The 57671-nt window shown below is 51.0% G+C and carries 41 protein-coding genes, 11 tRNA genes and 1 rRNA gene (1 of these 53 running past the window's edge); 46 read left to right on the forward strand and 7 right to left on the reverse strand.

Annotated elements, in window-relative coordinates; translation table 11 throughout:
• The 23 genes from BM200_RS07740 to glmS form a co-directional block, all read left to right on the forward strand.
• A 23S ribosomal RNA gene (locus BM200_RS07740) occupies nucleotides 1-189 on the forward strand; the annotation flags it as partial.
• 97 nt (nucleotides 190-286) lie between these two features.
• Nucleotides 287-362: transfer RNA gene (locus tag BM200_RS07745), tRNA-Asn, on the forward strand.
• Between the two features lie 3 nt (nucleotides 363-365).
• A tRNA-Thr gene (locus BM200_RS07750) sits at nucleotides 366-441 on the forward strand.
• Between the two features lie 14 nt (nucleotides 442-455).
• Nucleotides 456-530: transfer RNA gene (locus BM200_RS07755), tRNA-Glu, on the forward strand.
• Between the two features lie 35 nt (nucleotides 531-565).
• A tRNA-Val gene (locus BM200_RS07760) sits at nucleotides 566-641 on the forward strand.
• A gap of 9 nt (nucleotides 642-650) precedes the next feature.
• Nucleotides 651-725, forward strand: a tRNA-Gln gene (locus BM200_RS07765).
• 9 nt (nucleotides 726-734) lie between these two features.
• A tRNA-Lys gene (locus tag BM200_RS07770) sits at nucleotides 735-807 on the forward strand.
• 24 nt (nucleotides 808-831) lie between these two features.
• Nucleotides 832-914 (forward strand) — tRNA-Leu (locus BM200_RS07775).
• A gap of 91 nt (nucleotides 915-1005) precedes the next feature.
• On the forward strand, nucleotides 1006-1740 hold the full coding sequence (gene nfsA / locus BM200_RS07780; protein ID WP_091183623.1) for an oxygen-insensitive NADPH nitroreductase: 735 nt from the start codon (nucleotides 1006-1008) through the stop codon (nucleotides 1738-1740).
• A gap of 189 nt (nucleotides 1741-1929) precedes the next feature.
• Complete coding sequence (locus BM200_RS07785; protein ID WP_091183625.1) at nucleotides 1930-2781, forward strand: ABC transporter ATP-binding protein; 852 nt, start codon at nucleotides 1930-1932, stop codon at nucleotides 2779-2781.
• Nucleotides 2782-2942: 161 nt separating this feature from the next.
• A tRNA-Gly gene (locus tag BM200_RS07790) sits at nucleotides 2943-3017 on the forward strand.
• Between the two features lie 6 nt (nucleotides 3018-3023).
• A tRNA-Arg gene (locus BM200_RS07795) sits at nucleotides 3024-3100 on the forward strand.
• 23 nt (nucleotides 3101-3123) lie between these two features.
• Nucleotides 3124-3200: transfer RNA gene (locus tag BM200_RS07800), tRNA-Pro, on the forward strand.
• Between the two features lie 9 nt (nucleotides 3201-3209).
• A tRNA-Gly gene (locus tag BM200_RS07805) sits at nucleotides 3210-3283 on the forward strand.
• Nucleotides 3284-3468: 185 nt separating this feature from the next.
• Nucleotides 3469-6279, forward strand: a complete 2811-nt coding sequence (gene ppc, locus BM200_RS07810) for a phosphoenolpyruvate carboxylase (protein WP_091183628.1) — start codon at nucleotides 3469-3471, stop codon at nucleotides 6277-6279.
• Between the two features lie 194 nt (nucleotides 6280-6473).
• Nucleotides 6474-7598, forward strand: a complete 1125-nt coding sequence (locus BM200_RS07815) for a S1C family serine protease (RefSeq protein WP_091183630.1) — start codon at nucleotides 6474-6476, stop codon at nucleotides 7596-7598.
• Nucleotides 7599-7718: 120 nt separating this feature from the next.
• Nucleotides 7719-8639: an EamA family transporter gene (locus BM200_RS07820; protein WP_091183633.1), complete on the forward strand. Its 921-nt coding sequence runs from the start codon at nucleotides 7719-7721 to the stop codon at nucleotides 8637-8639.
• Nucleotides 8640-8739: 100 nt separating this feature from the next.
• Nucleotides 8740-9306 (forward strand): RNA polymerase sigma factor SigW, encoded by a 567-nt coding sequence (gene sigW / locus BM200_RS07825; RefSeq protein WP_091183636.1) that lies wholly within the window; start codon nucleotides 8740-8742, stop codon nucleotides 9304-9306.
• A gap of 204 nt (nucleotides 9307-9510) precedes the next feature.
• A complete protein-coding gene (locus tag BM200_RS07830) occupies nucleotides 9511-10143 on the forward strand; it encodes a zf-HC2 domain-containing protein (RefSeq protein ID WP_091183639.1) in 633 nt (210 codons plus the stop codon).
• 251 nt (nucleotides 10144-10394) lie between these two features.
• Nucleotides 10395-11246, forward strand: a complete 852-nt coding sequence (gene cdaA / locus BM200_RS07835) for a diadenylate cyclase CdaA (RefSeq protein ID WP_091183641.1) — start codon at nucleotides 10395-10397, stop codon at nucleotides 11244-11246.
• Nucleotides 11239-12705, forward strand: coding sequence for a CdaR family protein (locus tag BM200_RS07840; protein ID WP_091183643.1), 1467 nt, complete (start codon nucleotides 11239-11241; stop codon nucleotides 12703-12705). The genes cdaA and BM200_RS07840 overlap by 8 nt, the downstream gene beginning before the upstream one ends.
• Before the next feature lie 126 nt (nucleotides 12706-12831).
• Complete coding sequence (gene glmM / locus BM200_RS07845) at nucleotides 12832-14172, forward strand: phosphoglucosamine mutase (RefSeq protein WP_091183646.1); 1341 nt, start codon at nucleotides 12832-12834, stop codon at nucleotides 14170-14172.
• A gap of 674 nt (nucleotides 14173-14846) precedes the next feature.
• Nucleotides 14847-16679: a glutamine--fructose-6-phosphate transaminase (isomerizing) gene (gene glmS, locus BM200_RS07850; protein WP_091183648.1), complete on the forward strand. Its 1833-nt coding sequence runs from the start codon at nucleotides 14847-14849 to the stop codon at nucleotides 16677-16679.
• A 175-nt stretch (nucleotides 16680-16854) separates the two neighbouring features.
• On the opposite strand, the gene BM200_RS30735 is transcribed toward glmS, so the two are convergent.
• Complete coding sequence (locus BM200_RS30735) at nucleotides 16855-17769, reverse strand: SRPBCC family protein (RefSeq protein ID WP_091183650.1); 915 nt, start codon at nucleotides 17767-17769, stop codon at nucleotides 16855-16857.
• Nucleotides 17770-17773: 4 nt separating this feature from the next.
• On the reverse strand, nucleotides 17774-18289 hold the full coding sequence (locus BM200_RS07860; protein WP_091183652.1) for a MerR family transcriptional regulator: 516 nt from the start codon (nucleotides 18287-18289) through the stop codon (nucleotides 17774-17776).
• A 343-nt stretch (nucleotides 18290-18632) separates the two neighbouring features.
• On the opposite strand from BM200_RS07860, the gene BM200_RS07865 reads away from it, so the two are divergent.
• From BM200_RS07865 to BM200_RS07900, 8 genes are all read left to right on the forward strand, one after another.
• Entirely contained in the window at nucleotides 18633-19484 is an 852-nt protein-coding gene (locus BM200_RS07865; protein ID WP_091183655.1) for a helix-turn-helix transcriptional regulator, read from the forward strand.
• 63 nt (nucleotides 19485-19547) lie between these two features.
• On the forward strand, nucleotides 19548-21356 hold the full coding sequence (locus BM200_RS07870; protein ID WP_091183658.1) for a cache domain-containing sensor histidine kinase: 1809 nt from the start codon (nucleotides 19548-19550) through the stop codon (nucleotides 21354-21356).
• Nucleotides 21356-23005 (forward strand): response regulator, encoded by a 1650-nt coding sequence (locus tag BM200_RS07875; RefSeq protein ID WP_245772945.1) that lies wholly within the window; start codon nucleotides 21356-21358, stop codon nucleotides 23003-23005. Before BM200_RS07870 ends, BM200_RS07875 begins: the two co-directional genes overlap by 1 nt.
• Before the next feature lie 111 nt (nucleotides 23006-23116).
• The gene (locus BM200_RS07880) at nucleotides 23117-24721 is read left to right on the forward strand and encodes an extracellular solute-binding protein (protein WP_091183660.1); all 1605 of its coding nucleotides are present in this window, start codon (nucleotides 23117-23119) and stop codon (nucleotides 24719-24721) included.
• Nucleotides 24722-24754: 33 nt separating this feature from the next.
• Nucleotides 24755-25717, forward strand: coding sequence for an ABC transporter permease (locus BM200_RS07885; RefSeq protein ID WP_091183663.1), 963 nt, complete (start codon nucleotides 24755-24757; stop codon nucleotides 25715-25717).
• A gap of 14 nt (nucleotides 25718-25731) precedes the next feature.
• The gene (locus BM200_RS07890; protein ID WP_091183665.1) at nucleotides 25732-26619 is read left to right on the forward strand and encodes a carbohydrate ABC transporter permease; all 888 of its coding nucleotides are present in this window, start codon (nucleotides 25732-25734) and stop codon (nucleotides 26617-26619) included.
• A gap of 36 nt (nucleotides 26620-26655) precedes the next feature.
• Nucleotides 26656-28671 (forward strand): alpha-L-arabinofuranosidase C-terminal domain-containing protein, encoded by a 2016-nt coding sequence (locus BM200_RS07895; protein WP_091183668.1) that lies wholly within the window; start codon nucleotides 26656-26658, stop codon nucleotides 28669-28671.
• A gap of 16 nt (nucleotides 28672-28687) precedes the next feature.
• The gene (locus tag BM200_RS07900) at nucleotides 28688-30451 is read left to right on the forward strand and encodes a glycoside hydrolase family 2 protein (RefSeq protein WP_091183670.1); all 1764 of its coding nucleotides are present in this window, start codon (nucleotides 28688-28690) and stop codon (nucleotides 30449-30451) included.
• A 467-nt stretch (nucleotides 30452-30918) separates the two neighbouring features.
• Here the strand turns inward: BM200_RS07900 and BM200_RS07905 are convergent, their stop codons facing one another.
• Nucleotides 30919-32454 carry a sulfatase family protein gene (locus BM200_RS07905; RefSeq protein WP_091183673.1) on the reverse strand — a complete coding sequence of 512 codons (1536 nt, stop codon included), beginning with the start codon at nucleotides 32452-32454 and terminating at the stop codon, nucleotides 30919-30921.
• A gap of 64 nt (nucleotides 32455-32518) precedes the next feature.
• Between BM200_RS07905 and BM200_RS07910 the strand changes: the two genes are divergently transcribed.
• The 6 genes from BM200_RS07910 to BM200_RS07935 all read left to right on the forward strand — a co-directional run bounded on the left by BM200_RS07910 (nucleotide 32519) and on the right by BM200_RS07935 (nucleotide 39007).
• Complete coding sequence (locus BM200_RS07910; RefSeq protein WP_091183676.1) at nucleotides 32519-33439, forward strand: AraC family transcriptional regulator; 921 nt, start codon at nucleotides 32519-32521, stop codon at nucleotides 33437-33439.
• A gap of 109 nt (nucleotides 33440-33548) precedes the next feature.
• The gene (locus BM200_RS07915; RefSeq protein WP_091183679.1) at nucleotides 33549-34130 is read left to right on the forward strand and encodes a YdeI/OmpD-associated family protein; all 582 of its coding nucleotides are present in this window, start codon (nucleotides 33549-33551) and stop codon (nucleotides 34128-34130) included.
• Between the two features lie 301 nt (nucleotides 34131-34431).
• Nucleotides 34432-35403, forward strand: coding sequence for a Gfo/Idh/MocA family protein (locus BM200_RS07920; protein WP_091183682.1), 972 nt, complete (start codon nucleotides 34432-34434; stop codon nucleotides 35401-35403).
• A gap of 300 nt (nucleotides 35404-35703) precedes the next feature.
• Nucleotides 35704-37116 (forward strand): ABC transporter substrate-binding protein, encoded by a 1413-nt coding sequence (locus BM200_RS07925; protein WP_091183684.1) that lies wholly within the window; start codon nucleotides 35704-35706, stop codon nucleotides 37114-37116.
• Nucleotides 37117-37177: 61 nt separating this feature from the next.
• Nucleotides 37178-38152 carry a carbohydrate ABC transporter permease gene (locus BM200_RS07930; protein WP_091183687.1) on the forward strand — a complete coding sequence of 325 codons (975 nt, stop codon included), beginning with the start codon at nucleotides 37178-37180 and terminating at the stop codon, nucleotides 38150-38152.
• Between the two features lie 3 nt (nucleotides 38153-38155).
• Entirely contained in the window at nucleotides 38156-39007 is an 852-nt protein-coding gene (locus tag BM200_RS07935; RefSeq protein ID WP_217649563.1) for a carbohydrate ABC transporter permease, read from the forward strand.
• A 75-nt stretch (nucleotides 39008-39082) separates the two neighbouring features.
• Here BM200_RS07935 and BM200_RS07940 read toward each other — a convergent pair whose 3' ends face one another.
• Nucleotides 39083-40690, reverse strand: a complete 1608-nt coding sequence (locus BM200_RS07940) for a response regulator transcription factor (RefSeq protein ID WP_091183689.1) — start codon at nucleotides 40688-40690, stop codon at nucleotides 39083-39085.
• A complete protein-coding gene (locus tag BM200_RS07945) occupies nucleotides 40687-42441 on the reverse strand; it encodes a sensor histidine kinase (RefSeq protein ID WP_091183691.1) in 1755 nt (584 codons plus the stop codon). Before BM200_RS07945 ends, BM200_RS07940 begins: the two co-directional genes overlap by 4 nt.
• 351 nt (nucleotides 42442-42792) lie before the next feature.
• On the opposite strand from BM200_RS07945, the gene BM200_RS07950 reads away from it, so the two are divergent.
• From BM200_RS07950 to BM200_RS07970, 5 genes are all read left to right on the forward strand, one after another.
• Entirely contained in the window at nucleotides 42793-43695 is a 903-nt protein-coding gene (locus BM200_RS07950) for an ABC transporter permease (protein WP_091186171.1), read from the forward strand.
• A 59-nt stretch (nucleotides 43696-43754) separates the two neighbouring features.
• A complete protein-coding gene (locus BM200_RS07955) occupies nucleotides 43755-44666 on the forward strand; it encodes a carbohydrate ABC transporter permease (protein ID WP_091183694.1) in 912 nt (303 codons plus the stop codon).
• 56 nt (nucleotides 44667-44722) lie between these two features.
• On the forward strand, nucleotides 44723-46369 hold the full coding sequence (locus BM200_RS07960) for an extracellular solute-binding protein (protein WP_091183696.1): 1647 nt from the start codon (nucleotides 44723-44725) through the stop codon (nucleotides 46367-46369).
• Nucleotides 46370-46465: 96 nt separating this feature from the next.
• Nucleotides 46466-47200, forward strand: a complete 735-nt coding sequence (locus tag BM200_RS07965; protein WP_091183698.1) for a ThuA domain-containing protein — start codon at nucleotides 46466-46468, stop codon at nucleotides 47198-47200.
• A 48-nt stretch (nucleotides 47201-47248) separates the two neighbouring features.
• The gene (locus BM200_RS07970) at nucleotides 47249-48298 is read left to right on the forward strand and encodes a Gfo/Idh/MocA family protein (protein ID WP_091183701.1); all 1050 of its coding nucleotides are present in this window, start codon (nucleotides 47249-47251) and stop codon (nucleotides 48296-48298) included.
• Nucleotides 48299-48408: 110 nt separating this feature from the next.
• On the opposite strand, the gene BM200_RS07975 is transcribed toward BM200_RS07970, so the two are convergent.
• Nucleotides 48409-48897, reverse strand: a complete 489-nt coding sequence (locus BM200_RS07975) for a MarR family winged helix-turn-helix transcriptional regulator (RefSeq protein WP_091183703.1) — start codon at nucleotides 48895-48897, stop codon at nucleotides 48409-48411.
• A gap of 224 nt (nucleotides 48898-49121) precedes the next feature.
• Between BM200_RS07975 and BM200_RS07980 the strand changes: the two genes are divergently transcribed.
• The 3 genes from BM200_RS07980 to BM200_RS07990 all read left to right on the forward strand — a co-directional run bounded on the left by BM200_RS07980 (nucleotide 49122) and on the right by BM200_RS07990 (nucleotide 52359).
• Nucleotides 49122-50207: an alkene reductase gene (locus BM200_RS07980; protein WP_091183705.1), complete on the forward strand. Its 1086-nt coding sequence runs from the start codon at nucleotides 49122-49124 to the stop codon at nucleotides 50205-50207.
• 179 nt (nucleotides 50208-50386) lie between these two features.
• Nucleotides 50387-51043, forward strand: coding sequence for an ArsR/SmtB family transcription factor (locus BM200_RS07985; RefSeq protein ID WP_245772946.1), 657 nt, complete (start codon nucleotides 50387-50389; stop codon nucleotides 51041-51043).
• A 32-nt stretch (nucleotides 51044-51075) separates the two neighbouring features.
• Nucleotides 51076-52359, forward strand: a complete 1284-nt coding sequence (locus BM200_RS07990; RefSeq protein ID WP_091183707.1) for an MFS transporter — start codon at nucleotides 51076-51078, stop codon at nucleotides 52357-52359.
• 75 nt (nucleotides 52360-52434) lie between these two features.
• On the opposite strand, the gene BM200_RS07995 is transcribed toward BM200_RS07990, so the two are convergent.
• The gene (locus BM200_RS07995) at nucleotides 52435-56250 is read right to left on the reverse strand and encodes a fibronectin type III domain-containing protein (protein WP_091183709.1); all 3816 of its coding nucleotides are present in this window, start codon (nucleotides 56248-56250) and stop codon (nucleotides 52435-52437) included.
• 457 nt (nucleotides 56251-56707) lie between these two features.
• Between BM200_RS07995 and BM200_RS08000 the strand changes: the two genes are divergently transcribed.
• On the forward strand, nucleotides 56708-57671 hold the 5' end (the start) of the coding sequence (locus BM200_RS08000; RefSeq protein WP_091183711.1) for an S-layer homology domain-containing protein. The gene runs 3569 nt beyond the window's last position; 964 of the gene's 4533 nt are visible here — the first part of the coding sequence; the start codon lies at nucleotides 56708-56710; the stop codon falls past the right edge of the window.

Here is a 57671-nt window from a genome sequence, read left to right on the forward strand (position 1 = left end):
CCAGGAGCACCGCTGGGTAGCCAAGTACGGACGGGATAAGCGCTGAAAGCATCTAAGCGTGAAGCCCCCCTCAAGATGAGATTTCCCAATTAGTAAGACCCCTTGAAGACGACGAGGTTGATAGGTTCGGGGTGGAAGCACAGCAATGTGTGGAGCTGACGAATACTAATCGGTCGAGGGCTTATCCTAATAAATACGAAGTAGTAGTACTTCGAAAGCATAGGCTTTGAACTTAAGGAATTCAAACTTTCGCATCCAGTTTTCAAAGCGCAAGCTTTGAATATATTCCCTGATAGCTCAGTTGGTAGAGCACTCGACTGTTAATCGAGTTGTCACAGGTTCGAGTCCTGTTCGGGGAGCCATTTGCTCTCATAGCTCAGTAGGTAGAGTGCATCCATGGTAAGGATGAGGTCACCGGTTCGATCCCGGTTGAGAGCTCCAGAAGAATTTTGCAAGGCCCGTTGGTCAAGGGGTTAAGACACCTCCCTTTCACGGAGGTAACAGGGGTTCGAATCCCCTACGGGTCACCATATTTTTCTTATGTTGGTGGAAAAAAATTGCCTGTGGAGGCTTAGCTCAGCTGGGAGAGCATCTGCCTTACAAGCAGAGGGTCGGGGGTTCGATCCCCTCAGCCTCCACCATTACAGCTTTGGGGATTAGCCAAGCGGTAAGGCAACGGACTTTGACTCCGTCATTCCAAGGTTCGAATCCTTGATCCCCAGCCATTTTAATTAGAGCCATTAGCTCAGTTGGTAGAGCACCTGACTTTTAATCAGGGTGTCGAAGGTTCGAGTCCTTCATGGCTCACTTTCTTTACTAAGTTTCACCCATGCGCGTATGGCGGAATTGGCAGACGCACCAGACTTAGGATCTGGCGGGCGACCGTGGGGGTTCAAGTCCCTCTACGCGCACCATACTTAACGTCCAAACCTTCAGGAGATGTCCTGAAGGTTTTTTTGTGCTACATTGTAGCCATATAACTTATCTACAAAGGAGTTGTCCAAGATGAATGATACAATTACTTTACTACAACAGCATCGATCGATTCGCAAGTTTACGAAGGATCCGGTGACAGCCGAACAATTGGACGCCATTTTAGCAGCCGCACAGCAAGCCTCCACATCAAGCAATATGCAGGCTTATTCGGTTATTGGCATTACGGATAAAGCTCTACGCAGCGAGCTGGCCAAGCTGGCAGGCAACCAGGTTTATGTAGAAGAGAGCCCTGTTTTCCTGGTCTGGTGTGCGGATCTATACCGCTGGGAACAAGCAGCAGGTCGACATTATGAAGGAGAGATGCCAAGCACAACGGAAAATTTCATTATCGGTACCGTGGATGCATCTTTAGCGGCACAGAATGCGGCTGTCGCAGCGGAGTCTCTTGGGCTGGGCATCGTGTATATCGGCGGCATTCGTAATCAACCGCAACGCGTATCGGAGCTGCTGCAGCTGCCTCAGCATGTGTACCCGGTCTTTGGAATGTGTATAGGCGTTCCTGATCAAGCTCCGCTTGACCGGCCGCGCTTGCCCCGAAGCGCAGTTTATTTCGAGAATACTTATAAGCTCGACAACTTAAGTTCAGCTATTGATGCTTATGATGAGACGTTAAGTGCTTATATGAAAGCCAGATCGAATGGAAAGGCCGATACAACATGGTCACAGGCTATGGCGGGCAAAGCAGGGCCGGTACGCATTCATATGCGCTCCTTTTTACAGAAGCAAGGGTTTAAGCTCGAGTAAACTGGCTTGGCACTGAGGGACAGCGGAAGGGATATATGGACAAGTATCACATTTCTGTCATTGACATTGCATCTGAGAACGATTATCATTATACCTAGTTAATTGATAATTGTTATCACGGATGCGCTGCGTGCGCATAATAATTGAAACGATCTGCCTTACGGGCATCGGAAGGAGCGTGCAGGTCAAATGATTCGTCTTGCGACTTCGAATCTGGACATTGCTTATGATGATCGACTCATCGTTCAAAATTTAAATATTGCTATCCCTCAAGGTAAAATAACAGCCCTTGTCGGTTCTAATGGATCTGGTAAATCGACCATTCTGAAGACGATGGCTCGGTTGATGCATCCATCTAGTGGCAGTGTACTGCTGGACGGTAGATCGATTCATAAACAATCTACGAAAGAAGTGGCGAAACAGCTTGCGATTTTGCCGCAGAATCCGACAGCTCCGGACGGCTTGACGGTTGCCGAGCTTGTATCATATGGCCGTTTCCCTTATCAGAAGGGCTTTGGCTCGTTGACTAAAGAAGACCGCCGTATAATTCAATGGGCGATTGAAGCGACTGGCATGGGTGAATTCTCCGACCGTCCCGTAGATCAATTGTCAGGTGGTCAACGTCAGCGTGCATGGATTGCAATGGCACTTGCGCAAGAGACGGATATTTTGTTCCTTGATGAACCAACAACGTTCCTGGATATGGCCCATCAGCTTGAAGTTCTACATTTGCTTCAGAAGCTTAATGAGCTGAACAATCGTACGGTCGTAATGGTCGTACATGATTTGAATCATGCTTCCCGTTACGCACATCATATGGTTGCGATTAAGAAGGGTACTGTGGTAGGGGAAGGAACGCCTGCTGAAGTAATGACACCGGATATTTTGCGTGAGGTATTTAATATCGAGGCCGACATCGTTCCTGATCCGCGTACAGGAGTACCGCTATGCTTGCCTTATGCACTGGCTGGTGAATCGGCTGCTGATAAAGTGTTGGTTAACTCGCAGCCTGAACGTATATTAACCGCTGCAGGAGCATAAAAACATCGTAAAGCCGTGCTTGAAAAAGCGCGGCTTTTCCTTTTTAAATCACATCTTAAAAAAACTTTTATAAAGTAGTTGCATTTTGTTTTCGAAGGTGATATATTATTACTTGTCGCCGCGATGATAAACGAAGCGGACGATGTTGAAGAAAGCAGCATGCGGAAGTGGCTCAGCGGTAGAGCATCGCCTTGCCAAGGCGAGGGTCGCGGGTTCGATTCCCGTCTTCCGCTCCATAATGTGCGGCCTTAGCTCAGCTGGATAGAGCGTTTGACTACGAATCAAAAGGTCAGGAGTTCGAATCTCTTAGGCCGCGCCATTCTTCATCAAAATACTTATTGTCGGGATGTAGCTCAGCTTGGTAGAGCACCTGGTTTGGGACCAGGGGGTCGCATGTTCAAATCGTGTCATCCCGACCAGTTTAATACGCGGGTGTAGTTCAATGGTAGAACTTTAGCCTTCCAAGCTAATAGCGTGGGTTCGATTCCCATCACCCGCTCCAGAACTCAAACAATCTCCTTCTTCGGAAGGAGTTTTTATATTTTAAATCCTTATATTGGCAGTCCCCGCGGGGGCTGCCTTTCCTGCGTTGTTTAAAGAAAGTGGGCGCTTCGGGCTTCAACCGAGCGTCATTTTGTAGTATGATGATAGGAAGTTGAAAATGCGTTAAAGTACAGGAGGATCAGTATGTCGGACCAAGTAACATCGACTATATCGGCACAACACCGGCCGCAGGCTAACAATTTGCTGCGCAGAGACGTCCGTTTCCTAGGCAACATACTTGGGGAAGTGCTCGTCCATCAAGGCGGCCGCGAACTGCTGGATATCGTCGAGCAAATTCGTGAGACAAGTAAAGCGTTACGCGCAGAATTTGTGCCTGAGCTTTTTGAACAGTTTAAGACGACAATTGCATCATTAAGTCCCGAAATTCGCCATCAGGTGATCCGTGCATTTGCGATCTATTTCCAATTGGTCAACATTGCAGAGCAGAATCATCGTATTCGCCGCAAACGTGATTACGAGCGTTCCGCAGGGGAAAGTGTACAACGAGGTTCCATTGAGAGCGCCATTTCCGATTTGAAAGAGCGCAATATCGATATTGAAGGTGTTCAAGAAATCTTGAGCAACATTTCACTCGAGCTCGTGATGACTGCGCATCCAACGGAAGCGACGCGTCGTGCCGTGCTTGATATTCATCAGCGGATTGCTGAAGATGTAATGGAGCTTGATAATCCGACTCTGACTTACCGTGAGCGCGAGATCCTTCGGGACAAGCTGCTGAATGAAGTGCTTATTCTGTGGCAAACCGATGAGCTTCGTGACCGTAAGCCAACTGTTATTGATGAAGTGCGCAACGGGTTGTATTATTTCGACGAAACCTTGTTTGAAGTACTTCCTAACGTATATGAAGAATTGGAACGCAATCTTACTAAATATTATCCGGGCGAGTCCTGGCATGTACCAAGCTACCTGCGTTTTGGCTCATGGATCGGCGGAGACCGCGACGGGAACCCTTCCGTAACGGCGAAGGTAACATGGGAGACGCTGACGCTGAACCGCCAGCTTGCTATTAAGAAATATGAAGAAAAATTACATGAGCTTGTCAGCATTCTGAGCTTTAGCACGAACCTGGTACAAGTATCGGAAGAGCTGATTAACTCCATTAAGAAAGACCGTGAGCATGTTGAGCTCAAGTGCATCGACCTGTGGCGCAATGCGAAAGAGCCATATCGCATCAAGCTGGGCTTTATGCTTGAGAAGCTGGCGAATACGCGTGACGAGTCGCTCAAAGGCTCGCCAATGCGTTATAACAGCGCTAGTGAACTGCTTGAAGATCTGCACATTATTGACCGCAGCTTGCGTGGACATTTTGCTGATTATGTAGCGGATACGCATATTGGCAAGCTGGTACGCCAAGTTGAGCTGTTTGGCTTCCATATGCTCGCGCTTGATATCCGTCAACACAGCCAAGAGCATGAGAATGCGATGGCTGAAGTTTTGGCGAAGATGAACGTTGTTCCAAACTACGGTTCTCTTTCGGAAGAAGAGAAAATTGAATTGCTCGGCAAATTGCTGGAGGATCCTCGTCCGCTTACTTCGTCGCACCTTGATTACTCGGCGTCGACACGTGAATGTCTGGACGTTTATCACACCGTATACAAAGCTCAGCAGGAGTTTGGACCGGATTGTATTTCGACTTATCTGATTAGTATGACGCAAGGCGCAAGCGACATGCTGGAGGTTATGGTATTCGCAAAAGAGGTTGGCCTGTTCCGTAAGGAAGCAGACGGCAGCGTTCGTTGTACGCTGCAATCGGTACCTCTCTTCGAGACCATTGATGACCTTCATGCTGCCCCTGGCATTATGAAGCTGCTCTTCGAACTGCCGATCTATCGTCAAGCTGTTGCAGCAAGAGGCGACCTGCATGAAATCATGCTTGGTTACTCCGATAGCAACAAAGACGGCGGCGCGGTAACAGCGAACTGGGAGCTGCGCGTAGCACTTAATGATATTACTGCAACTGCCAGCGAATACGGCGTAAAGCTGAAGTTCTTCCATGGACGCGGCGGCGCACTTGGCCGTGGCGGCATGCCGCTTAACCGCAGTATTCTGGCACAACCGCCACATACTGTTGGCGGCGGCATCAAGATTACGGAACAAGGCGAAGTATTGTCTTCGCGTTATTCGATGCAAGGCATCGCATACCGCAGCCTTGAGCAAGCAACATGGGCGCTTATTACAGCGGCACGTCTTGCGAAATATCCGCAAGCACAAGATGATGCCGTGCTGAAAGAGTGGGAAGAGATTTCTCGTTCCATTTCCGAGACTGCATTGAACAAGTATCAGGATCTGATCTTCCGTGATCCGGACTTCCTGACTTACTTCAAAGAGTCTACTCCGCTTCCGGAGGTTGGCGAACTGAACATCGGTTCCCGTCCATCGAAACGGAAGAACAGCGACCGCTTTGAAGATCTGCGTGCGATTCCTTGGGTATTCGCTTGGACGCAAAGCCGTTACTTACTGCCAGCATGGTATGCGGCAGGTACAGCGCTTAAGCAATACGCGGGTGATGATGAACAGCGTCTGGCAACCTTGAAGACGATGTACGAGAAATTCCCGTTCTTCCGCTCGCTGATCGACAACCTGCAAATGGCTTTGGCTAAAGCAGATTTGACGATTGCGAAGGAATATGCGGATATGATCTCCGACAGCACGATTCGTGACCGTATCTTCACACAAATCGAGAACGAGTATAAGCTGACTTCGGATATGATTCTGAGCATTACAGGACAAGATGAGATTCTGGACAACGTACCAGTAATTCAGGAATCGATTCGTCTGCGTAATCCGTACGTTGATCCGCTCAGCTACATGCAAGTTCAACTACTGACAGAGCTGAGAGAACTGCGTGCGAAGGATGAAGATGATCCTGAGCTGCTCCGCGAAGTTCTTCTTACTATTAACGGAATTGCTGCGGGTCTGAGAAACACGGGCTAACAGCAAGTCCATATAACCGGGCAATTCGGCTTTCTCTAAGCCGGATTGCCCGGTTTTTTTGTTTGGATAGAAGACTATTATTTATCCTCCTTTAAAATCCGCTTAAGTTTGATTTAAGGTACAACCCTCATCATAGTAATCAAGCAAGCGACATCAATTGCAAATGCGATTGTAATGACAAAGGAGCGATTACAATGAATAACAACGAATTTGAAAATAACCACGTTAACTTCAATGATACAGATAAGACAGAATCTGCCGCGGAACATAAGCCTTACACTTATACTTATGGTCCTAACCGATCGGCAAACAGCCTTCGTGAGGCTTACGAGAATCAATTGCAGCTGATGGAAGGTACGGACGGCTCTTATGGAGGATCCGGCCGTGGCGGCAGGAAACAAGGAAAGAAATCGCAGGCAAAAGCAATGGTAGCCGCTTTCCTCGTTGGCGCGGTGGTAATCAGCGGCTTCATGTATGCGTCGGACCGGACGAACCTTTTTACCGGTAATGAGCAGGCTTCGGCAGCCACAACCCTGGCTAGTAATACGGCACAGCAAGATGCAGGTGTCAAAACCGCTTCGGCAAGCGTAGATGCTTCTATCGCGGATGTCTATAAAGCAGCCTCCCCTGCTGTCGTGAAGATTGAGAACTACACGGAGCCGGTTCAAAGCGGCGGAAGAGGTTTTGGAGGAAGAGGCGGCTGGCAGGGATTTGGTGAAGTACCGCAGGCTCAAAGCGAGAGCGGCCAATCTGATTCGACAGACAGCTCTCAGCTGCAACTGAGTGGAACGGGGACAGGGTTCTTTTTCGAATCATCCGGCTATATTCTAACCAATGACCATGTTGTTGCAGGCGCGGCTCAGGTGAAGGTTCAAGTGGAAGGCTACGATGAGTCATTTGTTGCAGAGGTTGTAGGAGAGAATGCGGATCAGGATTTGGCTGTACTGAAAATTACCGGAACAGAGGCATTCCCAACCTTGGCGATTGGAGACTCGGACCAGACGGCTATCGGCGATTGGGTGATTGCGATTGGCAACCCGTACGGATTTGATCATACTATGACGGTTGGTGTGCTCAGCGCGAAGGAACGTCCGATTACAATTAGTGAAGAAGATGGCAGCGAGCATCAATATGAACATCTGCTGCAGACCGACGCTTCGATTAATCCGGGCAACTCCGGCGGACCGCTCTTGAATGCGAAAGGCGAAGTGATCGGGATTAATACAGCTGTAAATGCGGAGGCACAAGGTATCGGTTTCGCTATTCCGACAAGCACGATTCAGGAAACATTAAAGCAATTGCTGGGCCGCAGCGTATAATGCACTTATTTTAATTATAGAAGGTTAGGGAGCGAAGAAGCCTATGTGCTTCTTCGCTTTGCTTTTGTGGCGGAAGTACCGATATAATAGACCAGATGTGAATGGGGGATTTTTTGTACGATGAAAACTTCATCTGGCTATTGGACAGCGGTTATAATGGTTATTATCGCTGCGGCATGCTACGGCATTATGTCGCCGGTACTAAAGTTATCTTATAATAACGGTTATACCTTTCAGCAAATTACGGTCCATCAGGTAGGAATGGGCGCAGCGCTGCTGTGGATTCTTATTCTGATCAGGCCACGCTCATGGAGCAGGCTGACTTTCAGCTTCAGACATTGGACGGCGTTAGCGTTAATCGGTATTTGCGGCCTGAGTATGACGACGGTCTTCTATAATCAAACGTTAGAGAAGCTGCATGCTTCTTTCTCAATTGTCTTGCTTTTTCAGTTCATGTGGATTACGATTTTGCTAGAAAGTTTGTGGAACCGGAAGTGGCCAACAAGATGGCAATGGATCGCCATAGCCATGGCCATGGCAGGAACGGTACTGGCTGCTGGACTGTTCCAGAATAAGCTGGCAGACATCGATTGGGCCGGTGTAGGGTTTGGACTTGCTTCGGCGGTAACCTACAGCCTATTTCTGTTTCTGACGGGCAGAGCAGCGCCTGATTATGATCCCGTCTTTAAGTCGGCTATTATGATGTCTTTTGGATTTCTTGTTATTGCGGTCTTATATGGCTATAAAGCATTTGATGGCGGTCCGGATCAAGAGTGGGGACTCATTGGTTGGGGATTTGTTTTGGGCCTGCTCGGGCAGGTTCTGCCGTCTGTCTTATTTAATGCCGGTATTCCGCGGGTCGGAAGCGGGCTGGCTTCCATGCTTGGAGCGATGGAGCTGCCCTTCGCGGTTGTCAGTGCCTGGCTTATTCTTGGGGAGCCGATATCCGTTAGCGGTATAGCGGGTATCGTGCTCATTCTGGGCGGCATTGTGCTTGCTGAGTACGGTGCGCGCCATGGGCGGATCATGCTTACGAAGTAAGAATTATCACAAAAAGCACGTGATAATTCTTTAGGATCATGCTTACGAAGTAAGAATTATCACAAAAAGCACGTGATAATTCTTTGTAGGAGGACAAAAAGTGAATGTATTGGAAGCCCGTCTCGCCCGGTTAGCGTTGAAAGGCGACCAGCGGGCATTTGCTGAGCTTGTAGGACTGTATCAGGACAAGCTGTTCCATATGGCCTACCGAATGTTATATAACCGCCAGGAGGCGGAAGACGTCGTTCAGGAAACCTTTCTGCGCGTCTATAAAAATCTGGAGCGATACGATGAGTCGCTTAAATTCTCCACGTGGATTTACCGGATCGCGACGAATCTTTGCATCGACCGGCTGAGAAAGCGGAAGCCGTCCTATTCGCTGGACGCCGAGTCCACGGATCATGAAGGGCTGGACGGCTACTCGATGATTCCAAGCGATGACCGTACGCCGGAGTCGGAGCTTCTGCTGTCGGAAACCCAGCGCATTATTCATGATTCGATTGATTCACTGCCTCCGAAATACAAGACCATAATGATGCTTCGCTATATTCAGGAGATGTCTCTGCAGGAGATTAGCGATGTACTTGATATGCCGGTGACGACGATCAAGACGCGTGTTCACCGCGGCAGGGAGTTTTTGCGGAAAAAGCTGGAGCATAAGCTGTAGGATAAGCGTAAACGGCTGCACCGTTCTTTGGTCTATGCTTAAGAGGTAAGCATACGTTTTTGTCGGCGAACAATTAGCCTTGTATAGGGAAGGCCTATACTTTTGTTATAGCTCAAAAAAAGTGAAACATCTGATGCGAGCTGTACGTACTCTATAAATGTGAAGAGCTTATGCGCGAGCAAACGAAAGAAAGGACTGGCTGCTATGAACTGCAACGTCGCGGTTGTATGGATGCATGATTATTTAGACGGCGATCTGCCGCGTGAAGATGCGCGAGAATTACAAACTCATTTGCACTCATGTCCCGCTTGCCTAGCCCGCTTTGAACAGCTGGAGAAGACAGAAGCGATAATGCTGGGTACAATTGAGCACAGCGTTTCTGTTCCGGATTATGATAAATCAGCGTTGACTGACCGTATTATGGCTCAACTGCCGAAACCGGCAATAACAAAAGAACGTCGCGGCTTGCTGCGGTACATTTACAAGTATCCGGGCCTTACTGCTGCCGCATTGTTTGTCCTTGTTATGCTCGGCAGTTTCGCTACAACATGGGATCAGGATTCGAAGCTGGTTGTATCCGGTGAAGATCTGCAGCAGGTTGTCATTAATGGAAACACGGTTACGGTTCCCGAAGGCGCTCATGTAAAGGGCAATTTGGTTGTTGAAAATGGAACGGCTGATGTGAAGGGTGAAGTAGATGGCAACGTTACAGTCATCGACGGCAGCCTGAATCTTGCATCAACCGGTTACATCACGGGACAAAGCCGAACCATCGATCAGGCGCTTGACTGGTTCTGGTACAAAGTGACGGAAACGTTCAGCGGATTGGCTAATTAGGACGAAACTGCCTCTCTTGCAGAGAGGCAGTTATTTTTTTTCTGAAAAAAAGGGTTTCCAATAGCATTTCTAGAAAATAATAAAGTTGAATCCAAACAAGCGTAAACGGCTGCGCCTGAAAGAATTGCTGCAAAAAGCATGTAGTAGGAGCACCATACGTTTCGAGGGTGAAATATAAGCACAGTATAGAGAAATCATATACCTTCTTATATTTTAAAGATGAGTGTCGTCGGCAATTTGGGGGTTGATCTATGAATTACTTCAATGATTTAACTTGGAATGGCTGGATTAAAGACATCATTGATGTCGGCATTGTTAGTTATATCATCTATAAACTGATTTTGCTCGTTAGGGGCACCAGAGCTGTCCAGCTATTAAAAGGGATACTGGTTCTGGTCGGAACCTGGGCGATCAGCACCTGGTTTAATCTGTATACGCTGAAATGGCTGATGAACCAGATGTTTACGTTTGGCGTCGTGTCCGTACTTATTATTTTTCAACCGGAGCTTCGGCGTGCGCTCGAGCAGTTAGGGCGCGGAAAGCTGTTTGCTCGTACATCATCGCTGGAGCGGGATATCGTTGCCGAACAGATCGAAAGTGTCATGAAGGCTGTTCAGCATATGGCTCAGCGAAGCGTTGGGGCATTGATCGTCTTTGAACGCAATACGGGAGTTAGCGAGCTGATTGAATCCGGGATTCAGATGGAATCGCGGATTACATCGGAGCTGCTCATTAATATTTTCACACCTAATACTCCGCTCCATGACGGGGCGGTTATTATCCGGGGCAATCATATTATGGCCGCCGGCTGTTATTTGCCGCTCTCGGAAAACCCGTTTATCAGCAAGGAGCTGGGTACCCGCCATCGTGCCGCTATCGGGGTGAGCGAGGTTAGTGACGCTGTAGCGGTGATCGTATCGGAGGAGACCGGACAAGTCTCTCTGGCGATTAACGGAATGATTGTACGCGATATTAAGGAAGAATCGCTTATTTCCAAGCTGTTCGAGGAGCTGACGCCAAAGCAGACGAACAGCAAGGAGCGGGCAACCGTTTCTTCGTTCCCGTTCTCCTTCTGGAAGCGGAAAGGAGGCCGCGATGGATAAGTGGTTAAGTCATCCGACGATGCTCAAAATTCTCTCTGTCGCGATCGCTTTGCTTTTGTGGGCGGTGGTCCATTTCGATCCGGAATCGACGCCGGCCACCGTTACTTCGAATTTGGATACCAAGGTCATTGAAGCTGCGTCTGTAATCCCGACAGGTCTGGATGAAACGAAATATGCACTCGTAAATGTTGAACCAACCGTCGTCCGGCTTGTTGTAGAAGGGCGCCGTGCCAGTCTCTTGACCTTGAAGGATGAAGATTATGTCGTGCATCTGGATTTAAGCCATGTAACGGCTGGCGAGCATGTCGTGCCGCTGACGTATGATTTGCCAAAAGGCATCAGTTTGATTGAAATGTCTCCGCGATCGGCTACTGTCGATATTGTAGAGATCGAGACGAAGACGTTTGATCTTGGGGTCGCAACGGATGGGACTCCTGCGAATGGTTATATAGCGGGAACACCAACGGTGAAATCAGGCACAACTGTGAACATAACGCTGCCGAAGGACGAGATGGCTCTTGTCGGGGCGGTACGCACAACCATTGATATTGAGGGCGCCGAGAAGACCGTCGTCAATAAGAAATCGCAAATCGTTGTGTATGATACGGAAGGCGAAGCGATGGAGCATGCAATCATCCGTCCTTCTACCGTAGAAGTGGAAGTGCCCGTTACTCCGCCGCTGAAGACGATGCCGCTGCAGATTGGGTTCACGGGAAGTCTGCCAGATGGTCTGAGTATTAGCTCAGTGAAGGCGGATATTGATAAAGTAGCCGTTTACGGCGACCAGAAGCTGCTGGATTCAATGGAAACATACACCGGCGGCGTTACGATTGACCTATCCAAGATTAAGGAATCCGGCACGGTAAAAGCAAAGGTCAATGCGGTTGGCGATGTGAAGATGGTCGAGCCGTCAGAAATAGACATAGAGGTCACAGTGGTTACTTCTCAGACATTAACGCTTGACCGGAGTGTAATCCTGAAGGACCTGCCGGAAGGGCTGGCAGCGGCTTTCAAAGATCCGGAAGACGGACACATCTCTATAGCGGTCCGTGGTGCGCCTAATATGCTTGCAGCTCTCCAGAACGATGATGTGCGTCTGGTAGCGGATCTGAGCGAGGCCAAGATTGGACGGGCAACCTTTACGCTTCTTGTAAAGCTGCCGCGATTTATTGATCTGGCCGATAGGTCTCAGAAATTCACTGTAACGCTCGACATCACGGACAAAAATGCAACCAGCGGGAACAACGCGGATGAAGGCAGCGGAAGCGAGGATGTTCCTGCTGGAGGCCAACCGGAAGGCTCTCCTAGTCATTCGCCGCCGCCTTCTACGGATCCGGGCTCGAATACCGATGCCGGCAATGGTGCTGATTCAGGCACAAATACCGGTTCCAATAACGGCTCGAATCCGGATCCGTCAACAGGAGCAGACGGCGATGCCGAACCGGATACCAGCCAATAACAGGCTGTACTTGGAAGCGGGAAAAGAGGTAATGAAAAGTAGTTCAAAAGCTGCCTCAGATCGAGTAGGATTAGGAATAGATCATACACAGCAGCAGATTTAACGACAAAAGGGGCATGAGATAATATGGGGAAATATTTTGGTACGGATGGAGTGCGCGGAGTTGCTAATCTTGAGCTGACTCCGGAGCTTGCTTATAAAATCGGCCGCTGCGGCGGTTATGTCTTAACAGGCCAGGCGGATAAGCCTAAGGTTGTTATCGGCCTGGATACACGGATCTCGGGTCCGATGCTGGAGGCGGCGCTTATTGCCGGGCTTCTGTCGATAGGCGCAAGCGTGATTCGTCTTGGCGTTGTGTCGACACCGGCAGTAGCCTACATTACGCGTGAACTTAAAGCGGATGCGGGCGTTATGATCTCGGCTTCGCATAATCCAGTTCAAGATAACGGCATTAAGTTCTTTGGCGGTGACGGCTTCAAGCTGTCCGATGAGACAGAGCTTGAGATCGAACGTCTGATTGATGCGGCAGCAGATGAGCTTCCTCGTCCAATCGGCGGCGATATCGGTTCCGTACTGAATGACGATGACGCGAAATACCGTTATTTGGAATACCTGAAAACAACCATAAAAGGCGATTTCGGCGGCCTGAAAATCGTCCTCGACTGCGCGCACGGCTCGGCTTACGAGCTGGCGCCTAAAGTGTTCCGCGAACTTGGCGCGGAGATTATTACGGTTGGCGCTGAGCCTGACGGCCGCAACATAAATGCGGGCGTTGGTTCGACGCATCCAGAATATTTGCGCGAGCAGGTATTGACGCATGGCGCGGATCTGGGCCTTTCGTTCGACGGCGATGCTGACCGTCTGATCGCGATTGACGACAAAGGCGAGGAAGTTGACGGCGACTATATCCTGTGCATCTGCGGCGATGCAATGAAGCGGGCTGGCAAGCTGAAAAACGACACGGTAGTTACTACCGTTATGGCGAACATCGGCTTCTTCAAAGCGACGCAGCGCATTGGCCTGAACACGGCTCAAACTGCCGTAGGCGACCGCTACGTGATGGAAGAAATGCGTCGCGGCGGCTTTAACCTCGGCGGCGAGCAGTCCGGTCATGTTATTTTCCTCGACTACAATACAACCGGTGACGGTATCTTAACCGCCTTGCAGCTGGTGGACACACTTGTGGCGTCGGGCCGTAAGCTGAGCGAGCTGAAAAACCTGATGAGCAAGTATCCGCAGGTGCTGGTCAACGTTCGCGTAGAAGACAAGAGCCTGTACGCAGGAAATGCTGCAATCGCGAGCGCCGTTGAGCAAGTGGAGCAGGAACTTGGCGATAACGGCCGCGTGCTTGTTCGCCCATCCGGCACGGAATCTTTGATCCGCGTTATGGCGGAAGGCCCGGAAAAAGATCAAATTGAAGACTATGTGGCTCGAATCGTTCATGTGGTGAAAGAGCAATTAGGCTAAACGTTAGCGGCCTTAAGCCTTAAGCAGGAACCGATGCCGACAAACGTAAAAGTCTCCACGATTCCGTGGAGACTTTTACATTTACGGCTAGGCCAATGAATATATAGGTAATGTAAGGGAATTCATTTGCTTTGAAAATCGGGACAAATGTAAGGCCGGGCTTGGGCAATTCGGACGAGAAGGCGTATATTCCTAGGAGAAAATACGGGCGTTGTTCGTCCTGCGCCTAAAGTTCAGGTTGCGAAACCGGTCGAAAGTGAATATGATAGAAAGTATGATTCCAGCAGGAAAGCGAGGATAGAGGTTAGATTAACGTTTCATAAGCGCCAGAGCTTGCGTGATGATTCGCCTTATGGAGTAAGAGGCATAAGGGATCATACGGGAAGCTGACGAGGTGAAGGTGTTCGAATTATTCGGCGGGGACCTTCCGGTTATTGCAAAGCCAACCGAAAGCCGATACGCAAAAGGATTGGGCGACCGATCTCACAAACGTTCGGCAGGCTGCACTTATTATAAGTTATATTTCGAGGTTTTAAAAAAACATGCTCCCGTATGTCTATGGTGCCGCCTGAGAGGTCGGCACGGGCAGTAGGGGAAATAACGCCTGTGCCGCATATAGGCTGGCAGCCGAGTCATAGTTGGGAGACAACTATTATTATCGGAGGTCTTTATATATGTGTGGTATTGTAGGATATATTGGTAAACGTGATTCTCAGGATATTTTGATCGAAGGGTTGAAGAAGCTGGAATACCGGGGTTATGACTCCGCCGGTATTGCGGTATTCACAACGAACGGTCTGGAAATCAAGAAATCTAAAGGCCGTCTGGCTGTGCTGGAGGATAAACTGCGTGATGAGCCGCTGCAAGGTTCGGTGGGTATCGGTCATACACGTTGGGCAACTCATGGCAAGCCATCGGACGTAAACTCGCATCCTCATACAGATAACTCGGCGAAGTTCTCGGTCGTGCATAACGGCATTGTCGAAAACTACCTGGATCTGAAAGATGAGCTGACTGCGAAAGGCCATCGTTTTGTGTCGGAGACTGACACGGAGGTTATCTCGCATCTGGTTGCTGACGAATACGACGGCAACATTGTCGAAGCGGTACAACGCGCTGTAAAACGTATGCGCGGCGCATTTGCGCTGGGCGTATTGACGGAATTTGAACCAGAGCGTCTGGTTGCGGTTCGTTTTGCAAGCCCGCTTGTTATCGGTGTTGGCGAAGGCGAGAACTTTATCGGTTCGGATATTCCGGCGATTTTGGAGCATACTCGAAATGTATACATCTTGAACGACGGCGAAATGGCTGTATTGACACGTAATGGTGTCGAACTGATGACGACAGAGGGCGAATTTATTTCCAAGGAAATATACCATGTCGATTGGGATCTTGTGACAGCAGAGAAAGCCGGATTTGATCATTTTATGCTGAAAGAGATTTACGAGCAGCCAAAGGCTTACCGCGACACCATGCTGGGCCGCATTGCGGAAGATGGCAAGTCCGTAAACCTGCAAGAGCTGAAGATGACGGAAGACTATGTGAAGACGATCCGCAAAGTGCATATCGTCGCTTGCGGTACGGCATACCATGCAGGTATGGTTGGTAAAACGGTCATTGAATCGCTCGCGCGCATCCCGGTTGAGACGGATGTAGCGTCCGAATACCGTTACCGTTCGCCAATCATTACGCCGGATACACTCGTAATCGTTGTAAGCCAATCGGGCGAAACAGCGGATACGCTGGCAGCCCTTCGTGAAGCAAAACGCAACGGTGCGCGCGTTCTGGCGATCACTAACGTTGTAGGCAGCTCGGTTGCCCGTGAAGCGGATGACGTACTCGTCACTTTGGCGGGTCCTGAGATCGCGGTAGCATCGACGAAAGCTTACACTTCGCAGCTGATCGTATTCTACCTGTTTGGTCTGCACCTGGCCGGCATTTTGGGTACGAAAGACGAAGCGACGGTTGCCGGCATCATCGCCGCTATGAACGAGCTTCCCGAGCAAGTAGAGAGCATTCTTGAGAACGCACCTGTGCTGAAGCAAGTAGCCGAGTCGATCTCCCATCATAAGAGCCTGTTCTTCATCGGCCGCGGCGTGGACTATGCAGTCGCACAAGAAGGCTCGCTGAAGCTGAAAGAAATCTCTTACATTCACTCCGAGGCTTATGCAGCTGGTGAGTTGAAGCATGGTACGCTGGCGCTGATCGAAGACGGCATTCCGGTTATCGCATTGGTAACCCAAGAAGAGCTGTATGAGAAAACGCTGAGCAACATTAAGGAAGTAAAAGCGCGCGGCGCTCATGTATTGGGTCTTGCGAATGCAGGCAGCGAAGTTGAGGTTGGCAAATCGGTTGACGAATTGTTCGCTATCCCGAAAACATTGCCGCTTCTTACACCGGCTCTGTCCGTTGTACCGCTGCAGCTGATCTCCTACTACGCATCGCTGGCACTTGGCCATGATGTAGATAAACCGCGTAACCTCGCGAAGAGCGTGACTGTGGAGTAGGAAGTTTTTGTTATCTGAAAAGTATTGTCAGTAGAAAATAAAGATTTAGACTGAAAAATAAAGTGTTAGACTCGGAAATAAAGTGTATTAGACTAAATACCACGACCCAAAATCGGCCTAAGAACGCTCCAACGTTCTTAGGCCGATGCTGTTTAAGCGGCATGCTTCCACACCGTTACTTTACGCGCTGTCCATCTAGCACAGCCTGAAGACGATCCAGGTTCTGCTCGTTGGAGTCTGGGCAATATGATTTTACTTGCTCGAATATTTTCTTGTCTTTGAACTGTTGACGGAATATCACACGAGTCCGATCAGCGTTATCGGTAAATGTCGCCGTCAACCGGAACTCAGGAGCGCCTTGATGTTCTAGTACGATACGTTTCCCCGACTCGATCTCAATAAACTTGTTCTCGTTCGGATAAACCTTGCCGTCCGGTCCGTGAAAGGTAAAGCGCCAGAAGCCGCCTTCTCGGAAGTCGAATTCGCGGAACGTGCTCGTGAAGCCGTTAGGCCCCCACCACTGCGCCAGAAGCTCCGGTTGCGCCCATGCCCGGTAAACCTCTTCCCTTGGGGAGTCGTACAAACGCGTATGGACAAACTCCAATTCACCGGGAGCCAGATCGGCATTGTCCTCCCCCGCAACGGATTCTCCAATCTGAGCAAGCGAATTGCCCAGCAGCTCTAGCAGCTCCCTCGACCCGTGTTCCCGATTCTCCACCGCATCGAGCCCATCGAAGAAGGTACCTTGCTCCGTGAAGGTCAGCTTCGTGCCGCCATCCGCGTCTGCAAGCTCAATCGTAGTAATGGACACCGAGAATCGCAAGCCGTTAAAGTCCATCACGTACGTATAAACAATCCGCTCGAGCGGAACGATCTCCTGATAAGTAGCGTCGAACGTGAACAATCCGCCGTCCGGTGCTTCGCCGCTGCTGAATTCCCGTCCGCCTACCCGGAATTCGAACACTTCCGGCTTCGTGAACCAACGTGCTTTGGCTTCGGCGTCAGCCATTGCTTCGTACACCTGCTTCCTGGATGCCGGATACGTTTTTTCAATTACGAATGTTCCATGGTTTACAAATTTTTCTTTCATGATCTTAATCCTCCTTGTTTTCTTCTTTTTTATGGTTTGTTTTCTCATCCCCGCCCGCTAAGAACATCCCCAGCAGGCCAAAACGTTGCTCCCAACTTTGTTGACGATTCAGGATCGGCTTCTCGTAGTCGTTCTTCATCGCTTGTAGCAGCGTGGTGAAATCATCTACCGACACCTGCTCCTTTCCTTTCATCAACTTAGACACGTGCCTTAGTTGATCCAGCAGCTTCTGCTGCCGCCGTATTTGCTCTTGCACTCGCTCGATCTGCATGCCGACGACCTCGAGCGGGTCAATTCCGCGGCCCGTCAGCGCCGCCTTCACTTCGTCGAGTGACAGGCCCAATTCCTTCAGCGATACAATTCGATAGAGTCGCGATAAATCCTCGTCGCCGTAGAGCCGGTGTCCCGATTCCGTGGCAGCCGACGGCGAGAGCAGCCCAATCTGGTCATAGAAGCGTAACGTGCGCACCGTTAGCCCCGTCAGCTTGGCCAGATCCCCAACCTTCAAATATCGTTTCATTGATCATCTCCGTTCTATGTCGCTGGCTCGAATGCTGGTAGCCTCATTATAAAACCTTACGTTACGTAAGGTGCAAGCGATTTGTTCACATTTTTTTGAAAAATAAAAAGAACCTTGCAGAAGTAAACAACATTCAAAAGTTCCGCAAACAGATAAGAACGTTTCAATGACAACGGCAGTCTATGACTCGGGTGACTCTATAAAATATCAATTTGTTAGGTTTACGAAATCAAGATAACATAATATGCTTAAGAAGATTCCTATTTTATACATACAAGTGGCGAAATGGTTATTATCATTGCTATTGTCATTTTGTTAGTTGAATGTGAAGGCGGTAACGAACATGCGGGAATACGATTACGAATATGCGGACTTTATCTACTACAGGCCAGGGGAGCTGGACAAGGCGTGCGGGCTGTGGCCGGTCCGGGCGGGAAGATGCCTGGCCAAGCCTCATTACAAGGTTGGACCCAAACGGATCGAGTGCTACAGCATTCATTTCGTGCGGGAGGGCGGGCTGCGCCTGGAATATGAGGGGAGGCAGGTCGAGCTTGCGAGGGGAGACCTCTTCGTCCTGTTCCCTGATCGGACGTATCATTACGACATGCTTCCGGCAGAACGCCCGCTTGAGATGCGCTGGCTGGCCATTGACGGTGAGAGGGTAAGGCCGCTGCTTCTGCTGGCAGGGCTTACGGAGGAAGAGCCATTCCGCAGAGGCGCCGTATCTTCGCGGGCTGAAGCAGCCGCGGACCAAGCTATCGATGCGCTGGAGCGGGTTCAGCGCTGGCGGCCGGCGGAGGCACTGGAGCTGCAAGGGCATCTGTGCGGGCTGCTTGCGGCCTTGATGCCGAATGAACCAACGCAGGATCCTGAGCTTGCGAGCTGGATTCATAAATGCGCGGAGTATATGGAGCTGCATGCGTCCGAAGGGATTACCGTCCAGCAGGCCGCTGACTTTGCGGGCGTACACCGTTCTTATTTCACTCAAGTGTTCACCGTGGAGATGGGGATGCCCCCGATGAAATATATGCAGAAGGTTCGGATGGAGAAGGCGAGGCGCCTCTTAATCGAGACCGCTGCATCGGTAACGGAGATCGGGCTGTCGCTTGGTTATCCGAATCTGTATACCTTCACCCGTGCCTTCAAAGTCTACTTTAAAGAATCTCCTCTGGCTTTAAGAAAGGCAAAGGCTTAGCCTGTTCAGGCACACTTTTCATGTAAGCGATTGCATTTTATCTCCGCAAAGGAGTTGACCGAAATGAAGCTGTCCACAATGAGGCGGTGGGTATCGCCCAGCTTGAGTATTCAAGGCAAAATTTTTCTGGCGTTCAGTCTCGTCGCGCTTCTCTCCATCGTTTCTATTTCCGTCATTGTCTACTTTAATATGCGGGAGACGATCAAGTCCAATGCGGTGACCTCGGTGTCGGACAGTATCCGTCAAGCCGACGAGTCCCTGAACATTATGCTTGAGGAGATCGATCGGCTTAATACGGTTGTCGTTACGAACAAAAACACCGTCATCGACACGCTCCTAAGCTCTTCGGAGGAAATAAGCTTCGAGTGGTTCCAGGAGCAGAAGCGAATAGAGGAATTTCTGTCATCCCTGGTTGCAAACAAGCCTTATATTGCGAGGATTGCCGTTGTTGGTTTAAACGGAAAGGTGTTTTTCACCGGAGGGCCGTGGCTGGATAAAAGCATTCTAGAAACTCCGATGATGGATTTCATGCTGCGCAACGGCTCCCGCCATGCTTATCTGAAGCAGACGGGCGTCACGGAGACAATTACGGTAGGCCGCGAAATTCGGTACGATCGCCAGACGATAGGCATAGTCATGGTCGATCTGAATTACGACTTTATCCGCAAGACATACGGCGTGAGGCCAACCGCCGACAGCATGCTGTATGTGCTTGATCAGCAGGACGAATTTGTGTACCGATCGGACCACACGCCAAGTTTTGCGCCTTCCGAGCAGCGAATCGTCGACATGAATCGGAAATTTGCGAAGCTTGGTAAGGTTGAAGGCGATGTGGAGGAGAAGGTCGTTGGCGGCAGGTCCTATATCGTGGTCAGCCGGCAATCGGATCATACGGGCTGGACGACGCTGGCGCTAATTCCTACGGATTCACTGCTCATCGAATCGGCCCGTTTGCTGAAGTTGATCATAGAAGCTTCGGCGATCGTCCTGCTAGTTGTCCTCATTGGCTCGCTGCAGGTGTCGTCGCGCATCACGATTAATATCCGGCGTCTGAAGTCCATGATGATGCTGGTGAAGGACGGCAATTTGACGTTCCCGAAGAAGGAGATAAGAACGAAGGACGAGGTGGGACAGCTGTACCACGTGTTTATTGGCATGGTGGAAGAGCTGAAGCGGTCATTCGAAGGGATACACATCAGTGAACAGGAGAAGCGGGAGGCCGAGCTGACCGCGCTCCAGGCGCAAATACGCCCTCATTTTCTATACAATTCGCTTAATACGATTAAATATTTGGCTAAGCTCAACGGAACACCGAACATAGAAGAGGTATCCGGCTCATTAATCAATTTGATGAGGGGCGTGCTGGGCAATTCCAACGAATATTTGACGGTGAGGGAGGAGCTGGATTACGTGCGCAGCTATATCTCTATCGTCAAATACAAATACATGGAGCCTATCCTTGTTCACGAAGAGATTGAAGATACGTCGTTATTAGATAGCCGTGTGCTGAAGCTTACGCTGCAGCCGATTGTGGAGAACGCCGTTCTGCACGGAATCGGTTCGAGGGACCAAGGCGGCTTCGTCACGATTCGGGTATACGAGGACAACCGCGATCTGATGATCGAGGTGACGGACAACGGCAAAGGAATGACGCCGGAGCAGATGGAGCAATTGCTGGGCGGGCCGGGTACAAAGCCAACCTCTTCCCGGTTCAGCGGAATGGGCGTGCGCAACGTGCATGAGAGAATCGTCCGTTCGTTTGAAGCCCCATACGGCATCAGGCTGTATAGTGAGCCCGGCTTGTATACGAAAGTCGAAATTCGTTTTCCCAATCTGCGGGCCCAGATAGGCGCCGGACAAGAGGTGAGCTAATGATGTATCGCGTGTTATTGGTAGACGACGAGCCGCTCGTTCGCAACGATCTGCGGTCTTTATTGGATTTTCGCAAAAATGGCTTCGAGATCTGCGGTGAGGCCCAAAGCGCGGAAACGGCATTGGCCATGATTGGGGAACAGCGTCCCGACGTGGCTATCCTCGATGTCAACATGCCGGGAATGAACGGCGTGGATTTGAACCGGATGATCAAGCAGCGGTATCCCACCGTCCAGACGATTATGCTCAGCAGCTATGACGATTACGACTACGTCCGGGACTGCCTGAAGAACGGCGCGGTAGATTATTTGCTGAAGCACCGGCTGGACAAGGAGACTTTGCTGGCGATGCTTGAAAAAGCAGTCCAGGCTGGCAAATCTTCCGAAGCCGCAGGTAATGCAGACGAATCGTCCCTCTTCCGTTCCGAGTTGGTCCGAAGCCAAATCGCTGACCTCGCAAGAGGCAAGGCAGAAGCCGCAAGGGAGCTGGAAGGTAGCATAAGGCGATACGGCATGTACTTGCAGGCAGATTTGTATGCGGCAGCGGTCCTGCAGATCGTTCCTTTCCTGCTGCTGACGGAATCGAATACCGATGTGCAGACGAACCGGCTGGTTCAGCAGGTTGTTGAGCTTATGCAGCAGAGCTTGGGAGACGCACGCGAGCGCACGGCAGCTTACGTGGAGGACGGGCGAATCGTCGTCGTGTTTGCCATACGGGAGCGAAGCGAGCACGCAGCCGCAACGGAAGCGGCCAGGAGCATGAGCAAGCTTGGCCACGCGCTAGAGATGTACTTGAATATAAAATCGATCTATGCGGTTGGGCATGTATGCAACAGCCTGTCGCAGCTTGGAGCAAGCTACGCCTCCGCGGAGCGGGCGCTCGACCCAAATTCACAGGCCGCTCATCCGAATCCAGAGCGCGGAAAAGGCATGCGCGAGAGCCGCGTTGCGCTTACGATTGAAGAGCAGAAGCAGCTGCTGCTTGCCATCGAGAGGCTGGACGGGCAAGGCGCGCAGCATCTGATCACTTCGGTATTCGAACCGCTTCGCGGACTTCCTTTGCATTCGCACGCGGTGCAGATGACGGTCAGCGAGCTGCTTCATATCGCAGATAAGGCGTTAAAAAAAGGGAACCGTTCCCCGCTTGGGACAACGAAGGATGCGGACCGCCTGCCATCGCGCGGCGAGCTTAACCGCCTTGGAAGCGTTGGCGAGCTGGAGAAGTGGCTTCAGTCATTCTATGTCGTCTTGCTGGTCCTGCTTAAGGAGCATCACGCGACCGGCAGCTATTCCCGTCATGTATCGCAGGCCATCGGTTTTATTCTGGAGCGGTATTCCGGCATCGTGACGCTTGAGCTAGCCGCGGGCTTCATCGGCTTAAATGCGTCATACCTGAGCCGGATCTTCAAGGAGGAGACGCAGTCGACGTTCTCCGAATACGTGAACCGGGTACGGGTCGACGCGGCGCGCAGGCTGCTGGAAAGCGGCCAATATACCATCAAGCAGGTCAGCGACCAGGTGGGCTTTTCCACGCACAACTATTTCTTCAAGGTGTTCAAGGAAGTGACGGGCATGACGCCGCAGGCGTATTGGAACAGTCTCGGAGATGGAAAGGCAGCGGCAAAAGATTCCGTAAAATATGTGGAGTAAATAGTCATATAAGTGTAACTCGGCGATACCGGCTGTATCTTATAATCGAGTAACACCGGCAGGAAACGCTTACAATTACCGGTGAATTGAAAGTCTGGAGGGTATATATACATGCGAAAAACATGGGGGAGATATGCTTTCGCCACAATGCTTGTTACCGGATTAATCGTATCCGGCTGCAGCAACGGGGGCAACGGCAACAGCAATAGCAATGAAAAAGGCGGCAATACGGGGGGCGCCAATTCATCAAGTACGGCCGACAATGCCGTAAAAACGGAAGGGTTTCCGATCGTCGATTCGCCAATCAAGCTGAAGATGTTTACCCGCGTCGCGCCCGTAAACGGTCCGTTCAAGGACATGCCCGTCTTCCAGGATTACGAGAAGATGAGCAACATCAAGGTCGATTTTATCGAAGCGCCAACCGATGGCTTTGCGGAGAAGAAAAACCTCTTGTTCGCATCCAATGAGCTTCCCGATGCGTTGTACCGTTCGGGTCTGACACAGCTGGAGACGGTTCGCTACGGATCTTCGGGACAACTGATCCCGCTGGAGAATCTGATTGATCAATACGCGCCGAACCTGAAAAGCCTCATGGAGCAATATCCGGAGATCCGCGCGGGCATCACGACGCCTGAGGGACATATTTATGCGATCCCGGGCATTGTTACGCTAGGCTCCGCGCGGACCGACAAGAGATGGATCAACAAGGCATGGCTGGATAAGCTGGGCCTGAAGGTGCCTGAGACGACCGACGACTTGTATGAAGTGCTGAAAGCTTTCCGCGACGGCGATCCAAACAGCAACGGGAAAGCGGACGAACTTCCGATGACCGCGCGAATCGGCATGCCAATCGTCTATCAAATGGCGGGAGCATTTGGACTTGATTCCCAGCTCGGCTACAACATTAATGTAGAAGGCGACAAGGTACATATCTGGAGCGGCGATGAGCAGTACAAAGAGCTGCTCGTGTATTTGAACAAACTCTACAAGGAAAAGCTGATCGACCCGGAGATTTTCTCCCACACCGAAGCGCAATATCTTGCCAAGCAGGGAACAGGCAATACGGGCTACTTCTTCGATCAGACGAACAATAACTTCCTGACCATTCAGGATCAGTATGTAGGCATTGCCCCGCAGGCAGGTCCTAACGGCGACCGCCTGCATAGCCAGATCGCTCCGGTGCCGCGCGACTACGGAGCATTTGCCATCACGTCCGTCAACAAATATCCGGAAGCAACCATGCGCTGGATCGACTACTTCTACAGCGATGAAGGCTCAACTCTGCTGCGTTTTGGCCGGGAAGGCGAGCACTATGATCTGAAGGACGGCATCCCGTACTACAAAGAGGAGCTCCTGTCCGTAGCGGGCGAACAAGCGAAAATTACGCCATACGCCGGCGGCGGCGCGCCTCATATTATCAGCGATAAGGTAGCTTCGTTCATCAACCCGCCTCAAGTACAAGAGGCTTACGAGCAGCTCGAGCCGTATTTGCCGAAAATCCGCTATGCGCCTCCGTTATTTGACGAAGAGACTGCTCAGAAGGTTAACGTGCTGCGCAATGACATCGACAAATATTTCGAAGAACAAAGCACGAAGTTCATCGTTGGGGCGCTCAGCTTCGACAAGTGGGACGAATTCCAGTCCACGCTGAAGAAAATGAACATTGCCGATCTTGAGAAGCTTTACCAGGATGCCTATGACAAAATGGCCAAATAAATGGGATAGCAAGAAGAGAGGGAGGGGCTGCTCATGGACAGCATGATAGAGAATGCGGGGGCAACCCCCGTTCCCGGCCGCAAGAGGCGGAGCGACGGACTGCTGCGAAAAATGGCGAAGCGGTATGATTTGTATCTCATGCTGCTGCCGCCGCTCGCTTTCTATTTAATCTTCCATTACGGGCCGCTGTACGGCCTTCAGATCGCTTTCAAAAACTTCAATCCTGCCAAAGGCATTATCGGCAGCCCATGGGAAGGCTTCGGCCATTTCGAACGGTTTTTTAACTCGTATTACTTCTGGCGGCTGCTGTGGAATACCGTATCCATCAACTTGTTCTCGCTCCTGATTGCATTTCCTGTTCCGATCCTGCTGGCGCTGCTCGTGAACGAAATCAAGAGCCGGGCTTACAGCAAATGGCTGCAAAATATTACGTACATTCCGCATTTTATCTCAGTCGTTGTTATCGTCGGCATCCTGAATGTATTTCTGTCGCCGAAGACGGGACCCATCAATCAACTGATTGAGGCGTTTGGCGGCACGCCGATTAATTTCCTGCAGGAAGCGGCCTGGTTCAAACCGATCTTTATCGGCTCGAACATCTGGCAGAGCATGGGATGGCAATCCATTATCTATATCGCTGCGCTCAGCGGGGTTAATCCCCAGCTGTACGAAGCGGCCAAGATGGACGGCGCTTCGCGGCTCCGCCGCATCTGGCACGTTTCGCTGCCTGGCATTATGCCGGTCATTGTCATCTTGCTCATTCTCGATATCGGTCACTTCATGAACATCGGCTTCGAGAAAATTTTGCTCATGCAGAACAACCTGAATCTGGAATCCAGCGACGTCATCTCCACGTTCGTCTATACGACGGGAATCTTGAAGGGCGAGTACAGCTACACGGCAGCCATCGGCCTGTTCAACTCGGTGATCAATCTCATGCTGCTGCTGCTCGTAAACCGTTTTGCCCGCAAGACGTCGGAGACGAGCCTATGGTAAGGAGGTAATCGCTTATGGAAAAGAGCATAAGTCCGTCGAATGAACGTTTGTTCGACGCAATTGTATATGTCATAGCCGCCATTATTATGGTCATTGTGTTGTATCCGCTGCTGTTTATTGTCAGCGCGTCGTTCAGCGACCCGGCCAAAGTACTAAACGGTGATGTGTGGCTGCTGCCGCAAGGTCTCAATGTCGAGGCTTACGCCAACATTTTGCAGAACGACAAGATCTGGACCGGCTACGGGAACTCGATTATGTATACCGTCATCGGAACCGTCATCAACATTATCATGACGATCCTCGCGGCGTATCCGCTGTCGAGACCCGACCTGCCCTTGCGCAATGGGATCATGGTTATGATTACGATGACAATGTTTTTCAGCGGAGGGCTTATTCCGAGTTATTTGCTGGTCAAAGACCTTGGCATGGTCGACACCATGTGGGCGCTGATCGTGCCGGGCGCTATCGCGACGTACAATCTTATCGTTATGCGTACGTATTTTCAAAATAGTATCCCTTGGGAGCTGCAGGAGGCGGCACATATGGACGGCTGCTCCAACTGGAGACTGCTCGTTAGCATCATCCTGCCGCTCTCAAAACCGATTTTGGCCGTTATGGTGCTGTTCTACGCGGTTGGCCACTGGAACTCGTTCTTCAATGCGCTTATTTATATCCGCGACGAAGGCAAATATCCGCTTCAGCTTGTACTCCGCGAAATATTGCTGATCAGTCAATCCGCCCAAACGGACGGGGGAAGCGTTGGTTTGGAGAAACAAATCCTGCTGTCCGAAAGCATTAAATTCGCGGTTATCATCGTGTCCAGCCTGCCCGTGCTGATCATGTATCCCCTTGTGCAGCGGCATTTCGTCAAAGGCGTCATGATTGGTTCCGTTAAAGGATAAGACGACTATACCTAACGATTTCATTGGAGGTTTATTTTGACTAATAACGCTAATATAACCGTCGATTGTGCCGGAGCGAGCCGGCATGCGGTCAACCCGTATTTGTTCGGACATTTCGTCGAGGACATCCGGGACCATATGGAAGCTATGCTGGCCTTCCCGCTCAAGGATATGGATTTCGAGAGCGAGTCCGAAACCAAGAGGGAAATATCGGGGAGCTGGTACGCTTATACGAACGGCCGCAATACCAAATACGCACTGGAGGCGCCTGCGCCAAAGCATTCGGGGCGAGCACAGCGCATCCGCTTGTTGAGCGACGATGAGGCATTTGCTGGTATCGCGCAGAAGGCTGCTCTCAATGGTCCGGCCGATTATAAGGTGAAGGTGGTTGCCCGGGCGTCCATTGAGCTGAAGCGGCTGGTGGTGGAAGCGGTGGACCGACATACGGAGGAAACGCTTGGTTCATTGGTCATCGAGCTTGCCGGCCATAACTGGCGGGAATATGAAGCGGACTTGTCCGTCTCCCGCACGTGCGCCGACGCCGAGCTTCGCGTCTACATTCCGGAGGATCATCCTCGCTGGACGGATCACGTGTCAACCGGCATGCTGTGGATCGACCATGTATCTCTACTTGCAGCCGACAGTATTGCCCTGGTGAAGCGCGAGGTCGTCGAAATGACGAGGGAGCTGAACGCCGGCATGATGAGGCTGGCTGGCAATTACATCAGCGCCTACCATTGGGAGCATGGCGTTGGTCCCGTGCTGGAGAGGCCGGTCATGTACAACGAGGCGTGGGGCGGCTGGACGAGCAAATATTTTGGCACGGACGAATTCATTGCCTTCTGCCGGGAGCTGCAGGTGGAGCCTCTCATTTGCGTGAATGACGGTTCCGGCACGCCTGAAGAGGCAGCGGCATGGATCGAGTATTGCAATGGCGCCGCCGACACACCGATGGGCGCCTTGCGCGCCGCGACCGGATATCCCGAGCCGTACGGCGTGAAATATTGGGAGATTGGCAATGAGGTATGGGGAGGGTGGCAGGTAGGGACCTGCTCAGCCGAAGAGTTCGCGGCGCGCACGGTATCGTTCGCTGAAGCGATGAAGGCGGCTGACCCGTCCATCGTGCTGTTGGCCTGCGGTCATTACGACCAGGCATGGAACAAGCCGGTGCTGGAGCAGGCCGGTGAGCTTATCGACTATTTGACCCTGCATATCTATCACGGCTACGGGCCTTTCGGTATGAACCGGAACACGCCTGCCGAGGATCGGTATAAGGCGATTGCGGCCTATCCCGAGTTCACGCGGCATTACTTGCAAGAGACGAAGGAGAGCATCAAGGCCAATCCGAAGCATGCTCATGTGAAAATCGCTATTACGGAATACAACACGATGTATTACCCGAATACCATCCGCAAGGGGCTGCCAAACGAGCATACGCTTGGCGCAGCGGTTGCTAATGCCGCCAATCTGAACGAAATGCTTCGTTCAAGCGATATGGTGCATATCGGCAGCTTCTCCGACTTGGTCAACGGCTGGCTGGGCGGCTGCATCCGGGTAGGCGATTATTATGCCGACCAATATTGCGGCAAGCAGTCCGGCTGGAGTAATCGGCCTCTCGACGTATACGGGACACCGACCTATGAGCTCATGAAGCTGTATGCGAACCAGGATTTGCGGCATATGCTTCCCGTGCAAGCGGACTGTGCTACGTTTGCCGTGCCGACAGTAAAGGAGACGCCGGTCAACCTGAACGGGCTGCCGGAGCTGGACATCGCGGCTGGCATTAACGGAGACGGCGATACCGTTACGGTATTTATCGTGAACCGCGGGCTGAACGAAGTGAATGCCGTACTGGATTTAGCTGCCTTCAACGCGGCGGAAGAGACGGTGCTGTACGAAATCACCGGCGAAGGCTACGACGAGATCAACAGCGTCTTCGAGCCGGAAAACGTGATGTGCAAGAGCCGGGCCGTTCCAACTGCCGAATGGCAGCGCGGCGTTCCGCTTCGCCCGTTTTCCATTTATGCAGCGGTATTTCAAGGCAAGGTATAGGAGCAGGAGGTACGGCATGACAACGAAATCATATAGCAAGGACTATCCCAGACCTCAACTCGTACGCGGCGATTGGCATAATCTGAACGGCGAATGGGACTTCCGCTTCGACGACGCGAACGCCGGCGAGCTCGAGAAGTGGCAGGAGACGTTCGAGGCCACTCACCGGATTACCGTACCATTCACATACGAAACAAAAGCCAGCGGTATCGGCGAGGAAAGCTTTCATTCTTATGTGTGGTACAGCAGAGTAATATCCGTTCCGGCAGAAGCGGCGGGCAAGCAGGCTATCCTGCATTTTCAGGCCGTGGACTACGATGCTAAGGTATGGATTAACGGCGAGCTGGCCGGAGGACATCAAGGCGGTTATGCGGCATTCTCCATCGACATGACGCCATATCTCAAGTTCGGAGAAGATAACCGGATAACGGTCAAGGTAACGGACAGCAATAGCTGCTACCAGCCGAGAGGCAAGCAGCGCTGGGTGCCGGACAACTTCGAATGCTTCTACGTCCAGACGACGGGCATCTGGCAGACGGTATGGATGGAATATGTAGAAGAGCAGAGGCTGGAATCGGTCAAAATAACGCCGGATCTCGACCGCCACATGGTTCGTTTCGATTATGAGGTGAATGGCGTTGAGGCTGGAAACGACCTGCTGCTGGAAGCCATAGTGACATTCAGGGGCCAGCCCGTGAAGCGGGTTGCGCTTGGGATTGACCGTCCGTGCCTTACGGTTGAGGTTGATCTTCACCATGAAGCAAACGGACCTTGGAAGCGGGCATATTGGACTCCGGCCCGTCCGAATTTGTACGACGTTGAGTTCGTCTTGAGCTCGGGCGGACGAGTCGTCGACCGGACGCTCTCCTATTTCGGCATGCGGAAAATATCCATCGAGAACGGAAAGGTGCTGCTCAACAACGCGCCAATCTACCAACGGCTTATTCTGGACCAAGGCTACTGGACGGACAGCCATCTGACGCCTCCCAGCGAAGAAGCGCTGACCAAGGATATCGACCTGATCCTGGCGATGGGCTACAACGGCGTGCGCAAGCATATGAAGATCGAGGATGCCCGTTTCCTGTATTGGTGCGACGTGAAGGGGCTGCTCGTCTGGTCGGAGATGGCGGCGACCTTCGAATTCCATGACCGCGCGGTTGAAGCTTTCACGAGGGAATGGCTTGAGATTATCAAGCAGCAGCATAACCATCCGAGCATTATTACGTGGGTGCCGTTCAACGAGTCGTGGGGCGTTGGCAACATCCTTCGCGACAAGCGGCAGCAGAAGTTCACGGAAGGCATCTATCATCTCACGAAATCATTCGATCCGCATCGCCCCGTCATCGTGAACGACGGCTGGGAGCATACCGTCTCGGATATTGTGTCGCTGCATGATTATGTCCAGACCGGGGACAGCTTCCTGAAGCGTTACCGGGACAATAAGGATGGCATCATGTCGGGCGAGATGACCTGCAACCATTGGAAATATGCCTTTGCCGAAGGCTACGGCTACCGGGGACAGCCGATCATCATCAGTGAGTTCGGCGGCATTGCGTTCAAGTCGGACAAGGGCTGGGGCTACGGGGAGCAGGTAGATTCGGTGGAAGCCTTCACGGAGCGGTTCAAGGGAATTACGCAGGCGATTAAGTCTGTCGATTATATTTGCGGATATTGCTATACGCAGGTGACCGACGTGCAGCAGGAGATTAACGGTTTGCTCACGGAGGACCGCGAGCCGAAAATTCCGCTTGAGGAAATTCGGGCTATTAACTTGGGCTGACCGCCCTTGGGCGGAGGAACCGGGTCTGCATCGTGCAGATCCGGTTTCTTTGCGGACCTGCCATTCGTCATTCTCAGACGAGAATCTCCCCGTAAGTTGGATTTCATCCAGTGAGATTAGGACAAGGGGAAGGACTCGGCGGCTACGTTGGATAAACTCCAGTGAAAGTAAACAGAATGAACCGCAGTCGTCCCAAATGGCCTGAGTATACGGTAGACAATCCAATGTAGATCGAGTTATAGGGCGAAAACGCCTCATTTTGCTGCATGAAATCCAATGTTGTTTTTCTTAGCTGTGCGCTTTCAAGCTGAAGAAGGATGCTGCCTGATTCAACCAGGCGTACATTGCAATAAATGCAGTACCTCTGCTTTGTTGTGTTATGGAAAATTCCGTGTAGTCGAAATAGAAAGGGCTATCCTACGTCACTTTTGCGACTTTTATGGGACAGCCCTTTCTGTTTATTCATCCTATGCGCCAGAAACTCGCGGCATCGGCATGACTTCTTTGCCAAGCTCGGCCCAAATGTACTTAAGCAGCAGCTCGGACTTCAGCGCTGCATATGCGGGATCGTCCCACAGGTTGTTAAGCTCGGTAGGGTCGATCTGTAAATCAAAGATTTCGCCGTAGGTTTGGTTGTAATAAACGGTTATTTTGTAGCGCTGGTCCACATACGTTTTCTGGTGAATCGTCGTTGGTTCATGACGGAATTCGCAGATGGCATGATCTCTGGCGGAGGAAGCCGTGCCTTTCCATACCTGGCTTTGATCTACGCCCGTCATCGCAGGCGGGATAGGGATACCGCAGAGCGACAGGAATGTAGGCGCCAGGTCAACGAGCGACTGGATAGCGTTGGAGGTTACTCCTGCCGGAACATGTCCCGGGTAGCTCACGATGAACGGCAGACGAATCAGGTCCTCGTAATGGAAGCCGCCTTTTGCCTGCAAGCCGTGTTGGCCGAAGAAATGACCATGATCCGTCGTAAAGACAACGATGGTATTGTCTGCGATCCCAAGCTCTTCGAGCTTATCCAGGATACTTCCGATATATTTATCCATTAAGCTGATCATGCCGTAGTAGACGGCAACCAGCTTTTTCTTATCGTAATCGGTAAGCTTTTTTTTCTCCCCGTATTCATAATAATGATGCGAACGGTAGCCGTGGATGCCTTTGCTCGTCTCATTCCAAGGTGAAAAGTCCGGATGATCCTCTTGGGTTAAGGCAAAATGAGGCGGGTTCTTGTCATGTTCGCCCGGCACAATCGCCGGAATGGTCAGTGAATCCGGATCGTACATCGTATCCCACGGCTCCGGCGCCAAATACTCCGGATGCGGATCAAAGAAGCTTGACCAGAGGAAGAACGGTTTGTCTTCTTCGTTGTACTGCTCCATCAGCGCATTCGTGCGTTCCGCAATCCATGCGTTGTAATGGTACTCCTCTGGAATCGGCCATTTGTAGGTAATAGCAGGATCCATGCTGCCCGTAGGCGGAAGGAAATAATCCCGCCAATTCGTGCAGCCTTTCTCCTCCATCCATAAGGCGTAATGTTGACCGACATGAGCTTCATTTGTATGGTTGCGAGTGAGCTCGACATGCTCGAAGCCGTAGAAGGGACCGTTGAAATGCTTCCATTTCTCCAAATCCTGCAGCACAGGATAGGCCTCTAATGAAGGATACTGTTCCGTTGAAGCCAGCGGCTGAAAATGAGCTTTGCCGACAAGCGCGGTCTTGTAGCCTGCGGCGCTAAAGTCCTCTCCCACACAGTGACGGTCTTCCATGAGCTTGGTTCCGAGCGTCCATGCGCCATGCTGGCTCGGGTATTGTCCCGTAATAATGGAGGCCCGGCTTGGCGTGCAAGTCGGGTTTGGGCAATAGGCTTTCGTAAAGGTTGTGCCCGACTGAATAAGCCGGTCCAAATTGGGCGTACTTAATTCCTTATTGAAATAACCCAGCGTGTTCCAGTGCTGTTGATCGCTTGTAATTAGCAAAATGTTTGGTTTTTTCAAGAAAAATTCGCCTCCTTGTCAATCATTGTAATGTAAAGGAAGTGATCGTAAAATAGCATCATGTATGGTTGATTTACCAATTTGTCAGGTTAAGGGGCGGATTGAGCTGAATACGTTCGTGAAAGGCGGCCACGAGACCGCCGAGTATATCTATTACGCGTTGAATGAGCTGGACAAGCAATGCTCCATTTGGCCGGTACGTGGCGGCAGCACGGAGACGAAGCAAGGCTACTATGTTGGACCAAAGCGGATCGAGAGCTACAGCCTGCACATCGTGAAGGATGGCTCGGTTCGCGTGGAGTGGGATGCTTCCAAAAGCGTGACGTTATCGGAAGGGGATATCTTCTGCTTATATCCCATGCGTACCTATACCTACTATGCGATCGAGGGACAGCCTCCGCCGAAAATGAACTGGATTGTCCTCGACGGCCCGCTTGCGGCAGAGATGCTCGCACTTACCGGATTAAGCTTGGAGAGTCCGTATCTGGAGGGCAAATGGACGCAGGAGGCGGAGCGTACGGTTAATGGCCTGTTTCGTCTGATGCGAGACACGGAGAAGGAAGCCGCCAATGTGCTGTCACTCGAAATGCAAAGTCTGCTCTATCGTCTTCTTGCAGCTTTATGCCGGACAGTTCCCAAATCGCAATCCTTGGAGACAGCAGACTGGGTTAAGCAAAGCATGTCCTATATCCGGCAGCACGCCTCGGAAGGCATCACGGTCCAGCAAGCGGCCAGGGCGGCAGGGGTAAATCGGACGTATTACTCGGTCGCTTTCGCAGAGAAGGCGGGCATGTCGCCGAGCGATTTCATCACGCAAGTACGGATGAATGCAGCGAAACGTCTCCTCGCCGAGACAGACGCTTCGATAACGGAAGTAGCGTATACGACCGGCTATTCCTCCTTATATGCGTTTACGCGAACCTTTAAAAATCGCCTTGGAGAGACCCCAACCGCTTATCGGGAAGCCAACTGGAAAGGGATGTAGTCCATACGCGGAAAAAGTGCGAGATTGAGAGAGTTTAGCTGCCTTTTGAATGGGAAATATACTATAATAAGAGGCTATGCCGCAAAATGACAGGAGGAGCGCTTTTTCAATGAATGAGAAAGTTGAGCAATTTTTCAGCAAACCAAGCAAGTGGCAGGAAGAATATCAGAAGTTAAGAGCTATCATACTGGAATGCGGGCTGGATGAAGATTATAAGTGGATGCACCCCTGTTACACGTTTGAGAATAAAAACATCGTATTAATTCATGGGTTTAAAGAATACTGCGCGGTTCTATTTCACAAAGGAGCCTTGCTGAAAGATCCTGAAGGAATTCTAATCCAACAAACCGAGAATGTACAGGCTGCACGTCAGATTCGGTTCACCAATGTGCAAGACATCGCCCAGAAGGAAGCTATTCTGAAGGCGTATGTTAAGGAAGCCATTGAAGTTGAAAAGTCGGGCTTGGAAGTGGAATTCAAACCAAATACGGAATACAGCGTAGCGGAAGAGCTCCAACATAAATTTGATGAAATGCCTGCCTTGAAGGAGGCTTTTGAGGAATTAACGCCGGGACGGCAAAGAGCGTACCTGCTCCATTTCTCTGCACCCAAACAATCCAAAACCCGTGTGGCCAGAGTGGAAAAATATATGCAGCACATTTTGGATGGTAAGGGATTAAATGATGAATAGACTTGATGTAATAGCTCGTTAATGGAGACCGTTCCTAAGAGGAATGGTCTTTTTTATTGCACTCTACATACTTATGCACAAATTTATACACAGATTAAGTGTGCGGTTTACTTGATTATTCTCGATTTTCTTTAATGTTATCCACTTATCCACAGAAGTTTTTATCCACATGGTTTTGCAGCTATTATTCACTTGACATAGTTGTGAGAACAGGTAAACAATGGAGAGAGCTCTTGGTCATTTGGCCGCTTAAGAGATTAATAGGCAGTCAAAATACATGGACGTAAGGTGGGAATGTAGAGTGACACTTCGGATTGGAATAGCTGGGACAGGTTGGTTCGGAAGAATGCATGCAGAGAAGCTTGCTGCGATGGAAAATGTCAGTGTCAGCGCGTTCTGCGGGACAAGTCTGGAAAAGGCGGAGACGGCAGCAAGACCATACAAGGAAGCACGCGGTTACGATTCCATTGAGGCTATGCTTGATGATAATAAACTTGATGCCGTTTACATTTGCACGCCTCCTTTTGCGCACGGTGAGATTGAACTGGCGCTTGTGGAGCGGGGAATACCCTTCCTGGTTGAGAAGCCGATTGGGGTAGACGAGGAGACGCCGTCTCGAATCCGGCAAGCGATTGCGGAGAAGGGACTGCTGACATCGGTAGGTTATCACTTCCGGTACATGGACAGCACCAATCACGCCAAGGAGCTCCTTGCTAACCGTACGCCGCTTATGGCATTGGGGCAATGGATGGGCTCGATGCCGGGCGTTTATTGGTGGCGCAAGATGGAAACCTCCGGCGGTCAGTTTGTCGAACAGACAACCCATATCGTTGACCTGATGCGTTATTTGCTTGGGGATGTGAATGAAGTTTATGCGGCGTATGGAGACAGGTATATGGCAAGCAAGGAAGATGGAGTTACGGTCCCTGATGTAGGTACGGTGACGATAAAGCTCGCCAGCGGAGCGGTTGCTACAATCAGCAACACGTGCGCGATTCCGGCTGGAGGTCATGCGGGCTTGCAGATCTACACCAATACGGGAGTGCTGCAGATTACCGGCGATGCTGTTGTTGATATCGAAGAGGATAAGAAAACCGAGTACAAAGCGTCGAATAATCCTTACGTTCGGGAAAATGAAGCTTTTCTTCATGCGGTTAGAACGGGAGACGGCAGCAGAATTCTCTCCAGATACGAAGATGCCTGGGAGACCCATCGCGTGACCATGGCGGCGAACGAATCAGCCAGAACAGGGCTGCCCGTTAAGCTGAGATAATTTTGCCGGAATTATTTTGCATCCCGTTAATTTGGTCGCTGTAATTTAATTGCTAGAGTTAAAGGTTAAGAGATACCTGTCGTTATTAACGGCAGGTATTTTTTTTGGCGTTACCTATTCATGAGATTAAACTTTAATTTCCTTCTCCCGCGCATAATCCTTCCCTCCTATATCGCTGGTAACAAAAACCAATAAAAGTGGAATTTTTACCAATACTGGTAGCCTTACGCCTGTCAAATATTGGTCCTATAATTATGAATGCGGTTACAAAAAAGGTTTTAAATAAAAGGGAGGCAAAGTATGAAACGTATGAAACGTGCTTTAATGGGGATCTCTACCATGCTTGTGATGACAACTGCTCTCGCAGCATGTGGCGGAAACTCGAACTCGAATTCAGACTCAAACTCTAGCCCTAGCCCAACTACATCTACAGCTACTGCATCTGAGGCGCCAGCAACAAATGACGGCAAGAAAGTCACGATCAATCTCTGGAGCTTCACGGATGAGATTCCGAACATGACGAAAAAGTACCTAGAAACTCATCCAGACGCGAATGTAGAGTTTAAAACAACCGTAATTGCAACAACTGACGGTGCTTATCAGCCTGCGCTTGACCAGGCTTTGGCCGGCGGCGGCAAGGATGCCCCGGATATCTTCGCAGCGGAAGCAGCGTTTGTTCTCAAGTATACGCAAGGGGATGCGTCCAGCTATGCAGCCAACTATGCTGACCTTGGTCTTGACGACCAACTGGTGAAGGATGCGGGCATTGCCCAATATTCCGTTGATATCGGCAGCAAAGATGGTCAATTGAAGGCTCTTGGTTATCAAGCAACAGGCGGCGGCTTCATCTATCGCCGTTCGATTGCCAAAGACGTATTCGGAACGGATGATCCGGCAGCTATCAAGAACGAAGTTGGCCCGGGCTGGGATAAGTACTTCGCTGCAGCTGACAAGCTGAAAGCGAAAGGCTACGCGATTGTTTCCGGCGACGGCGACATCTGGCACGCGATTGAGAACAGCTCGGACAAGGGCTGGATTGTGGACGGCAAGCTTCATATTGATCCAAAGCGTGAAGCATTCCTTGATTTCTCCAAGAAGCTGACTGACAACGGTTACAGCAACGGCACACAGGACTGGCAGGAAGCTTGGTATGCCGATATGTCCGGCACGGGTCCGAAGCCGGTATTCGGATTCTTTGGTCCAGCATGGCTTATTAACTACGTTATGAACGGTCAAGTAAAAGATACAAATGGAGACTGGGCTGTAACTGAGCCGACAACCGGCTTCTTCTGGGGCGGCACATGGCTTCTCGCGAACAAAGACGTAACGAAAGACGATGCGAAGAAGCAAGCGGTTGCTGACTTCATCAAATGGGTAACGCTCGATACGTCCGAAACAGGCCTCCAATACTACTGGGCTAACGGCACAATGAAAGAGGGCGAGCAAGGCACGAAGGACAGCGTTGCATCCTCCGTTGTTATGTCGAAGTCGAACGGCGAAGTTCCACTGCTTGGCGGACAAAACATGTTCGAGGCATTTGTTCCGGCTAACGCTAACGCTACGGGCAAAAACCTGACCCAATATGACGAATCGATCAATCTGATCTGGCGCGATCAAGTTCGTGCGTACGCCTCGGGCAGCAAGAGCCGCGAGCAAGCGCTCAAAGACTTCAAGCAAACCGTTACAGATCAACTCGGAATCGAAAGCGAATAAGAAGGCGCCGAAGGGGCGGGAGAGTTTCCCGCCTCTTTATATGAATTGATGAGGTGAGAGCATGCGCCGCAATGGAGTCAACTACTCGAAATACGGCTATATATTCAGTATTCCTTTTATCGTTATATTTCTGATTTTCTCCTTATACCCAACTTTATACACCGCAGTCATTGGGTTCACGGATATGAAGGGTGTCATCCCGAAACCGATTCACATTCTGGATAATCCGTTTCAGAACTTCAAAGATCTCATTATGGAGAATGTCTCTTTTAGACAGTCTCTTATTAATACTTTAATCCTGTGGATTGCCAACTTCATCCCCCAAATCGTGCTTGCGCTCTTGCTCACCGCCTGGTTCACCAACCGGCGCCTCAATATCAAGGGTCAAGGCGCGTTCAAAGTTTTGCTCTATATGCCGAATATAATCACGGCCAGTACGATAGCCGTGCTCTTCAGCACCTTGTTCGCTTATCCGATGGGTCCTGTGAATAGTTTGTTTCACGCGCTGGGGTGGTCGGACGCGCCGATCCAGTTCCTTCAGGACAAGAATACCGCGCGGGGTATTGTTTCGTTCATCCAATTCTGGATGTGGTACGGTAATACGATGATTGTCCTTATTGCAGGCGTTATGGGGATTAACCCGGCGCTCTTCGAGGCTGCTTCCATTGACGGCGCGAACGGGATTCAAACCTTCTTCCGCGTTACGCTGCCGAGTCTCCGAACGATCTTGCTTTACTCGCTGATTACATCCATGATAGGCGGACTGCAAATGTTCGATATTCCGCAGCTGTTCATTACTCCAGCGGGAGGACCGGACAATGCTACGCTTACCACCTCCGTGTTCATTTACGGGCAGGCATTCAAGGGAAGCTATATGTACAACAAGGCCGCAGCGGCTAGCATGATTATGTTCATCATTGCAGCTGTGCTGTCCCTCATTGTGTTCTACCTGATGCGCGACCGCAGTGAGGCAAAGCTCAAGAAACAACAAAAGATGATAAACAAGGCTGCCAAAGCAGCGGCAAGGGGGATGTAATTCATGGCGAATACGAATATGGAGAAAACATCCCGGGGCATAAACAAGACGATTATCTACATCGTTTGCATAGGCCTGTCGCTGCTTAGCATTCTTCCGTTCTGGATTATGTTCGTCAATGCCACGCGTTCTACGGCGGAAATTCAAAGCGGTCTATCCCTGCTGCCGTCCACACACTTCATGACCAACTGGGACGTACTGATCAGCAAAAGCTTCGATCCCCTTAAAGGGTTTCTGAACTCGCTGACCATCTCCGGTGCTTCTACAATCTGCGCGGTCTATTTCTCGTCTTTGACGGCTTACGGGCTCGTGGTATACAACTGGAAATGGCGTCAGCCGTTCTTCACTTTTATTATGTGCGTGATGCTGATTCCGGCACAGGCAAGCGCGATTGGCTTCTATCAGTTCATGTATCAAATGCACTGGACGAACAGCTTCCTGCCGCTCATTTTGCCTTCGATTGCAGCGCCGGCCATTGTATTCTTCATGCGCCAATACCTGCTCGCGACACTTTCGCTTGAGATCGTCGAGGCAGCGCGTGTAGACGGCTCAGGCGAGTTCGCTACCTTCAACAAGATCATCATGCCGATCATGATGCCGGCTGTGGCCACACAGGCTATCTTTGCTTTTGTTGGCAGCTGGAACAACCTGTTCATGCCGCTGATCCTGCTGACGGACAAATCGAAATATACGCTGCCGGTCATGGTAAGTTTGCTTCGCGGTGATATTTACAAGACGGAGTTCGGCTCGATCTATATGGGGCTGGCCTTGACGGCATTACCGCTCTTCGTCATATACTTCCTGTTATCCCGGTATATTATTGCTGGCGTAGCGCTGGGTGGCGTGAAGGAATAGCACTTTCGGAGAAAATAAGGGGGCTGTCTCATAAGTCATTAAAGATGACTTATGAGACAGCCCCTTTTAAATTTTTCACATTGGATTCGTGGAGCCGTCCTGTTTATATTCATTAGGCGTCATGCCAACCTCTTGCTTGAATATCTTCGCAAAGTAGGAATAGTTGGCATAGCCGGCCTTCTTCGCCACGGCGAACACCGATAGCTGCGTTGTTCGGAGCAGCTGCTTGGCAGCCTCGATTCGGGCCCCAATTACATAAGTTCCAAGAGAAACACCCGTTTCTTTTTTAAACAACCGAGCCAGATAATCGGGATGGAGGTAGACGACTTCCGCCAGACTGAGCCGGGTCAAGTCTTCTCCGTAGTGCGTATGGATATATTGCTTGATTTCCTCGGTCACCGATTTGGGCTGCTCGGCGAAATCCCGATACGACATAGCCGTGTGAACCAGATACCGCAGGTATGCCTCCATATCCTCAATGGAGTTCAAGGAATGGGCGAGCAGCCGTTCATTGGATTTTCCCTGGTACAGCTGATGGGCTTGAATGCCTTTAGACTTGAGGAAGGCGTAGACGAGCTGCATCATATCGAGCCGGAACAGGCCGAGCACAGAGGTGGAGCAATGATTCTGCTGTGCAGAATGGTTCAAATACAGGGTCGTTTCCCGCAGGAAATCATCAGGCAAGTTCCGCTCCAGGAGCTCCTCCAGCCGGGATAGATCCGGTGGTTTATAAGATTCATCTGTGGGCTTCAGACCATGCTCCGCAAAGAAAATTTGATTGCGCCGCTTGGCGATATCCTGATTGAGCTGCAGCAATTGCCGGATGTTCGGACTAATGCCCTCCAGCATACCCGGCATGGCGACGATGCAGCAGGCATCGCATTTCAGCGAGCGGTTCGCCTGCCGGATAAACGCGGAGCATAGCTCATCGAGCGTCTGGGAGTCAGGCGCTGCTTTCCATTTCAAGACGGCGATCCAGTTATGCAAGCTGTATTCCAGCACCGTCTCCACCGTAAATTGAGGATGCTGGAACAACTCGTACAAGACGTTAAGCAGCGCGAAATCGAACAGATTTTTCTCTTCGAGCCCCATACTGCCATCGTAAGGGAATAGATTAAGCAGCACCGGTTGAATGAGATCATTCATGCCGTACGATAGATGCTGCTCATCGACCGCACGAGAGATGTCCGCGGCCTTCAGAGGGCAGGAGACGCTGCCGCTGATCAGCTTGCGCCAGAAGTGCTCGAGAATCTTCGCTTGATTGCGCTGCCAGTAGTAACCCTCCTGAATGGCTTTCTCCTGTTGCTGCTGTTCGTTTGCCCGTTCGACAGCTTTCCGAATAATAAGCATCAGCTTATCGAATTGAATCGGCTTTAGAAAATATTCAAAGCTTCGCAGTTCAATCGCTTTCTGCGCATAATTAAAGTCCGCGTAGTTGGTCAGAAAGATAGCCTGTACGTTGTAGTTCTCCTCGCGAATCCACGCCAATAGCTCCAGACCGCTGCCTTGCGGCATTTCGATATCCGATATAAGAATTTGAATGGGATGGTTCATTAGAATTTCGCGCGCCTGAGCGACATTATGAGCGGTATAGACTGACTCGATGCCAAGCGACGTCCAATCGATCTTCTTCTCCAGCGCGGTCACGACAAAGTAGTCGTCATCTACAACTAATGCGTTCACGTAAGCGACACTCCATTCTCAATTGGTTTGGCCGGAAGCTCCGGAAGATAGAGGATAACGTTGGCGCCGCCGCTTTCTCGGTTCGAGAAATGGACCGACGCACGTTTATCGTACAAATATTCAAGACGCTGAACCGTATTCATAATGCCGATCTGCGTTCCATGCGTCTGATCGAGCGGCTGTCCCTGCTGCAGCTTCTCGAGAACATCTTGCGGGAAGCCGGGGCCAGTATCCGAAATCCGGATGACGGTCATTCTCTCGTCCTCTATAAGCTGTCGCTCTACGGTCAGGATGATCAGCGATTGATTGTCCCGCGACACCGCGTATTTAATGGCGTTCTCGATGAAGGTTTGCAGCACGAGCGGCGGAATGGGGGTGTCCTGCGTCAGCTCGCCTTGCTCGATCCGATAGAGGAACGAGCCCTGATAGCGGCTCCTCTGAATCTCGAGATAGACGCGGACATGCTCGATTTCGTCCTCCATCCGCACAAAGTCCTGGCCGTTCTGGAAAATATACCTGAAGTAGACCGATGTGGACAACGCCATCTGTTGAATTTCTTCGGTCATATCCATTTGCGCCATGCTGTGAATAGTCGTCAGGCAGTTCAGGAAAAAGTGCGGTTTGATCTGCAGCTTCGTGTAATCCAGCTGAATGCGCTGCTTCTCAATCTCGCGTTCGTAAATATCGATCTTATAGGTTTTGATCTGCTTCACCAGGTGTGCAAACTGCTTGTTGGCCTTCTCAAGCTCAACGATCTTGCTGCTCGCGATATCAAGCGGCTCTCCATCCTCCGTCCAGAAGGCAAGGTTGTACGAGAAGCTCTTGATCGGCTGCAGCACCTTGTTCTTGAAATACAACATGATAAAGCTCAAGCTGCAGGCGACAATGACAGCGAGCAGCATGATGAGCAGCTGAACGATCATTATTTTCTCAAACGCGCCGAATTGAATGTTGAGCTTGACGAAGAATGACGCATTGTCAAACTCGCCGTTGACGGTCGTTCTTGTTTGGAGCGTATTCCGAAACGAGGAGCGTTCTTGCTCCTCTTCAATATTAAGTAGCTTCCCTTTATTCGAGATCGGACTTGTTACCAGACTGCCGTCCTCGGCCCGCAAAGAGGCATAGCCGTTCTCTCCCAGATTGATCTGGCGGAGCGGGAGGATAAGATCGTCTGCCGCGATCAGGCAGATCATGTAGCTGTCATGATAAGGAACAATATTAACGATATAAAACTTCCCGGCCAACTGGATGGTTGACCACCGGGAATAGAACTGCTCGTATATGACCTTGTCTTTAATGAAAGCATTGATCTGCAGCTGCAGCTGCTGATATTCCTTGAAGGTCACCCTCATTGGGGCAATGTTAAGCATGACATTCTTCTTATTAAAGAAGAGAAAGAAATTATAGCTCTTGTCGTAGCTTTTCTGAAGCTCGACAAACCGCCTGTACAAAGCATCGTTTGCTTTGATAAATTCCGTTTCGTTAGTGTCGTGCGCATTCATCATTTTCACATTCTCGTCGTTAGCCAGCGTCCAGCCCATGAAGTGATTAATATAGGAAAAGTCTCTATTAATCCGGTTGATATACAAATAAGCGGTATCCCGCAAATCACGTGCGGACTGCTGCTTAACAATCGAGATCGACGCAAAGCTGATGATGAAATCCAGAATAAGCGCGGAAAAAGAAATGACGAGAATGATTTTGACGTAATGCTGAATCGGATATAGCTTGTTCTCCGCCTGTTTGGACATATGCCCCGCAACTCCCCGCTATTTGCCTCAAGTAATTGAAATCCTAGACGTTGTCTGATCATTATAATGCCGCTTTATGAAAATGCAACCGATTGCATACCTCAAAAACGCCGAATGTCTGGATAGTGACAGCAGAAAGTCTGGATTGTATGCCGCTTATGACCAGACAATCCTGCCCAGCAGCAAATTCTGCCAGGCATCACCCGGAAGGTCCGGAATGTGTTATTCATGATGTCCAACTTGCATCTTCCCCAGCAAGTATACTGAAGTCGTTGGAAGAGAGAGAAAGGAAACGGTAAAAACAGCTAAGGGAGGTTCGGATTCTTGATAAACAGTTCATCCAGCGGCAATATGCAGCGCCAATTGCAAAGAATCGGCAGAAACTGGGGCTTGTACCTGCTCCTCTTGCCGGCTGTCGTCCTGCTGCTTTGTTTTACTTATAAGCCGATGTACGGGGTCATTATCGCGTTTAAAGATTTCAAGCCGGCGCTCGGCATTATGGACAGTCCATGGGTAGGTTTCAAATATTTCGAGAAGTTTTTTAACTCCTACCAATTCTCGGTCACCATCAAGAATACGGTATTCATCAGCTTGTACAGCTTCGTAACGTTCCCGCTGCCGATTGTATTCGCTATTCTTGTGAATCAGCTGCGGGCGAACCGGTTCAAACGGGTGTTCCAAACGGTTACTTATATGCCTCATTTCATTTCCACCATTGTTATCGTTGGTCTCATGATGATTCTACTGTCTCCGGGCAATGGCCTGATCGGCAGCATCTACCGCTTATTTGGCGCCGAAGCGCCAAACCTGATGGGTTCGGCCAGCATGTTCAGCAGCCTGTACGTCTGGTCTGATGTTTGGCAGCATACGGGATGGGACAGCATTATTTATCTCGCGGCCTTGTCTTCGGTGAGTCCAAGCTTGTATGAAGCAGCGACAGTGGACGGGGCAAGCCGGTGGCAAAAAATCCGTTACATCGACATTCCGATGCTCATCCCGACAGCTGTAACGCTATTGATCCTGCGGATCGGCGGATTGCTTGGCGTCGGCTTCGAGAAGGCGTACCTGCTGCAAAACAACTTGAATATTTCCGGCAGCGAGGTCATCTCGACGTACGTGTACAAGATTGGACTGCTCAGCTCCCAATACAGCTTCTCGGCGGCTATCAATCTATTTAATACGGTTATTAATTTCACATTGCTTATTCTGGTCAATTATATCTCGAAGAAATATTCCGAGAACAGTCTCTGGTAAGCCAATGCTTACGAAGTATGAATGGCTTCGCCATTCATTTTAAGGAGGAAAATACAGCTATGGAGGCTGCAACGAAATTAGCTCTGCAACCGAAGAAATCGGCGGGCAGCGACAAGATCATGGAGACGTTGTTGTACATTTGGGCCGTCATTGTGCTTATTATTGTCTTATATCCGCTTTATTTTATTATCATCGCATCCTTTAGTGATCCATCGGCTGTCGGAAGCGGGCAGGTATGGGTATTTCCGAAAGGGTTTACACTCGACGGTTATAAGGAATTACTGAATCATTCGAATATATGGGTCGGTTACCGGAACACGATCGTTTATACGGTTGTTGGTACCCTGATCGGGCTTGTCGTCAATGTTTCCGCCGGCTATGCCTTGTCGAGGAAGGATCTTGTCGGACGTAAGTTTCTGTCTCTGTTCTTCATCTTCACCATGTTCTTTAACGGCGGCCTCGTGCCGACATTCCTGACGATTCGTGATTTTCATCTGTATGATACGTTTCTCGTCATGGTGCTGCCGTTCTCCGTTGCCGTCTTCGATATCATCGTGGCGCGCACGTTCTTCCGGACGGGAATTCCGACGGAGTTATGGGAAGCGGCGCAAATTGACGGCTGCGGCAATCTTCGCTTTTATGCGCAAATGGTGCTGCCGCTCTCAAAGCCGATAATTGCCGTGCTTGCGTTATGGTTTGCGGTTGGACAATGGAATTCTTACTTTAACGCGCTTATCTATTTGCAGAACGAGAATCTGTATCCGCTGCAGCTGATTCTAAGGGATATCCTGGTGACCAATCAGATGCAGACCGCGCTCGGAACAGGGGAAGCGGCGCAAATCGCATTAAGGCTTGCCAACCTGCTTCGCTATTCCGTCATCATCGTCGCCACTGTCCCGATTATGTGCATCTACCCGTTTGTGCAAAAGCACTTCAACAAGGGGGTGATGATCGGCGCCGTGAAGGAGTAAGGAAAGAGCGGGGAATGACAAGTACTGTACTTATCATTTTATAAGGGGAGTTAGACATGACAATAATTTCGAAGAGCTATACGAGAAAAATGCTGTCCAGCCTTGCTTTGATTTCCGTATTGGGCACAACGGTGCTTGCAGGCTGCAGCAGCGATAAAAGTGCGAATAATGCCGCTTCGAATAATTCGGAAAAGAACTCGGCCAGCACGTCAGGAAGCAACTTCCATGCGGATGGCATGCCAATCGTCGACAAGCCGGTAACGCTGGATGTCCTTACGATTCGCTGGGGCAATATGGGCGATACCTTCACGAAGAATACCTGGCTGCAGGAGCTGGAGAAGAACTCGAACGTGAAAATCAATTGGCAGGTTATCTCCTCCAGCGATTGGGACGCCCAGAAATCCGTCATGCTGGCAAGCGGCAAGATGCCGGATGTGATCATCGGTAATTTGGCGTTTGGGGATTCCGATATTGTGAACAACCTTAGCATTTTCCGTCCGCTCGACGACTACATCGACAAATATATGCCGAATTTGAAAGCAGCTATGGAGGAGACGCCGGAGCTGAAGAAGCTGAGCACGTTCCCGGACGGCAAAATCTACTCGCTGCCGGCAAGACTGCCGTCGCGTCCTTACTCTTCTGTGCAGCCGGTCATTAACCGGGAATGGCTGGACAAATTGGGGCTGAAGGCGCCTGAAACGCTGGATGAATTGTACAACGTCCTGAAAGCATTCAAGGAGAAGGATCCAAACGGCAACGGCAAGGCCGATGAAATTCCATACAGCGATTCGAAGGATGTAGATATCAATCTGCTTGCTCCATTCGGCATCACGGATATCCGCGCCAACCATATGGTGATCAAGGACGGCAAGCCGGAATACTTCCCGACGTCGGAAGCGTACAAGGCGGGGATTGCCTGGGCAAATAAATTGTACTCCGAAGGCCTGATTGATCAAGAAACGTTCACGCAGGACGATACGATGCTGACGGCGAAACGGCAAAATCCGGATGCTGCCCTGATCGGGTTCTCCTATCAGTGGACGCCGGACGCGGTATTTGGCCAGTGGAGCAAGCAGTATGAGACCATTGCGCCGATCACCGGAACGGACGGGAAGAAATATCAGGTTGGCGAACCAAGTGGCATGAGCTTCCGCCGCAACGAGGTGCTGATCACGACTTCGAACGAACATCCGGAGGTAACCGCACGCTGGGCAGACCAGTTCTACACCGGCGAAGCAAGTATTCAAAACTTCTGGGGCGCTATCGGCACATCAATCGAGAAGAACAGCGACGGTACTTACACCTTGATGGATCCGCCGGACGGAACAAGCGCGGACGCTTGGTACTGGGACAGCTCCCTGCGGGATTTTGGTCCGAAGTACGCAAGCCCCGAATTCGAGAAGAACATCAAGCTTGATCCGACTAGCGGCGACGGTCTGAAGCTGCAGCTGGACAGTCTTGGCAAGGACTATGTGACGCAGCCGTTCCCGGACGTGATGTATACGATTGAGGAATATGCCGAGCTGCCGACACTCCTTACGGATATTGAAAGCTACATTAAGAGCACTCGCGCCAAATGGGTGACGAAGGGCGGCATCGACCAGGAGTGGGACGGTTACGTGAAGAAGCTGAACGACATGGGCCTTGCGAAGCTGATCAAAATTTACGAAGACGCGTACAACCGTTACATGAACATTGAATAACGTTTTGCTGCTGCCCTGCGTATGGACTGCAGGGCAGCAGCTTTTTAATCCACTACTATTATACAAATTCAGCATGGGATGCGAGGAGGAGCCAATATGACTGACAAGCTGCGAGTAACGGTATGGAATGAGAACCGCCATGAACGGACGAACCCGAAAGCGAAAGAGATTTACCCGGACGGGATTCATCAAGCTATCGCGCGTTTCTTGAACGAAGCGGGCATGGAAGCGGGAACGGCGACACTTGATGAAGCGGAGCATGGGCTGACCGATGAGAAACTGGCGAATACCGATGTGTTGATCTGGTGGGGACATCTTGCCCACGACGAAGTGCGTGATGAGATCGTCAGCAAGGTGAAGCAGCGCGTGCTGGACGGCATGGGGCTTATCGTTCTTCATTCCGGTCATTATTCCAAGATATTCAAAGCGTTAATGGGAACAAGCTGCAGCTTGAAATGGCGGGAAGCCGATGAGAAGGAGCGTCTCTGGGTTGTTGCGCCGGGACATCCAATTACGGAAGGAATCGGCGACTATATCGAGCTTGCGGAGGAGGAAATGTACGGCGAGCATTTCGATATTCCGGCGCCGGATGAGCTGATCTTCACAAGCTGGTTCGAGGGCGGCGAAGTATTCCGCAGCGGCTGCGCCTATACGCGCGGAAGCGGGAAGGTGTTCTATTTCAGACCCGGCCATGAAACGTATCCGACGTATCATAACCCGGCGATTCAGCGCGTTATCGTAAACGCAGCGAAGTGGGCGCAGCCCGTGAAGCGGGAGCTTCCTGTGCGCGGCAATGCGCAGCCGCTTGAGCTAATTGGCGCAAAGAGATAAGAAGCGAACGGCGAGCTTAGTAAAGTCACGGGGAGAGTAGGGGAAACGATGAAGAAATTTCGAATCGGATTGATTGGTCTTGGCGGCATGTCGCATTCGCATATCCGCTGGATGGCGGTGGAAGGCCGTTATGAGATTGTTGCGGTAAGCGATGTAAATGAAGTGGCACTGACGGAAAGAGGCGAGCAGCTCGGGATTCCGGCTGGCAAAAGATACGGCGATTTCGTTCAACTGGTCGAGGATCCGGATGTGGATGCAGTCGTGTCGGTGACGCCAAACAACGTCCACGCCGATATCGTTCGCGCCTGCCTGCAGGCGGGGAAGCCATTTTTGGCAGAGAAGCCGTTTACCCGCGTATTCCAGGAGGCGGAGGAGCTGCTGGAGCGGTATGAGCAGCAGCCAGTAAGCGCTATGATCGGGTTCAGCTACCGTTATACACCGGCATTCCGCTATGCGAGAGAGCTTGTGCGGGAAGGGAAGCTGGGCGCTGTGCGAAGCTTCTCCATCCAATACTTGCAAGACTGGGGAGCGGTATCGAAACATACGCCATATATTTGGCGGTTCAACAAAGACATTACCGGCACGGGAACGCTTGGCGATCTGGGCTCGCATATGATCGATATGGCACGGTTCCTCTTTGGCGAATTCAAGGAGCTGTCCGCGCAGATGCGCACGCTCGTTACCGAGCGCCCTGATCCGGCAACCGGTCAAATGGTGAAGATCGAGGTCGACGATTTCGTTAGCTTCCAAGCTCGAATGGAAGGGGATGAAGTCGGTATCTTCCAGTCATCGCGAAATGCGATCGGCTCGGGCAATCAACATGAAGTGTCGATCTACGGCGATGCCGGTACGCTGCATGCATCAACGCTGAATCCGGATCAGATTATTTGGATTCGCGAAGAGGCGCCGGGGCAGCTGGCGAAAGCGGTCATCGACGTGCCGGAGCGGTGCAGAGTGTCCCAGTACGGCGACTTCTTGTCGCTGCTGGATGGCATAGCCGGAGAAAGTCTTCCGGGCTTCATGGACGGCTACCGTAATCAAGAGGTGCTGGACGCGGTTATCCGCTCAAGCGAAGAGAAGCGGACGATTGAGTTGTAATGGTTAATGTACGAAAGCCTCTGCAAATGATCCCATTTGCAGAGGCTTTTTATTTTTATGCAAGGCTAAGCCACGGAAAAACTTGCGGGCTGGCGATCATTTGTTAAGCTTCAGTTTTCTTTATTGACTGAATCAATAGACGAGGAAATACGGTACGCTAATGATTCAATCTGCTTCCGCTCCGATTCAGTCAGCCCATTGACCGTAATCTGTTCAAGCTCTTTCCAGATTATATTCACTTTGGCTTCTAGGTTGCGGCCAGCTTCTGTAAGCCAAACGAGTGTTACGCGTCCATCTTCCGGAGAGCGGGTTCGTGTTACCAGTCCGGACTCTTCCAATCGTTTGACAGACTTGGCGACCGTAGAATGGTCTACACCGATGGTGCGTCCCAAGCTTTGCTGGGATTGACCATCGTTATCCCATAACTGCAAAAGCATGATTTCCTGTCCCGGAAATAATCCGATATCACGGAGCATTTGACCCGCCAGAGCCCGATGCGAACGTGCTAATGCAAAAATCGAAAAACTGACGGGATATCTCAGTCCGGCAGTTGGTGCGTTATATTGTTCCGTCCGTGCACTGTCATTTTGTTGCTCCATAAGTACAACCTCCAATCGTGACGCTATTATACCTGTGTAAATATAGCATGACAAGCTTGACTCTCAAATATAGGTTGCCGTCTACATAGTTAAAGAAATGCCTCGATATATGGTGCTAACGTTGGGTTGTAATATTTATTGCCATATATGTTGCCAACCACATAATACCATGTTATAGTAAATATGTTGCCGGCAACAAATATAATAATAAAGGAGTTACTAAAATGACAACAAAACTATGGAGTCCCACGACGGTTGGTCGAATGCAATTATCTCACCGCTTAGCATTGGCGCCGATGACGAGATCGCGGGCACTAAGCGATGGGTCCCCCACTGAGATTATGGCGGAATATTACGAACAGCGTGCATCACTTGGCTTGCTAATCAGCGAAGGTACGCAGCCGTCCGACGACGGGCAAGGATATATGAACTCACCTGGAATTTATACCGATGCGCATATAGAAGGGTGGAAGAAAGTAACTGATCGGGTACACGCTGCCGGAGGTCATTTGTTTATTCAGATCATGCATGCCGGTAGAATGTCTCATCCGGATAATACGCCGCATCATCGGCAGCCGGTTGCTCCATCTGCGATCGCTCCCGGAACACAGATCTATACCGTCACAGGCATGCAGGATATTCCCGATCCTCGCGAACTGACCTTGACTGAAATCAAACAGACGATTGAGGATCACCGCAAGGCAGCCTTAGCGGCGATTCGTGCCGGGGCCGATGGGGTGGAAATTCATGGGGCAAACGGATATTTGATTCAACAGTTTCTTTCTGAAAACAGTAATACGCGTACCGATGAGTACGGCGGATCCATTGAGAATAGGGTGCGCTTTGCTCTCGAAGTAACGAAAGCAATTGTTGAAGAAATCGGAGCAGATCGCACCGGCTTTCGTATTTCCCCAGGAAATACACTGGGCGGCATCAACGAAGGGAGCAGCGGCCCGCAAACGTACCGTTACCTAGTCAAGGAACTTGCAAAATTACATCTGGCCTATCTTCACATCTCTCAAAAGGAAGATGAAGCCTTGCTGCGCGATATCCGATCGACATGGGGATCGACTCTGCTGGTGAATCGCGGAGGACGTCCGCTCGATAATCTCGCCGCCGACATTGATGCAGGGCTTGCTGACGTGGCACCTATCGGCATCTGGGCACTGGCAAATCCCGATATAGTAAAACGAATCAAAACAGGCGCACCGCTGAATCAACCGGACCGAGCTACTATCTATGGCGCTGGGAGCCGCGGATATACCGATTATCCTGCATTAGACAATTTAACACCTATTCAAGCGGAGTAAAAGAAAGGTATAAGAGAGGGAGAGAGTACCTTTAATGCTAACGGTAATTTGTGGTGCAAAGCGGCTGAGAAAGCTCATCGGGAGAGATCCGGTGAGCTTTTTTATTGACACTTGAACCTGCACAGCTTACATTGTATCTATTCAAGTAATTAATTGAATAGTTGAGGTGGATGTCAGCTATGAAGATGGAGCGGGAAAGGAAAGACAAGTTGTATCGGGAGTTCGCCCGTATCGGCAAATGTTTATCAAGTCCAAAGCGCCTGGAACTGCTTGATTTGCTGGCTCAAGGGCCCAAATCGGTAGACCAGCTCGCCAAGTTGACAGGCATGAGTATAGCGAACGTATCTCAGCACTTGCAAACCTTGCATGAGTCCAGACTGGTTCGATTCAATAAGAAGGGCAATTTTGTCATTTATGAGATTGCGGAGCTTTCGGTGGCAGATTTTATGGTTTCCCTGCATCGTCTCAGCGAAAAGCAATTAATTGAGGTTCAGCAGCTAAAAGCAGAGGTTCTGCAAGAAAAGGCAGGCATGGAGCCGATTGCTTTGGAAGAGCTCCGTAAGAGGATGGATAGAGGAGAGGTTGTACTGATTGATGTACGGCCGGAAGAAGAATATGCGGCGGGTCATATTCCGGGTGCCATCTCGATACCTATAGAGGAGCTGGAACGATATCTGGAGACGCTGCCATTAGATAAGGAGATCGTGGCTTATTGCCGGGGACCATACTGTTTTTGGTCTGCGCAGGCCGTCGAAATTCTGAAGAGCAAGGGAATGAAAGCTTCACATCTGGTGGAAGGCGTGCACGAGTGGAAGCGATATGCGGCACACTCTTGAAAAATATAGATGAATCGAGGTGGTTCTAAGCGATGACGCATGAACCGCAAATACATACAGAAAGCCGGTTGAGTCCATACGCTGCTTCTGTAGAAATGCAGCAAAGGCTGTATAAACGGTCGCTCCTGATCGTTGTCTTGTCCCAAATCTTTGGAGGCGCGGGACTTGCCGCGGGTGTAACGGTCGGAGCGCTTCTGGCGCAGGATATGCTCGGGTCAGAGAGCCTTGCCGGTGTTCCTTCGGCATTGTTCACCCTTGGCTCTGCTGCGGCTGCCATGCTGGTCGGGCGTCTTTCTCAGCGATACGGACGCAGGCTTGGTCTTTCGGCAGGCTTTTTTACGGGAGGGATAGGAGCGCTTGGCGTTATACTCGCTGCCGTGAATAACAGTATATGGCTCTTGTTTATTTCTTTTGTTATTTATGGAGCGGGAACGGCCACAAACCTGCAGGCCCGGTATGCGGGCACGGATTTGGCAAGACCGGATCAGCGGGCCAAATCGATCAGTATTGCGATGGTCTCCACGACCTTGGGAGCCGTTGCCGGTCCTAATCTGGTCGATGTGACGGGTGATTTTGCGACTTCCGTTGGCGTACCGGCACTTGCGGGTCCGTTTATGCTGGGTGCGGCCGCTTTTATTCTGGCGGGCTTGGTCTTCTTTCTGTTCCTGCGTCCCGATCCCTTTATCGTGGCCAAAGCCTTGCACAATGCCCAATCCGCTATGCAAGGCAAGCCCGCGGATGCCGCTTACAGCCCCCGGAAGGGCAGCAACAAAGGCTTGATCGTTGGAGCAGCGGTTATGATTCTGACGCAAATCGTGATGGTTGCCATTATGACGATGACCCCCATCCATATGAAGCATCACGGACATAGCTTGAGTGACGTAGGATTAGTCATTGGCATTCATATCGGATTCATGTATTTTCCTTCGCTTATTACAGGCGTTCTTGCGGATAAAATCGGCCGTACGGCGATGTCCATCGCTTCGGGGGTTGTTCTGCTCTCTGCCGGACTTGTCGCAGCCGCAGCTCCTGCCGATTCGATGTTTGTCCTTATTGTCGCTCTTGCTTTGCTTGGGCTTGGCTGGAACTTTGGCTTGATCAGCGGAACGGCCATCATCGTGGATTCCGCAGATCCTGTCACGCGTGCCAAGACACAAGGAACGATTGATGTTCTTGTTGCCTTGTCGGGGGCTGCCGGCGGGGTATTGTCCGGCATGGTTGTATCGTCTACCAGTTACGCCACGCTGTCACTGGCCGGCGGGGCGCTTGCCTTGTTGCTTATTCCTGTCATTATATGGTCGATAAAAAAAGCATAATGGAACGAGGAATAGCGGTAGTCCAGATGGACTGCCGCTATTTTATTATACCCGGTTAATCGTTAAGGACGTTTATTACGACAAAGTATAGCTTAACAATGAACCGTTTGCCGCCGGAACTCGGTTAGAGGCTGAATCATTGGTGATGAACCCGACTCGGATGGCATTGCCCGAGCTTAGGCCGAGAGAAGACAGCGGAATCGCCAGCTCGATGACCGTATCGTTGCGGACGAACTGGGCTGCGCTGATCGTAGACGCGAGGCTCCAGGTCCAGCCGTTGTTGGTTCCGGTGTAGGCGAACAGGTTTTGATTTTCGAGCATGGTGTCCACGCCGCTGGCTGCCCAGTTGGCCGGGTTATAGCCGGTTGAAGAGTTATTGTCGGTGTTCAGATAAAACTGGCTTTTCACATTCAGACCGCTGCCTTGAACGAGCAGGTACAGATTCGTGCCGTCATTCTTTGCTTTCAGAGCAGTGATCGTTCCGGCCGAACTGCTGTTTAATGCCGATACGGCTCCCCAGTCACTCGCGCTGCCGTCGATCGTAATCGTTGTTGATGCTTGCGGAGTCGCGCTGACGACGGTTGATTTGGCCGATTCATTGCCGCTTGTATCCACCGCGCTGATTTGGAACGAATAAGAGGTGCCGTTGGTCAGTCCTGTCGCAGTGTAGGTCGTTCCGTTGAGAGGAGCGGAATTTAGCTTCGTTGTTCCCCGATAGACGTTATAGCCCTGCAGGTCGGATTCGGTGTTGGCCGACCAGGAGAGGGTAACCTGCGTATGGCCTGCTGCCGCGGCTAACCCGGCTGGTACCGCAGGAGGTGTCGAATCCGGCGTTGTTCCGCCTCCGCCCGTTCCGCTGCCTAAGGTATAACTCGGCAAAATGCCGCTGCTCCCAGGCAGCCGGTTCACTGTGGAGTCATTGCTGATATAGCCGGCTCGAATCGTGCTGCCGTTAGCAAGGCTAAGCGTACTAAGCGGAATAGACAGCTCAACGACATTGTTATTCCGCTGGAATTCGGAGGTGCCGAGCGTGCGAACCGACGTCCAGGACCAGCCCGCCGCCGTATTGCGGTAGACAATATTGTTCTCGATCATGTATTCGGCGCCGCTTTCTGCTCCGGATGCCGTCCAGCCTGCTGCGTTATAGCCGGTCAGCCGGTTGTTATCGGTGTCGAGGAACAGCTGGCCTTTCACATTCAGATTATTGCCTTGGACGAGCAGGTAGAGCTGACTGGTTGTATTGGACACTTTTAAAGCCTGAACATCGGAAGTGCCTGAAGCAAGCGCGGTGACTCCGCTCCATTCGGAAGCCGATCCGTCGATCGTTATAACCGTCGTTGAAGATCCGGTCGGCGTGACGGATACTGAGGAGCTTAACGGTGACTCCTGACCCGCACTGTTCACGGCGGATACCTGGAAGCTGTACGACGTGCCGTTTGTTAATCCAGTATTAGTGTAAGAGGTGCCGGTAATCGGCGAGCTGTTTACTTTTACGCCGTTCCGGTACACGTTATAGCCCGATAGATTAGGTCCCGAATTAGCTGTCCAGCTCAGAACCGCCTGACCGTTGCCGGCAGCTGCGGTCAGACCGGTTGGGGCCGTCGGCGCAACAGGGGCTGCAGGAGTAACGGATACCGAAGAGCTTAATGGCGACTGGACACCGTTTGTATTCACGGCTGCAACCTGGAAGCTGTAGCTGGTGCCGTTGGTCAGTCCTGTTGCCGTGTAGGAAGGGCTGGCGACAAGCGTGCTGTTGAGCTTTGTTCCGCCCCGATAGACGTTATAGCCCGCAAGATTGGATTCGGAGTTTGGACTCCAGCTTAAAGCCGCCTGCCCGTTGCCAGGCGAAGCCGTAAGACCGGTTGGCGTGCTTGGTACAGCAGGCGAGCCCGGAACGGTAAACTTGACGGAACTGCCGCCAAAGTTAGCTGTACGGAACCACATCCATATTTCTTGCCCCGCAAGCGCGCCTCCGAAAATATAATCCGAATCAAACATCAGCTCAACCGAATTGCCGGACTGCTTCGCTTGCACCGGCCATGCGTTGTTGCCGACGGTGGTGGTCGGGAACTTAAAGACATCGGCTTGACCGCTTACATGAGGCGCGAGATAAACCTTGTTCATGTTCTCGAAATAGATCCGCGAATCCGGAGTAATCGGCCAGGCTACGCCTTGCCAGCCAGTGGTGCCTTTCTTGTCGTAATCGAAGTAAAGCATTTCGCCCTGCATATTTAACGCCGATAAGGAGTCGATCTTCATGAGGAATTTGTCGCCTGCGAACTTGGTATATACCTTCGTGATGCCTTTGGCGTTGCCTCCGGCCGGATCATTAAAGATCGGCGTTTCATTCGCCCAGTCGCTGAACTGGCCGTCGATGTTGAAGCCGCCGTACAAATCGGTCGGGTGCGTGCCTGCGAGAGAGGAAGAAGGATGGCCGCTGGCGTCCAGCCAGTTTTTTGCATCATGATACATGTTGGCGAAATGGGTGGCGCCGCTGACATCGTAGCCCATGTAGTGGCTGTTGTTTACGATTTCGTTCATCCATTTGTTCGTGCCGGTTGAAGGGATGGTGAAGTCGCAAATGATGATGTTGAAGCCGTCGGATTGATTGGCCTGGGCGTTCATGTAGTCTTTCCAGAAGCCTCCGAAGTTGTCGCGGCTGCGGTAAGTAGAGGAGGCGGAATTCGTATTCCAGTTATCGGCGAATGCAGGGTTCTCGTCATAAAACTTGGAGCCTGATGTGATGTAGGGGTTGAAATACCAGGATTCTGTCAGAAAAATGTTGATCGCATGCCGGTAACGATCGGCGAATTGGGAGGTTCCTTCATCCGGGTTGAAATACCAGTAGCCCCGGTTGGCCGCTACGATTTTGGTCGGATCCACGGCTTTGACCGCTTCAACCAGCTCGACCATTCCTTTGGCTGTAAAGCCGAAGTTGCCGCGTGGTCCCCATGAGGTCGTTGGACCGGCGCCGCCAATCGGATCTGGCGTATCGACCGTGTCGAGGAATACGCCGTCATACCCGGCATCATGCTCCAGCTTGTCGGTCATGAACGTAATCAGCTTTTTCCACGTGGGATCTCCGCCGTTAATATAGCCTCCGCCATAGGTTTTGTTCTTGTCTGGAACGCCGTCTCCGGATTTCCAGTAACCTCCGTACATATATCGGGTGTCATTAATCCATGTTCCTTGCTGATCCAAATACCATGGCATCAAGCCGTTGTTGCCCCAGCTAAGGAGGTTGCCGGTAGAGGAATAGTCATTCGCAATGGATATGCCTGTATAGCTGTTATATCCGGAGTTATATGTGCCGTCTGGAATGGCGCCGCCCTCAACGTTTATGTAATTGCCCGAGCTGTTGTAGTTCCATGGGTTGGGACCGTGCAACGGGCCGCTTGGACCGCTGTAATTGGCCGGAAGCAGGCCGACATCCTTGCCGTTCTGAATTGTCATGTCCCCGGTAAAGCCGGTAAAAACACTGGAGGTGGCGAGTTCGCCAACCGACATATAAGCAAGCACGATTACATCGTCGGCCGTGCCGAGTATCCCGTCTACCCCTCGCTTCACTTCGTTTACCTGATTGGGAGTAAACGTCTCGAAATAGAATTGATTCTTTGCCACGTTAATAATGCGGATCGTTGGCTCCAGGATGACAAGATCATAAGTCTTCAGGGAGTCCAGCTGTGTCTGGGTGGCGGTGTTTGTGCCGTACCAGATCATAACCCGGCTGTATTCGCTAAGACCGGGTACTTTACCGTAGAGCGGATCCTTGCCGATAGCAGCATGGGCGGAAGGTGTCAGGCTTGGGGCTCTGAATGTCGGAAACAGAAGAAGCAGAACAAGGGATGTGATGAGCATTCGGCGAGCCAAACGATAAAAGGCTGTAGGCAAAATTGTCACTCCTCTTTTTCTTGAGAATAGAAACACTGCTTCAATACATTTGAAAATTCCGAAAATTCACCCCCTAAACGAATAAAGTATTTGGCGCAAAAAATGCGAAAAAATGAAGAGGAATTGTAAATCCTCATGCACCAACGACGCTATTATAATGCGGCAACAAAGCGATTACAATGATTAAATTCAAGCGTATTCCGAGAACAAGCTATCCATAACACGGATTAACAGTCCTAAAGTGAAAGTGGATAAGTTTTAAATCCAATTAAATATTTGCGGCAAACCATTTAAGTATTTTCCTAAAAATGATTGAAATTTGTGTAAATATTTACTAGAATGAGTGGCAACAAGCGCCTTGCGCTTAGTAGATAAAGGAGGCCGTATCTATCGGGGCAAACGTCTAGGGGAGTTCGTCGGTAATCGCTTCAACACAAACCGAAGGGATGGGGAAACGATGAGCAAGGAATGGACCATGGGGAAAAAGGCAGCGTTGACGGCATTGGCAGTCATGATGGGGGCGCTTCCGGCTGCCGGACTGCCGGCAGCAGCTGAAGCAGGGGCAGGCTCCGGGGCTGCACCGCTGTACGGCAATTTCGAGGATTGGGCTGGCGGCTATTCGGATCAGGCGACGGCCAGTAACCGGATGGAGCTGATTAAGGCGGTTAATCTGGACGGCAAGCTGTATGTCATGGCGAAGGGTCACGGGATGGACGGAACCAAGACGCTATACATAAATGCTGACAATGATGCGGCGACAGGAGCATTGATTGCAGGGTGGAAGGATTCTGCAGGTATCGATTACAAGATCGAGGATCGCGATGTGTATGCATTCGAGAACGGAGATTGGGTGCAGCAGGGGCAGGCACAGCTTACAGATGGCGATACGGTTGCAGAATACGAGATTGATTTAACCTCGCTTCCGGCGGCTGATCCTGCGGGCAAGATCAAGGTTGGCCTGCTGTCAGACGGTGCCATGCTGCCGGAGCTGGGCGAACTGATGGTCTCGGTGCAGCCACCTGCTTCGGGTGGTGCTGCGTTGGATGCTCCACCGCCGCCGGCCGATTTGACGATTGACGGCAACGGAGCGGAATGGGCTAATGTGCCTGAGCTGCTGCGAAGCGCCGACGGGAAAACAGCGGTGAAGTACGCGGTGTCAGCGGACGCTCTTCATATGCTGATTGAAGGACGTATCGATAATGGCGAATTTCCGGATTTGTGGGAGCATTTGCTGATCGACGTTGACCGCAAGCCGTCCACCGGCAATGCGATGTGGGCTTGGGCGAGTACGCTTGGTTCGGAATATCTCGTTCAGTCCGGTTTGCTGTACGAGACAAACGGCAGCGGCGGCTGGCAGGAAGCGGTTACCGGATTAAACTATGCCCGTTCGGGAACGGGCGATGCCAAAACCATCGAGTGGA

The sequence above is a fragment of the Paenibacillus catalpae genome (assembly GCF_900112695.1).
GTDB lineage: Bacteria > Bacillota > Bacilli > Paenibacillales > Paenibacillaceae > Pristimantibacillus > Pristimantibacillus catalpae.

Bases quoted from the DNA above. Each gene is read 5' to 3' on its own strand.
- BM200_RS07880 (WP_091183660.1), top strand. From the start codon at position 23,117: ATGCGAAAAACATGGGGGAGATATGCTTTCGCCACAATGCTTGTTACC.
- BM200_RS07965 (WP_091183698.1), top strand. From the start codon at position 46,466: ATGACTGACAAGCTGCGAGTAACGGTATGGAATGAGAACCGCCATGAA.
- BM200_RS07840 (WP_091183643.1), top strand. From the start codon at position 11,239: ATGGATAAGTGGTTAAGTCATCCGACGATGCTCAAAATTCTCTCTGTC.
- BM200_RS07980 (WP_091183705.1), top strand. From the start codon at position 49,122: ATGACAACAAAACTATGGAGTCCCACGACGGTTGGTCGAATGCAATTA.
- glmS (WP_091183648.1), top strand. From the start codon at position 14,847: ATGTGTGGTATTGTAGGATATATTGGTAAACGTGATTCTCAGGATATT.
- BM200_RS07890 (WP_091183665.1), top strand. From the start codon at position 25,732: ATGGAAAAGAGCATAAGTCCGTCGAATGAACGTTTGTTCGACGCAATT.
- BM200_RS07910 (WP_091183676.1), top strand. From the start codon at position 32,519: ATGGTTGATTTACCAATTTGTCAGGTTAAGGGGCGGATTGAGCTGAAT.
- BM200_RS07985 (WP_245772946.1), top strand. From the start codon at position 50,387: ATGAAGATGGAGCGGGAAAGGAAAGACAAGTTGTATCGGGAGTTCGCC.
- BM200_RS07815 (WP_091183630.1), top strand. From the start codon at position 6,474: ATGAATAACAACGAATTTGAAAATAACCACGTTAACTTCAATGATACA.
- cdaA (WP_091183641.1), top strand. From the start codon at position 10,395: ATGAATTACTTCAATGATTTAACTTGGAATGGCTGGATTAAAGACATC.
- BM200_RS07950 (WP_091186171.1), top strand. From the start codon at position 42,793: ATGCAGCGCCAATTGCAAAGAATCGGCAGAAACTGGGGCTTGTACCTG.
- BM200_RS07820 (WP_091183633.1), top strand. From the start codon at position 7,719: ATGAAAACTTCATCTGGCTATTGGACAGCGGTTATAATGGTTATTATC.
- BM200_RS30735 (WP_091183650.1), bottom strand. From the start codon at position 17,769: ATGAAAGAAAAATTTGTAAACCATGGAACATTCGTAATTGAAAAAACG.
- BM200_RS07860 (WP_091183652.1), bottom strand. From the start codon at position 18,289: ATGAAACGATATTTGAAGGTTGGGGATCTGGCCAAGCTGACGGGGCTA.
- BM200_RS07960 (WP_091183696.1), top strand. From the start codon at position 44,723: ATGACAATAATTTCGAAGAGCTATACGAGAAAAATGCTGTCCAGCCTT.
- BM200_RS07900 (WP_091183670.1), top strand. From the start codon at position 28,688: ATGACAACGAAATCATATAGCAAGGACTATCCCAGACCTCAACTCGTA.
- glmM (WP_091183646.1), top strand. From the start codon at position 12,832: ATGGGGAAATATTTTGGTACGGATGGAGTGCGCGGAGTTGCTAATCTT.
- BM200_RS07885 (WP_091183663.1), top strand. From the start codon at position 24,755: ATGGACAGCATGATAGAGAATGCGGGGGCAACCCCCGTTCCCGGCCGC.
- BM200_RS07830 (WP_091183639.1), top strand. From the start codon at position 9,511: ATGAACTGCAACGTCGCGGTTGTATGGATGCATGATTATTTAGACGGC.
- nfsA (WP_091183623.1), top strand. From the start codon at position 1,006: ATGAATGATACAATTACTTTACTACAACAGCATCGATCGATTCGCAAG.
- BM200_RS07945 (WP_091183691.1), bottom strand. From the start codon at position 42,441: ATGTCCAAACAGGCGGAGAACAAGCTATATCCGATTCAGCATTACGTC.
- BM200_RS07990 (WP_091183707.1), top strand. From the start codon at position 51,076: ATGACGCATGAACCGCAAATACATACAGAAAGCCGGTTGAGTCCATAC.
- BM200_RS07865 (WP_091183655.1), top strand. From the start codon at position 18,633: ATGCGGGAATACGATTACGAATATGCGGACTTTATCTACTACAGGCCA.
- BM200_RS07925 (WP_091183684.1), top strand. From the start codon at position 35,704: ATGAAACGTATGAAACGTGCTTTAATGGGGATCTCTACCATGCTTGTG.
- BM200_RS07970 (WP_091183701.1), top strand. From the start codon at position 47,249: ATGAAGAAATTTCGAATCGGATTGATTGGTCTTGGCGGCATGTCGCAT.
- BM200_RS07930 (WP_091183687.1), top strand. From the start codon at position 37,178: ATGCGCCGCAATGGAGTCAACTACTCGAAATACGGCTATATATTCAGT.
- BM200_RS07785 (WP_091183625.1), top strand. From the start codon at position 1,930: ATGATTCGTCTTGCGACTTCGAATCTGGACATTGCTTATGATGATCGA.
- ppc (WP_091183628.1), top strand. From the start codon at position 3,469: ATGTCGGACCAAGTAACATCGACTATATCGGCACAACACCGGCCGCAG.
- BM200_RS07915 (WP_091183679.1), top strand. From the start codon at position 33,549: ATGAATGAGAAAGTTGAGCAATTTTTCAGCAAACCAAGCAAGTGGCAG.
- BM200_RS07870 (WP_091183658.1), top strand. From the start codon at position 19,548: ATGAAGCTGTCCACAATGAGGCGGTGGGTATCGCCCAGCTTGAGTATT.
- BM200_RS07955 (WP_091183694.1), top strand. From the start codon at position 43,755: ATGGAGGCTGCAACGAAATTAGCTCTGCAACCGAAGAAATCGGCGGGC.
- BM200_RS07875 (WP_245772945.1), top strand. From the start codon at position 21,356: ATGATGTATCGCGTGTTATTGGTAGACGACGAGCCGCTCGTTCGCAAC.
- BM200_RS07935 (WP_217649563.1), top strand. From the start codon at position 38,156: ATGGCGAATACGAATATGGAGAAAACATCCCGGGGCATAAACAAGACG.
- BM200_RS07975 (WP_091183703.1), bottom strand. From the start codon at position 48,897: ATGGAGCAACAAAATGACAGTGCACGGACGGAACAATATAACGCACCA.